This is a genomic window from Pseudomonas sp. A125 (assembly GCF_055409485.1).
Genome location: NZ_JBUZVP010000002.1, coordinates 1 through 54984, shown reverse-complemented (window position 1 = coordinate 54984; position 54984 = coordinate 1). Strand labels below are relative to the sequence as shown.

The window sequence follows — 54984 nt, the reverse complement described above, 5'->3', positions numbered from 1 at the left end:
GGCGACCTTGACGATGGTAACCACCACCTGGTTGATGTTGCCGGCCTTCTCATTGAGGATCGCCAGCTTGGCGTTGACCAGGTCGGCCGCGCCCATCACCGAATGCATGGTTTCTTCCATGCGCGCCAGGCCTTGCTGGCCGGAACCTGCGGCCACCGACGCCTGGTCGGCGGCGGTGGAGACTTCGGTCATGGTGCGAACCAGGTCCTTGGAAGTGGCAGCGATCTCCCGGGAAGTGGCGCCGATCTCGGTGGTAGTCGCCGCGGTTTCGGTGGCGGTGGCCTGCTGTTGCTTGGAGGTGGCGGCAATCTCGGTGACCGAGGTAGTGACCTGTACCGAAGAGCGCTGGGCCTGGGACACCAGGGCGGTAAGCTCGGTCATCATGTCGTTGAAGCCGGTTTCTACCGCGCCGAATTCATCCTTGCGTTCCAGGTTCAGGCGCTTGCTCAGGTCACCGGTGCGCATGGTTTCGAGGATGTCGACGATACGCTTCATCGGCGCCATGATCGCGCGCATCAACAGCAGGCCACAGAGGCCGGCGGCCAGGATGGCGAGAATCAACGAAACGCCCATGCTGATTTTGGCAGCGGATACCGCGTCGTCGATGGCGTTGGTGGCGCGGTCGGCGACGTTTTTGTTTTCGGTGATGATGTCGTTGAGCTTCATGCGGCCTGCGGTCCAGGACGGGGTCAGCTCGGCGTCGAACAGTTTGCGAGCGGCGCTCACATCGTGGTTTTGCAGGTGGTCGAGGACGCCGGAGAGGGCCTTGTTGTAGGCCTGGTGCATGGCTTCGAATTTATCGAACTCGGCTTGGTCCTCACCGCCGTTGATGGTCTCTTTATAGTTGGCCATCTGGGTGATGATGCGCGCTTCGAAGGACTTGAAATCGGCCTTGTCGGTGTCGGTAAGACCCTTGTCTTCGCGCAGGCCAATAATATCGAGGGTTTGCAGGTAGCTGTCGACCCAGGCGCTGCGGATCATCGAGCTCAGGTACACCCCCGGGACTGCGTCGTCGCGGACCGATTCTTCGCTGACTTCGATCTTCAGCAGGCGTGAATACGAGACCACTACCATCAGCAGCATGATCGCGATGATGACCGCAAAGCTCGCCAAAATCCGTTGGCGCAAGGTCCAGTTCTTCACAGTAATTCCTCGAGGGCCATTCAAATGGAGGAGAGTATAGCTGAGCAGGTGCCATCATTAGGCACTGGGTTTTTGGATGGGGGTTACGCGGGGAAAAGTTTGGAGGGCATATCCGTTGTTGCGCTGACGGGTCGGTACTCGGCCAACAAAAACAAGCCCAAATAAAAGGCCTCGCACTAGCGAGGCCTTTTATTTGGGCTTCAATCTCTTCAACTTTGTGGCCTCATCCCTTGGGACATCCCAAACATGAATAACAACAACTCATGATCAGGCTTGACCGCGACACCGACCTTGGCGATCCGCGGCATCGGGCACTGCTGCCCGACACCCTGCACCGCACTGAGAACTTGTGTCCGGGGCTGCTCCCAAGCAGCCAGGGCCAGGGCAGCAATGCCCAACGCCCCCAACAGAAACAAACCTCGTGCAATTTCTAGCTTCATTACGTTAAACCCTTGATAGCGCTGCCAAACGCCGTCTCGTAAAAGTAGCTCAGTTTCTGCCAGTCGGCCGAGTTCCACGACGAATGGCGACGCAGCTGCAACATGTCATGCCGGGCCGCCCGTAAAGCGGTCATGCGCTGCCGACACTTCTCGAAATCCAGCAGCGCCACTTCAACATTCGCCGAGTCGCCCTCGCCCGTCACCCGCACGAAGATATGCTTGATATACAGGCAACCATGCTGCCAGCGACCTTTGTGCATGCGCGCCAACGTGCCAGCGAGTTCCTTGAGCAGGCGCTCATGTACCCCCTCGCCATACTGCTCACGACCACCGGCGGCGTACCAGTTTTCGATCTCGTCGAAACCGTCCAGCGACGCCGTCACCAACAATGCTTTCCATTGATGCTCAGGGTCGCGGCGGGCTTCACAGAACACCAGTTCTGGTACCCGTACATCCAGCAGGCGCAAGCCCTTGAGGGCATCACGCTCGCGCAACACGGTGGGGCGTCCAAAAGGATGGAGCCAACTGCGGTAAATATGCCCCGTCTGGCGCTTGCAGTAGAGCAAACGACCATTGGTGCCCGTCACCCGTTGTACGCCACTTTCACCGCCGCGACGACGATTGGGTTCCTCGACCCACTCGCCCTTCTGGCGCCAGAAATAATCAAATCGCTCCTCGGGAGCTACTTCACTACCTGCTACAGACTCAACAACCATCCTGTTACCTCTTGCGCAATACATACACTCGCCACATGGCGTAGAGCGGTATGAAGTCCAGGGATTCCTGAACACGGAAACCGGCCTGTTCAAACTCTGCCTCAACAGTAGCAGCCGGTAACACGAACCGATTTTGGTAACCTTCCTGCTCACCTTTTTTACGACGCCGCACTTCGGCACGCTTGCGTTTCCACGCCTTGAAATTGCCATCTACCCACAGCGAGATAATCACGCTATCGCGGGTAACACGCTGAAACTCGCGCAGTATTGTCAGCCTGTGCTCTGGGTCACCAATGTGGTGCATCAAGCGCATGCAGAAAATACTGTCGACTGCGTTGTCTGGCAAATCAATATCAAAGGCAGACGTCTGCAAAGGTCGTACCCGTTTCACCACGTCCGCCGGCTGGGCGACCGTGGCGATCTTCAACATCGATTCGGAATTGTCCGCCCCGATGATCACCCGATTGGGCTTTTCGGCCAACAGCGGCCAGAACCGCCCGGCACCGCACGGCAGGTCCAATACCAGGCCTGGCTCGCCGGCCAGGGCTAACGCACCGCGGGCCAATTGCTCGTCGCGTTTGTGGGACAACCGGCGAGCCAGATTGTCCTGATGCTTGAGCAAATAATTTTGCGCGTGCTTATCGTCGTACTTTTCGGAAAATTCGAGCTTGATCGGAGTAGGCATCAACGGGTCTCCAGTTGCTGATGCCTACAACCTTAAGCAGCAATCTGTGATCAACAAGTCAACTCTTTGTGAAAAACTTGTCCTGTCGAATCCTATACATTACAAAACTTTGCAGACACAAGTCATGGCGTGGTGCCATCTTCGCCGAAATGCAGGGAGTCTGCCGCAGAGTAGCGGCAGGGCAGGCATCAGGCGTTGACCTGACTCAACTCAACATGAAAGCGGCAGCCATTGGGCTCCATGGTACTGAGGCTGACGCTCCAGCCCTGGTTCTCGCAGATACGTTGAACCAGCGACAAACCCAGGCCCAGGCCTTCGCCGCGCTTTTCACTGCCGCGCACAAACGGCTCGAACATGGCCTCGCGCTTGTCCTCGGGAATGCCCACGCCGGAGTCTTCCACCACAAAGCCGCTCGGCTCCAGGGTCAGGCGGATAAAGCCATGCTCGGTGTAATGCAGTGCATTGCGTAGCAGGTTGCCCATTACTGCATGCAGGAAGGTCGCGTTGTAGCGGGTATCCAACGGCGCGCCGGGCTGATAGATCAGCTCCAGCCCCTTGCGTTCGATCGGCTCGCGCCAGATCCCCAACAGAGCATCCGCCACCTGCGCCAGGTTGGCCTGGGGTGACATGCCGGCCTCTTCGCGCTGGGCACGGGCCAGCATCAGGAAGGTTTGCACCAGTTCGCGCATTTCCTCGCAGGCCCGCGCGATGCGTTCGACCTGGTTGCGACCGCGCTGATCGATCGCCGGGTTTTCCAGCAACAGTTCGCAGGAACTGGCGAGCACCATCAGTGGGGTGCGCAACTCGTGGCTCACGTCACTGGTGAACAGTTGCTCGCGGGACAACGCCTGGCGCAGGCGGCCCAGCGTCGCATCGAAGGCCACCGCCAGCTCTCCGACTTCATCGGCGGCGTAGTCCGGCGCCAAAGGCGGTGCCAGGCCCAGCAACTGGTCACGATGGCGAACCTGTCGGGCCAGGCGCACCACTGGCGCCATCACTTTGCGAGCCAGGACCCAGCCGAGGAATACCGCCAGCGCCAGGCTGAGTACGAAGCCCACCAACACCACGGCAAACAGTACGCGTTCGCGCTCTTCGAAATCGCTCTGATCTTGCAACAGGACATAGCGGCGCCCATCCACCACCTCGACCATGGCATGGTAGGACAGCGACTCGCGAAACACCTCGTGGAAACCCGGCTCCAGGTGACGCAGGTCTTTGGGCAGCTCAAAATCGCCAGGGCCGCCGCTGAAATAGAACAACTGGTCCGGTTCGGGACGATGGCCCCAGTCCTCGACGCTGTCCATCAGCAGCAGGCGCTGCAAGTCACCGCCCAGGCCGGCCGAGATGAGCTTTTCTTCTACCAGGTGCACGGTGGCGACGATGCCCATGGCAAACGCCCCCGCCACCAACGCACTCATCAAGGCAAAGGCAATGATGATCCGCTGGGCAAGGCTTTGCTTAAACTCCATCACGACCCTCGGCCAGGCGATAGCCCACACCGTGCACCGTTTGCAGCAACGGTTTGGCGAAAGGTTTGTCAATCACCTGACGCAGTTGATGGACATGGCTGCGCAAGCTGTCGCTGTCCGGGCAGTCATCGCCCCACAGGGCTTCTTCGAGAATTTCGCGGCGCAATACGTGGGGGCTTTTTTGCATCAGCACCGCCAGCAGCTTCAGGCCCACCGGGTTGAGTTTGAGCAGGCGCCCCTCGCGGGTGACTTCCAGGGTGTCCAGGTCGTAATTCAGATCGCCAACTTGCAAGGCACGGCGCCCACCGCCCTGGGCACGGCGCAGCACCGCTTCGATGCGTGCGGCCAATTCCGACAGCGCAAACGGTTTGAGCAGGTAGTCATCGGCACCAGACTTGAAGCCCTGCAGCCGGTCATCCAGTTGGTCGCGGGCGGTGAGCATGATCACCGGCGTGTCGCGTCGCGCATCTTCACGCAGGCGTTTGCACAGGGTGTAGCCATCAATGCCAGGCAGCATGATGTCGAGCACGATCAGGTCGTAATGTTCGGTGGCAGCCAGGTGCAGGCCCGACAAACCGTCCTGCGCACAGTCTACGGTGTAGCCCTTGAGCCCCAGGTAATCGGCCAGGTTGGCCAGAATATCGCGGTTGTCTTCAACCAGTAAAATTCGCATGGGCAGTGTCTCCGTACGCGGTAACGGCCGTGTTGGCTCGCGCAGCTTAAGGCCAAGTATGGCTCACGGCTAGGCCTGAAGGCCGCGCCGATTACTGTTTTCAACCGATTGCGGAACTTAACGAGTTTTTCACTATAGGTTCACAACCTGACTACAGTGTCAGCGCGAAGATCGCGCCCATCGAAAATAAGGAATGTTGACATGGGTTTTCCAAAAACGGCGCCAATGCGCTATTTGCTGTTGGTGACCGGTGCCTGGCTGGTTATTTTTCTACTGACCCGCATCCTGCTGTTGGTAATCCATCTGGACGAAGTCAGCGGTAACCTGCTGCCGGTATTCGGCGTGGGCCTGCTCTATGACCTTGGCTTCCTGGCCTATGCCGCCCTGCCCCTGGGCTTGTACCTGCTGCTGTGCCCGCCGGCTTTGTGGCGCCGCCGGGGCCATCGCTGGTTCTTGCAGGCGGTGCTGACCGTGAGCCTGTTCGCCATGCTTTTCACCAGCGTGGCCGAATGGTTGTTCTGGGACGAGTTCGGTGTGCGCTTCAATTTTATAGCCGTGGATTACCTGGTTTACTCTAAAGAGGTGCTGAATAACCTGTTGGAGTCTTATCCAATTGGCAAGCTGCTGAGTCTGTTGGCGGTGCTGGCGATCGTCTTGAGCCTGGCCTTGCGCAAACCGTTCAACGCGGCAATGAGTTCGCCAATGCCGGCGATGCGCAAACGCCTGCTCAACGCCCTTGGCTTGTTGGTAGTGGCCGGCCTGAGCCTGCAACTGATCAACCAGGACAGCCCACGCAGCCAAGGCGGCAACGCCTACAACAATGAACTGGCGAGCAACGGCCCCTATCAGTTTTTCGCCGCGTTCCGTAACAACGAACTGGACTACAACCAGTTCTACAAAAGCCTGCCAGCCGATGTCGTCGCCAAGCAACTGCGCGCCGAACTCAGCGAACCCAATGCACAGTTTATCGGCACCGACCCACTGGATATCCGTCGCACCATTACCAACCCGGGCACGTTGCGCAAACCCAATATCGTGCTGGTGACCATCGAAAGCTTCAGCGCCAAGTACATGGGCAGCAACGGCGACGCGGACAACCTCACACCCAATCTTGATGCGTTGCGCAAACAGAGCCTGTACTTCAATAACTTCTACGCCACCGGAACCCGTACCGACCGCGGCCTGGAAGCCATCACCCTGGCTATCCCGCCCACGCCTGGTCGCTCGATCGTCAAGCGCATTGGCCGGGAAAGTGGTTTCGGGAGCCTGGGCCAACACCTCAACGCCATCGGCTACGACAGCGTGTTCGTCTACGGCGGCCGTGGATACTTCGACAACATGAACGCCTTTTTCAGTGGCAACGGTTACCGCGTGGTCGACCAGAGCAGCGTGCCCGAGGCGGAAATCAGCTTTAAAAACGCCTGGGGCATGGCCGACGAAGACCTTTATAAGCAGACGCTGAAACTGGCAGACGCCGACTACGCCAAGCAGCAACCGTTCCTGCTGCAGTTAATGACCACCTCCAACCACCGCCCGTACACCTACCCGGCAGGTCGTATTGATATCAAGTCCGGTGACGGTCGCAATGGCGCGGTGAAGTACACCGACTACGCCATCGGCCAGTTCCTGGAGGCGGCGCGCCAGAAGCCATGGTTCGACAACACGATCTTCATCTTCGTCGCCGACCACACGGCGGGCAGCGCGGGCAAGGAAGACTTGCCCATGGCCAACTACCAGATCCCGTTGTTTATCTACGCGCCCAAGCTGATCGATGCTGGCGAGAATGCGAAACTGGCGAGCCAGATCGACCTGGCGCCAACCCTGCTGGGTTTGCTGAACCTGAGCTACGAGTCGACGTTCTTTGGCCGCAACCTGCTGCAAGACAATCCATTGCCCCCACGTGTGGTGGTCGGCAACTATCAGTACCTGGGCTTGTTCGACGGTAACGACCTGGCGATTCTCAGCCCACGCCAGGGCCTGCGCCGCCATGACCAGGCGCTGGGCGACAGCCACGAAACCCGGGTTGGCAGTGATGACCCGTTGATCCAGCGAGCCATCACCTACTACCAGGGCGCCAGCTATGGCTACAAACAACAGTTGTTGAGCTGGAGGGCGCCCAAGGACGAGGTTCCCCAAGTGAGTGCACGCTAACCAAATTGCCCCGGCCAAGTCTGCCCGGGGCTTTTTTTAGAGTTCGAATTCGTCATGCAAGCAATCGTTGTTCGTCCGTTATCCAAACCCCTCAACTTCTGGCTGTGCCTCGCTGTGCCTGCCGTTCTGGCGGTTGCCATGCTGTTGCTGGAGCTTACGTCGCTGGACATGGACATAGCCAAGTTGTTCTACAACGCTTCGGAAGGCGGCTTTGTCGGCCGGCACAGTTTTTTTCTGGAGGACATTCTTCACGATCGTGCCAAGCAGATGGTGATTGTGTTTTCGGTGCTGGCGATCGCCGGGTTTGCCGGGGCATTTGTTATCGACCGGCTTAAACCCTATCGTCGGGAACTGGGGTGCTTGGTGCTGTCGCTCGCGTTGGCCACCTCGTTTGTTTCGCCGTTGAAGACGGTGACCGGGGTGCAATGCCCGTGGAGCGTCAAGGAGTTTGGCGGCCAGGAAACCTACAGCGAACTGCTCAGTCCCAGGCCGCCGACTGACAAGCCGGGCCGTTGCTGGCCGGGCGGGCATGCGGCGACCGGGTTTGCCTTGTTTGCGTTGTTTTTTGCCCTGAGGGATCGCCGCCCGCGCATGGCACGCTGGGCATTTATATTTGCGCTGGGCCTGGGCACGGTGCTTTCGGTGAGCCGCACGATGCAAGGGGCGCACTTTCTTTCTCATAACGTGTGGACGGCGATTTTCAGTTGGGTGATTTGTTTGGGGGCGTATTACTTTTTGCTGTACCGGCCGCAGAGGGTTGCGGTTCGGGCGGGGCCACTTTTGAAAGGAACCCAAACGTAACCAAAAGGCTCAACGCCACCACTCGGGCGGCTTGAGTGTAGAAGCAAAATCAACAGCAAACACCGTCCACGGCAGGAGCTGGCTTGCCGGCGATGGCGTTAACTGGGTGTACCTGATACACCGAGCTGCCTGCATCGCCAGCAAGCCGGCTCCTACAGCTTTTGTCCTTGCTTCTTTCAGGATGCCGGTTTAGCCGCGACGGGCCTTCGCGGCGGCCCGCGGAACAATTTCGGAGCGCGGCGCCGACAGGCGGGGCAGCACGTTTTGGTTACTTTGCCGCCTTTTGCAAAGTGAAACGCTGTAAAAGCGGAACCAATATCAGCCAGTACAAAAATAACGGATATGTACACCAAAAATCGCAAGCCAAAAAAAGCCCCACCTGCATCACTGCAGGCGGGGCTTCTTTTTACAGGGGTAAGGCTGGCTTACATCATGCCGCCCATGCCGCCCATACCGCCCATGTCTGGCATACCGCCGCCAGCTGGAGCGTCATCTTTGATCTCGGCGATCATTGCTTCAGTGGTGATCATCAGGCTGGCAATCGACGAAGCCGCTTGCAGAGCCGAACGAGTCACTTTAGCTGGGTCCAGGATGCCCATTTCGATCATGTCGCCGTATTCGCCGGTAGCAGCGTTGTAACCGAAGTTACCCGAACCCTGCTTGACCTTGTCGACAACTACGCTTGGCTCGTCGCCGGAGTTGGCAACGATCTGGCGCAGTGGTGCTTCAACAGCACGACGCAGCAGAGCGATACCGACGTCTTGGTCAGCGTTGTCGCCTTTGAGCTCGGAGATAGCCTGCAGGGCGCGAACCAGTGCCACGCCACCGCCAGGTACCACGCCTTCTTCAACGGCTGCACGGGTAGCGTGCAGGGCGTCTTCAACGCGGGCTTTCTTCTCTTTCATTTCAACTTCGGAACCAGCGCCAACCTTGATCACTGCAACGCCGCCGGACAGCTTGGCCAGACGCTCTTGCAGTTTTTCACGGTCGTAGTCGGAAGTGGTATCAGCCACTTGGGCGCGGATCTGGGTAACACGTGCCTGGATGTCAGCTTCAACACCAGCACCGTCGATCACGGTGGTGTTTTCCTTGGTCACGGTGACGCGCTTGGCATTACCCAGGTGTTCCAGGGTAGCGCTTTCCAGGCTCAGGCCGATCTCTTCGGAGATAACGGTACCGCCAGTCAAAACGGCGATGTCCTGCAGCATGGCCTTGCGACGATCGCCGAAACCTGGTGCTTTAACGGCAACCACTTTCACGATACCGCGCATGTTGTTCACAACCAGAGTCGCCAGGGCTTCGCCTTCAACGTCTTCGGAAACGATCAGCAGTGGGCGACCGGCCTTGGCAACAGCTTCCAGAACTGGCAGCAGTTCACGGATGTTGGAGATCTTTTTGTCAACCAGCAGGATCAGCGGGCCGTCGAGCTCGGCGGTCATGGTGTCTGGCTTGTTGACGAAGTACGGGGACAGGTAGCCACGGTCGAACTGCATGCCTTCAACAACCGACAGTTCGTTTTCCAGGCCCGAGCCTTCTTCAACGGTGATCACGCCTTCTTTACCGACTTTTTCCATGGCTTCGGCAATGATGTCGCCGATGGAGCTGTCGGAGTTGGCCGAGATGGTGCCGACCTGAGCGATTGCCTTGGTGTCGGCGCATGGCTTGGACAGGGACTTCAGCTCTTTGACAATGGCGATGGTCGCCTTGTCGATGCCGCGTTTGAGGTCCATCGGGTTCATGCCGGCAGCGACGGCTTTCAGGCCTTCGTTGACGATCGACTGAGCCAGGACGGTGGCGGTGGTGGTGCCGTCGCCTGCGTCATCGTTGGCACGGGAGGCAACGTCTTTGACCAGTTGCGCGCCCATGTTTTCGAAGCGATCTTTCAGCTCGATTTCTTTGGCGACAGAAACGCCGTCCTTGGTGATGGTCGGAGCGCCGAAGCTCTTCTCGATGATCACGTTACGGCCTTTAGGGCCCAGGGTCGCTTTTACTGCGTCAGCCAGGACGTTGACACCGGCGAGCATTTTTTTACGGGCGGAATCGCCGAATTTAACTTCTTTAGCAGCCATGATCGATATTCCTTAAATACTTTGTAGTAACGGGAAGATGAGCGGGGAAATCAGCCTTCCAGAACAGCGAGAATCTCGTTCTCAGCCATTACCAGCAGGTCTTCGCCGTCGATTTTCACAGTGTTGCTGCCGGAGTAAGGGCCGAAAACAACCTTGTCACCCACTTTCACAGCCAGCGCACGTACTTCACCGTTTTCCAGGGTTTTGCCTGGGCCAGCAGCGAGAATCACACCGTGGTTGGCTTTTTCAGCAGCCGAACCTGGCAGAACGATGCCGCCAGCGGTTTTCTTTTCTTCTTCACTGCGACGGATGACGACGCGGTCATGCAGAGGACGAAGCTTGCTCATTGTCGATCTCTCCTAATTGTGTTTTTCATCGGCCGGTGTCAATTCCGGCAGGTTAAATTCCGGCGGTGCCGGTCGCGGTTCGCGGCGCGAAACGCGGAAGTCTGTCTGGTGTCGCCACCAGAAACCTTGCGGTGACCGTTACATAAGGGCGCATAAGCTTATTACAAGGGTGCAGGGATGAAATTTTTTGTGTCGGGTGCGTCTTTAAAAGCCACACGGCACCCGCAGGTGCCGTGCCAGTGAGCGGATTACTTGGGGTCGCGGTGTTCGAACTCGCCTTCGATCACATCACCTTCACGCCCCAGGGGCTGGCGCGGGGCCGGGCCACCACGGGGTTGCAGGTCGTCGGCAAAGGCGCGCTGGCGGATCGCCGCCTCTTCGGCACGCTGGCGCATCTTGCCCGCCAACAGCTTGCGAGTGAATGGCAGCAACATTACCAGGCCCACTACGTCGCTGATAAAGCCCGGCAGTATCAATAAGCCACCGGCCAACGCCATCATCAGGCCTTCGAGCATGGTCTGGGCCGGCAGTTCGCCGCGATTCAGGCTTTCACGGGCACGCAGCGCCGTGGCCAGGCCGGCGACGCGCAGCACCAGAACGCCGAGCATCGAGCCGAGAATGATCAGCAGCAGCGCCGGGAAAAACCCGATTGCCCCACTGACTTGTACGAATACGAACAGCTCCAGCACTGGAAACAACAAAAAGAGCAACAAAAAAGGGCGCATCAAATGGTTCCTCAACGCAAGAATGCCTTGCTACTTCACCTTAGATGACGTCGCCGTTTCGTGAATTCAAGCTTCAGCGCCTGTTTTTTTCGGCCAGACCTCAGCGTGAGCCAGGAAAACCAAGGCTTCGCGTACTTGTGTCGGCGTGTTGCAAGGCTCGGCAAACGGCAGCCAATAAAGTGCCTGGCCAATGCGCAAGTGCATGCCTTCACTGTCGATACCGGCCAATTGCGCAGGCTCGGAGGTCGGCAAGCCGGCCAGTTCGACGTAGTGGGCGATGGCCTTGGTGTGGTCGCTGTTCATGTGCTCGATCATGCTCAGTTCGGCCTTGCCCGCGAACGGATTGGCCAGGGCCAGTTGGTCAACCCAGTGGATCGCGCCAAACCCGCCGATGTAACGGTGACGTACCGGCTTAAGCACCCAGAAGTCAAAATCATGGGCTTTGTGGTAGTTCGCCGAATCCGGGAAATAGCGGTAATAGCGTTCGGCGGCAGCTTCAATTGCCGCGCTGTCTTCGAGTTTCTCGGCCTCGGCCAGGTAGGTCAGGCGCCCTACCGCTTGCACATCGTCGGCCTCACGCTCACCAACCAACAGGGAGCACTTGGGGTCCTTTTGCAAATTGTGGGTGTGCTGGGCGATGCGGCTGATCAGGATCAGCGGCCGGCCCTCGGCATCCAGGCAATACGGCACCACTGAGCCAAACGGGAAACCGGGCATGGCCTTGGACAGAGTGGCCAGTGCCCCCCGGTATTCCTTGAGCAGTAGTTCTCGGGCATTTTTGGCAACGTGCTCGCTCAACTTATGACTCCTTTGATAAATTTCGTCAAAAAACAAACCTGGATAGCCGCTTAATTCTGCCCACAGGACTTGCGAATGCATCTCAACGACAAAGTAATCATTATCACCGGCGGTTGCCAGGGTTTGGGCCGCTTCGCTGCCGAGTATTTTGCAAGCAAAGACGCACACTTGGCGCTGATGGCCCTCAATCAGGAAAAATCTCGACGAGGCGGTAGCCGCTTGCCAGGCCCATGGTGTGCAAACCAGGGCCTATTTGTGCGACATGGCGAATGAGAGCAGGCGGCCCAAGCCGTCACAGATGGGGCAGACCGTGGAGTTGGACGGCGGGTTACGCCTTTTGACGCCTCGGACGGCTTTTTACAAGGTGGTTTTTTACCAAGTGGCTTTTTACCAGGTGACGCCGAACCCTGCGGTATAGCGGGTCTTGCTCAACGCACTTTCCGAGTCGCCACTAATAATGTCGCGCTCGGCCTTGAGGTTGAGGGAGGCCCACTCGGTGACTTTGTAGCGCAAGCCCATTTCTGCATCCAGGGAGTAGCTGGACGGGCCCGACAGCGGCTTGCCCAACTCGCCATTGGTGAAGAATTCAACGGTCTTGCCCACCAGGAAGCGGTTGTAGTTCCACTTCGCAGCCAGCGAGTAGAAATTGTCTTTGCCGCCGTCCTGGTATTCGTAATCGGTGCGGTTGACCAGCGAACCGAGGGAGAACGCGCCCAGTTCGTCATCCCAGAACTGATAGCCAGGGCCGGTACCCACGGTGCGTTGGCGGGACAGGTCTTCAACCTTGTCGCGCTTGTAGGTCAAGCGGCCCTGCCAGAACCAGTGTTCGGTGAGAAACCGGTCCAGGTCGTATTCCAACGCCCAGTTGTCAGTGGTGGTCACGTCATCCTGGAATTCGCGGTTGTATTCGCCCTCGGCGGTATGACGCCACTGGCCATGACGTGCGGTGGTCTTAAAGTCGATGTCGTAGTCGTTGGTGTCGTTTTCGGCGCGTTTGTAGTCCAGCGCCATATCGATATTACCCTTCCACACCAGGTCTTCGATCACGGGCTTGGGCTTGATGATCTGCTGGATGCTCGCCAGTTCGACGGTCTTGGGCGCCTCGCCGTTGGCCAGGATAACCTTGCCGTCGTCGGCCGCCTTCAGGGATTTGGCCTTTTCGCCGGAGTAGGCGTCCTGCTTGACCAGAAGCTCCTGGTCGCTTTCCAGGGTCTTGACCTGCTTCCAGTCCACCGGGATCGCACCCGCGTAGTCGGTCTGGATCAGCAGCTTGCCACCGTCGAAAACCTTGATTTTGCCGGTCAGGCGGTCACCGTTCTTCAACCAGACGGTATCGGCGAGCAGCGGCGTGGAAGCGCTGAAAACAGCGAGGCACAGCAGGGTTCTGGACAACATAAGCGGATATGGGGCTCGAGTTTGGCGAAAAAACGGGCATTATCGGGTTGGATAACTTCTTAGCAAGGACTGACTCGGGTATTGGTATCGAGTTCCGTTCTCAGCGTTACATTTGCAGACATTTCCTACGAATAGACGGATATTTTCATCGGATATGCCCACCTTTACCGAAACATCCGACACCCCACAGACCCCGGCCGAAATGCGCCGCACCGTGCTGTACCTGACCCTTGCCCAAGTGCCCGAAGGCTGCGTAATCAGCTACGGGGAGCTGGCGCACCTCGCCGGTTTGGGTCGCGCCGCGCGCTGGGTAGGCCGCACCCTGAGCCAACTGCCCGATGGCACCAAACTGCCCTGGCATCGCGTGTTGGGTGCCGGTGGTCGGATAAGTCTGCCGGTGGGCAGTGCCTCGGGGGACGAGCAACGCGCGCGTTTGCGCGGCGAAGGCGTCACCATCCGAAACAATCGCGTTGATATTCAGCGCCATGGCTGGCGCCCGGTAGAGCACAGCGGTTAGAGTGCGCGCTTTATTTGCGTAATTCTGAGGCAGACTCCAGCCCATGCCCCGTAAAACCTGGCGCGCCGCGCTCGCCGCCTATGCCAGCCCCTCGACGTTAGTGCTGTTGCTGCTCGGCTTTGCTGCCGGCTTGCCTTATATGTTGGTGTTCTCGACGCTTTCGGTATGGTTGCGCGAGGCCGGTGTGGCCCGCGAAACCATCGGTTACGCGAGCCTGATCGGCCTGGCCTATGCCTTCAAGTGGGTCTGGTCACCCTTGCTCGACCAATGGCGCCTGCCACTGCTCGGCAAGCTCGGACGTCGTCGGTCCTGGTTGGTGCTGTCCCAGACGTTGGTGATCCTCGGATTGATCGGCATGGGCTTTTGCGATCCGCAAAAGCACCTTTCCTGGCTGATCGCCATCGCCGTAATCGTCGCCTTCGCTTCCGCCACCCAAGATATCGCTGTAGACGCCTACCGCCTGGAAATCGCCGATGACAGCCGCCAGGCTGCGCTGGCTGCCAGCTATATGTCTGGCTACCGGATCGCCGCGCTGCTGGCCACCGCTGGCGCGCTGTTTTTCGCGGAAGGCTTCGGCTCCACCGGGTTCAACTATAAGCACTCGGCATGGGCGGGCACGTATGTGCTGTTTGGGGTGCTGATGGTGCCTGCGCTGCTGACGACCCTGTTCATGCGCGAACCCAATGTGCCACTGCGTACCCAACTGCAGGCCGGGCGCTACAGTTTTGCGCACCAGCTAATGTCGGTGTTCGTGCTGATCGTGCTGCTGGTGTCGGTACCGGCGATGTTTACCCAGCTGTACAACACGGATTTCGCCAGCGTGCTGTTCCATGGTGTCAGCCTGCTGGACTTGCTGCTGGAAGACCGCGCGTTCCTGCGGGCCATCCTCTATATCATCCTGACCACCCTGTGCCTGTCGACCATGGGCCGCCGGGGCCTGGCGCCGGTGCTCACGCCGGTCAACGACTTTATTCTGCGCTACCGCTGGCAGGCCTTCCTGCTGCTGGGGCTGATTGCTACCTACCGCATGTCGGACACGGTGATGGGCGTCATGGCCAACGTGTTCTATATCGACCAGGGTTTTACCAAGGACCAGATCGCCGGGGTCAGCAAGGTATTCGGCCTGATCATGACCTTGCTGGGTGCGGGCATGGGCGGTCTGCTGATCGTGCGCTTCGGGATCCTGCCGATCCTGTTTATCGGCGGCATCGCATCGGCCGGCACCAACCTGCTGTTCGTGATGCTCGCCGACATGGGCCCGGACCTGCAGATGCTGATCTTCACCATCTCCCTGGACAACTTCAGTTCGGGCATGGCGACTTCGGCGTTTGTTGCGTACCTGTCGAGCCTGACCAACCTGAAGTTCTCCGCCACTCAATATGCCTTGCTCAGTTCGATCATGCTGCTGCTGCCACGGCTGATCGGCGGGTATTCGGGGGTGATGGTCGAGAAGTTCGGTTACCACAACTTCTTCATGATCACCTGCCTGCTGGGTGTGCCGACGCTTATCCTGATCGCCTTGCACTGGTTTCAGGAAAGCCGGCGGATTCGCTTGAATCCTCCTGAGGAAAACGAATCACCGTAGGAGCTGGCTTGCCTGCGATTGCATCACCGCGGTGTAACTGACACACCGTGTTGCCTGCATCGCAGGCAAGCCAGCTCCCACAGAAGCCCCGCTCCAGCAACCAGATGCCTGTACGTCGGCAGCAAGCGCCCGTACAATCCCAAGTCATTTCAAGTCCAAGCAACCGACAACGGCCTACCATGCGCACCAGTCAATATTTGCTCGCCACACAGAAAGAAACGCCTTCCGACGCGGTCGTGATCAGCCACCAGCTGATGCTGCGCGCCGGCATGATCCGCAAACTGGCCTCGGGCCTGTACACCTGGCTGCCCATGGGCTTGAAGGTAATGCGCAAGGTCGAAGCCATCGTTCGTGAAGAAATGAACGCCGCCGGCTCTCTGGAAGTGTTGATGCCGAGCACCCAACCGGCCGAGCTGTGGCAGGAATCCGGGCGCTGGGAAGAGTACGGCCCTGAATTGCTGCGCTTCAAGGATCGTCATGGCCGCGACTTTTGCGCCGGCCCGACCCACGAAGAAGTGATCACCGACCTGATGCGCAACGAGTTGAGCAGCTATAAACAGCTGCCGCTGAACCTGTATCAGATCCAGACCAAGTTCCGTGATGAAATCCGTCCACGCTTCGGTTTGATGCGCGGCCGCGAATTCATCATGAAGGACGCCTACTCGTTCCACCCGGACCAGGCGTCCCTGCAGGTCACCTACGACCGCATGCACACCGCTTACTGCAACGTGTTCACCCGCCTGGGCCTGAAGTTCCGCCCGGTTGAAGCCGACAACGGCTCCATCGGCGGTGCCGGCTCCCACGAGTTCCACGTGCTGGCCGAATCCGGTGAAGACGACATCGCGTTCAGCAACGCTTCGGACTATGCGGCGAACATCGAGAAAGCCGAAGCCGTGCCACGGGAAACGTCCCGCCCGGCGCCAAGCGAAGAGCTGCGCCTGGTGGATACGCCTGAGACCAAGACCATCGCGGCCCTGGTGGAGAAATTCAATCTGCCGATCGAAAAGACCATCAAGACCCTGATCGTGCGTGCCGAGGAAGAAGGCAAGCTGATCGCCCTGGTGATCCGTGGTGACCACGAGCTCAACGAAATCAAGGCCGGCCAGCAGCCAGGCGTGGCCAACCCGCTGGTGATGGCCACCGACGCCGAACTGCGCGACGCCATTGGCGCCGGCGCCGGTTCCCTGGGCCCGCTGAACCTGCCGCTGCCGATCATCATCGACCGCTCGGTAGAGCTGATGAGCGACTTCGGTATCGGTGCCAACATCGATGACAAGCACTACTTTGGCGTGAACTGGGAGCGTGACCTGCCAGTTCCGACCGTGGCCGACCTGCGCAACGTGGTGGCAGGCGACCCGAGCCCGGACGGCAAGGGCACTCTGGAAATCAAGCGCGGCATCGAAGTCGGGCACATCTTCCAGCTGGGCAACAAGTACAGCAAGGCGATGAAGTGCGAAGTGCTGGGCGAGAACGGCAAGCCGATCACCCTCGAAATGGGCTGCTACGGCATTGGCGTATCCCGCGTGGTCGCGGCTGCCATCGAGCAGAACAACGACGAGAAAGGCATCATCTGGAGCGACGCCCTGGCGCCTTTCCAGGTTGCTTTGGTACCGCTGCGCTATGAAACCGAGCAAGTACGCGAAGCCACCGACAAGCTGTACGCCGAACTGACGGCTGCCGGCTTCGAAGTGTTGCTGGATGATCGGGACAAGAAAACCAGCCCGGGCATCAAATTCGCCGACATGGAACTGATTGGCATCCCGCACCGAATCGTGGTCAGTGACCGCGGCCTGGCCGATGGCAATCTGGAATACAAGAGCCGGACCGAAGCCGAAGCCCAACCGTTGCCGGTGGCTGACGTGCTGTCTTTCCTTCAGGCGCGTATTCGTCGCTGAAAACCAGATCAAGAGTCGTCATGTTCAAGCGAAACACCATAGCCCTGGGGGGCGCCACGTTATGTGGCGCCCTGCTGGTCAGCGGCTGCGCCAACCAAATGTCGCAACGCAGCGAGCACGAGGAACGTATCGAGCGCAAATTGCTCGATCACAGCCTGCAGATCGATGTGGGCGAGCCCAAGGTGCTGGAGCTGCCGCAACGCCGGGTGCGCATTCACGAGCAAAAGACCTTTGAGGTCACCGAATTCGAAGTCACCCGTCGCTACGACCGCTACACGCCTTACCAGCCTTGGCGCAAGCTCTATGAGATGCCCTTCGGCGCGGTCGCGCTGGTGGCGGGCGTGGGCGCCAACGTGGCGAATATCTTCGCCCTGGGCAACCTGCCTGCGAGCATGACCCGCGATTGGCTCAACTATGGCGTGGACGGGATCAACCCGTTCATGAACGTGCAATCCAGCGGCCGCGCGCAACAGAACCTGGCGGGGATCGATGAAGTCCAGCGCGACAAGCGCGTGGAGTATTCGAGCCTGCCCTGGAGCGAACGTCCGGTGCAGGTAACCGCCGGCAAGCAAACCCATGAGCTGACCACCGACCGTAACGGCGTACTGCGCCTGAACCTGTTGGACAGCCCGTTTGCCGAGCAGGACCTGAACCGCATCAGCACCCTTAAGATCAGTGTCGAGGATGCCCAGGATGACGTGCATTCGGACTCATCCCTGGCTGTCAGCAGCACGCTGCGGGGCAAATTGCTCGAAGCTCATGGGTTGATCTACGACGACCTGGAAGATGACGAAGTCAACGAGTGGGTGCACCGGGTCAAGCGCCTGTCGGAGCTGGGCCTGGAAGAAGAAGCCAGCGAGCTGGAACAAAGCCTGATCGAACTGACCCGCAATGACCCGGAGTTGCAGCAGGAATTTGTGCAGGCATTGACCAAGGATGCCGGGCGCCTGGTGGCGGATCCCGAGGCACGCTAATTTCCCGTAGCAGCTGTCGAGCCCCAGCGAGGCTGCGTCGGCGTTTTACCTGATGCACCGCTGACGCAGCCTCGCTGGGGCTCGACAGCTGCTACGCGGATAACCTACCAGGACAGCTCAAGCTGTTCGTTGCCGTTGCTCAAATCCAGCAAACGTACCCCAATCCCCAACAATCGCACCGGCTTGGCGCCGCGATTAAACGCTTGGGTCAGCAACTGCTGGTAACTCTCCAGGTCCCGCCCTGCCCCGGCCTGCTCCAGCGTGGTTTGGGTAAAGTCGTGAAACTTTACTTTGACGAACGGCTTGCCCGCCCGATAGCTGCTGTCGATGCGTGCCATGCGCCCGGCCAGGGTTTCCATCAACTCAGGCAGTTTTTCCAGACAACTGGGCAAGTCCGGCAGGTCGACGTCGTAAGTGTTTTCGACGCTGATGGATTGCCGGCGGTTGTCGTTCTGCACCACCCGGTCATCGATCCCACGGGCAAGACTCCAAAGCCTTTCGCCAAAGCTGCCAAATTCACGCACCAACGCCAGCTTGTTCCACTCCCGCAGTTGCAGGCAGTCCTCAATGCCCAGCCGCGTCAGTTTGTCGGCCGTCACCTTGCCTACGCCGTGGAGCTTTTTCACCGGCAGCGCCGAGACGAAGTCTTCGACTTGATCCGGAGTAATCACGAACAGCCCGTTGGGCTTTTTCCAGTCGCTGGCGATCTTGGCGAGAAACTTGTTCGGCGCCACGCCGGCGGAAACGGTGATGTGCAATTGGTTGGAAACGCGCCGGCGAATATCCTGGGCAATGCGCGTTGCACTGCCACCAAAATGCGGGCTGTCGGAAACGTCCAGGTAGGCTTCGTCCAGGGACAAGGGCTCGATCAAGTCGGTGTAGTCGCGAAAGATCGTCTGGATTTCCTTTGACGCTTCTTTATAGGCGTCCATGCGCGGCTTGACGATGGTCAGGTCCGGGCACAGCTTCAAGGCATGCCGGGACGACATGGCCGAACGCACGCCGTAGGCTCGCGCTTCATAGTTGCAGGTCGCGATCACACCACGACGGTCTGCCGAGCCGCCCACCGCCAAGGGCTTTTGCGCCAGGGTCGGGTCGTCGCGCATCTCGATGGCGGCGTAGAAGCAATCACAGTCAACGTGGATGATTTTGCGCTGCGTCATATATAAGGCAGTGGTTCTGGGCAGAAAATGAACAGGCGGCAAGTATCTCACTCGCACCTGTATATAGCACCAGTAGTTTGATTCTTCCGTCTAAGCGGTAGGAAAATTCGTAGATGAATTCATTTTCTCAATCGAAACCCATCCCCCAATAGAGCTGAAAGCCTCGGCCAGACTGGCCCCGAGCCGATCAACAGGCCACCTTTTTGAGCTAACCGATTGAACCACAAGCGCTTTTCTTTGAATCAACGGTTGACACACTCGCGTTCCTCTGTAGAATGCCGACACACAGACGCGGGATGGAGCAGTCTGGTAGCTCGTCGGGCTCATAACCCGAAGGTCGTCGGTTCAAATCCGGCTCCCGCAACCAAACATCAAAAAAGGCTGCTCGAAAGAGTGGCCTTTTTTGTATCTGATGAAAAAGTCCTTTTGAAACAATGGCATGGCATCTTTCATGAAACCGTACACGGTTTGTAGAGTCCATCTCATTGCAAGCTATGCTAAGTCTTCAAGCACTGTCCTTCTACGACCAATGGGCGCTGTCGCTGCACTTCGCGATCCGCGTTAATATTTGTGATTATTTTGTCCATAGGGATTGGTAACTTGGCTGGATACCTCCATCCTGTCGCGCACAATCCACGAGGTGATTGATGCGCGCCAACTCGTCTGAACCACAAGACACTGTCACAGCGACACAACCGATCACTCCCACCCGATTGCGCTGGCTGGATCTGTTGAGCAAATATCGCCAACCCATCGGGCTGGGCGTCACGTTGTTGCTGTTCGCAATCGCCCTTATCGCCTGTCGCCACCTGCTGCTTGAGCTGGACCTGTACGCGCTCCACGATTCGATCCTGGAAGTGCCCAAGCCTGCCTTGCTGGGCGCATTCGGTGCCGCCGTCGCCGGCTTTATCATCCTGTTGGGTTATGAATTTTCCGGCGCCCGCTATGCCGGCGTGAAACTGCCGGCCAAGACCCTGGCCTACGGCGGCTTTACGGCCTTTGCCATCGGCAACGCCATTGGCCTGTCGATGCTCTCGGGCGGCTCGGTTCGCTACCGTCTATATGCACGGTATGGCATCGGCGCCTCAGAAGTGGCGCGCATGACCGTGTTTGCCAGCCTCGCCCTGGGTTGCGCCCTGCCGCCGTTGGCTGCGCTGGCCACCTTGAGCAACCTGCCCGCCGCCTCCAGTGCACTGCATTTACCCGCGAGCCTGCTCGGCGGTATCGCAGGCGCGGTGCTGTTGTTGACGGTAGCGCTGTGCGTGGGCATCTACCGTCGCCGCCTGCCAGAGCAACCTTACCCGGACAACCTGCTGGTCAAGGCCGGGCGCCGCACGCTGCGCCTGCCGGGCCGCCGCCTGACCTTCCTGCAACTGATCATCACCGCCCTCGACGTCGCCGCTGCCGCCACCGTGCTGTACTTGCTGCTGCCCGAAGCGCCGCCCTTCGGCCCGTTCCTGCTGGTGTACCTGCTGGCCCTGGCCGCCGGCGTACTCAGCCATGTGCCGGGCGGCGTCGGGGTGTTCGAAGCGATCCTGCTGGCAGCCTTTGCCGACAAGCTCGGTGCCGCACCATTGGCCGCCGCATTGCTGCTGTACCGGATGATCTATGTGGTGCTGCCGCTGTTGATCGCCTGTGTGTTCCTGCTGGTCAATGAAGCCCAGCGCCTGTTCCATACGCAACAAAGCCTGCGCGCGGCCTCGGGCCTCGCAGCACCGATCCTGGCCGTACTGGTTTTTTTGTCAGGCGTGGTCCTGCTGTTTTCCGGCGCAACCCCGGAAATCGACTCACGCCTGGAAAACATCGGCTTCCTGATTCCTCATCGCCTGATTGACGCTTCGCACTTTGGTGCCAGCCTGATCGGCGTGCTGTGCCTGCTCTTGGCCCAAGGCCTGCGTCGCCGGTTGTCCGCTGCGTGGATGCTGACCATGGTGCTGTTGCTGACCGGCGCCCTGCTCTCTCTGCTCAAGGGTTTCGACTGGGAAGAAGCCAGCCTGATGACCATGACCGCAGTGCTGCTGGCAATCTTTCGGCGCTCGTTCTATCGCGCCAGCCGCCTGACCGAACTGCCGTTCTCGCCGCTGTACCTGGTGGCCAGCGTGTGCGTGCTCGGTGCGTCGATCTGGCTGCTGCTGTTCGCCTACCAGGACGTGCCCTACAGCCATCAGCTGTGGTGGCAGTTCACCCTGGATGCCAACGCCCCGCGTGGCCTGCGTTCGCTGCTGGGCGCTGCCGTGGTGCTGGTGGTGGTGTCGCTGACTTGGTTGCTGCGCACGGCGCGCCCGATCATCCACTTGCCGACACCCGATGAGCTGGAACGCGCCACCAAGATCCTGATGAACTCGGCCCAACCCGATGGCGGCCTGGCACTGACCGGCGACAAAGCCCTGCTGTTTCATCCCAACGACGAAGCGTTCCTGATGTACGCGCGTCGCGGTCGCAGCCTGGTGGCCTTGTATGACCCGATCGGCCCGACCCTGCAACGGGCCGAGATGATCTGGCAGTTCCGCGACCTGTGCGACATCCACCACGCCCGCCCGGTGTTCTACCAGGTGCGCGCAGAGAACCTGCCGTACTACATGGACATCGGCCTGACCGCGATCAAACTGGGCGAAGAAGCCCGGGTGGACCTCAAACGCTTTGACCTGGAAGCCAAGGGCAAAGAGATGAAGGACCTGCGCTACACCTGGAACCGCGGGACTCGCGACGGCCTGTCCCTGGAGATCCACGAACCCGGCCAAGCCCCGATGGAGGAGCTGAAAGTCATCTCCGACGCCTGGCTGACCGGCAAGAACGTGCGGGAAAAAGGCTTCTCCCTGGGACGATTCAGCGACGACTACCTCAAGCACTTTCGCATAGCGATCATTCGCTTCGAAGGGCGCCCGGTAGCGTTTGCGAACCTGCTTGAGACCTACAGCCACGACCTGGCCAGTCTCGACCTGATGCGTGCGCACCCGGACGCGCCAAAACTGACCATGGAATTCATGATGGTTGGCCTGATTCAACATTATAAGAACCATGGCTACGCCCGCTTCAGCCTCGGCATGGTGCCGTTGTCGGGCCTGCAACCACGACGTGGCGCGCCGCTGACCCAACGCCTGGGCTCGATGGTGTTCCGCCGTGGCGAGCAACTGTATAACTTCCAAGGTTTGCGCCGCTTCAAAGACAAGTTCCAGCCTGACTGGGAACCCCGTTATATGGCCGTGCCCGCAGGACTTGATCCGCTGGTGGCACTGGCCGACACCGCCGCCCTGATTGCGGGCGGCTTGACTGGATTGGTGAAACGCTGATGATTCGACGCTCCTGGCGGTATGTATTGGCATTTTTGGTGGTACTGGCACTGATCCTCGGTGGCGGTTACTGGTACTGGAATCGCCCTGCACCGCAACCGACTCTGGAACAACTGCCACAGGCTGACGGCACGGTCCTGACCCGCGTTACCCCGGGCGCCGCACCCAAAGCCCGGGTGGCCGTGGCCGTACTGGCCGACGAAACCCTGACCGACAGCCAGCTGATCGCCCTGAGCCAGGGCGGCGCAGCGCAGATCGTCCAAGTGGTCCTGCCCAAGGATGACTGCAAGCTGCAGGAACAAGCCCTGCAAACCGCCCTGGGCCAACTTGCCGGCCCGGCGACCCTGGTCAGCGGCATCGGCCCGGGTGCAGCCCTGGCGTGGCGCTGGCTGGCCGCACAGAACGACGACAAGGCCAATGCCATCTCCGTTGGCTTCGCGCTGGTGCAGCCTGGCTGCAACGACCCGCTGCCGAAAACCTCGGCCCACGGCAGTTGGCTGGTGGCCTGGAACGATAACCCTGACGACGATGCCGCCAGTTTCGTACGCGATACACCGCGCGCGACCACCAGCATCAGTGACTACGACGTTCACTACCCACAAGTGCTGAACAACGAACTGCGCAAGCAACTGGTGGGCTCGGACAACGGCGGCCTGGCAATCCCGGTGGTCGAAGTGCCCGCAGGCCAGGCCAAGGACACCGTCACCCTGTTCCTCTCCGGTGACGGCGGCTGGCGTGACCTGGACCGCGACGTGGCCGGTGAAATGGCCAAGATCGGCTACCCGGTGGTGGGCATCGACACCCTGCGCTACTACTGGCAGCACAAGACCCCGGAACAAAGCGCCAAGGACCTCGCCGAGCTGATGCAGCACTACCGGCAGAAGTGGGGTACCAAGCGTTTCGTGTTGACCGGTTACTCGTTCGGCGCCGACGTGTTGCCGGCGATCTACAACCGCCTGCCGGAAAGCGAGCAGCAGCGCGTAGACGCGATCATCCTGCTGGCCTTCGCCCGCACCGGCAGCTTCGAGATCGAAGTGGAAGGCTGGTTGGGCAACGCCGGTAAAGAAGCCGCTACCGGCCCGGAAATGGCCAAGCTGCCGGCCGACAAAGTGGTGTGCATCTACGGTGCCGAGGAAGTCGACGAGAGCGGCTGCACCGAGAAGACCGCCGTTGGCGAAGCCGTGAAGCTGCCTGGCGGCCATCACTTCGACGAGAACTACCCGGCGCTGGCCAAGCGCCTGGTAGACATCATCGAGAAGCGCCAGGGCAAGACCCCGGCCGAATAAGCGCCGACAAAAAAGCCCCCGCTGCCGCAAGGCACCGGGGGCTTTTTGTTGATTGCCCGTAGCAGCTGTCGAGCCCCGGCGAGGCTGCGTCGGCAGCACCACCGCCTCACGGTCAGACCTCTGGACCGGGTCGCGCCCCTCGCAGCCTCGCCAAGGCTCGACAGCTGCTACGGGGGGACGCTGCCAGGGCTTACATTTCTACCTGGGTACCCAGCTCGATCACCCGGTTAACCGGCAGCTTGAAGAAGCGCAGGTTGCCGTTGGCGTTCTTGAGCATGAAGGCGAACAACCCTTCGCGCCAGCGCGCCATGCCCTTGATGCGCGAGGCGATCACGGTTTCGCGGCTGAGGAAGTAGGTGGTGCGCATCGGGCTGAAGTCCAGGTCATCCAGATGGCACAGTTTCAGCGCCTCGGGCACGTCCGGCTCATCGGTAAAACCAAAGTGCAGGATCACACGGAAGAAGCCTTCGCCGTAGGAATCCACCTCAAAGCGGCGTGAGACCGGCACACGCGGAATGTCTTCGTAAACCACCGTCAACAGCACCACTTGCTCGTGCAATACCTGGTTATGCAGCAGGTTGTGCAACAGCGCGTGGGGCACGGCGTCGGGACGCGCGGTGAGGAACACCGCAGTGCCCTGCACCCGGTGGGGCGGCTGCACACGGATACTGCTGATAAAGATCGGCAACGGCAGGCCACCCTCGTCGAGGCGCTCCACCAGCAACTGTTTGCCGCGCTTCCACGTGGTCATCAGCACGAACAGCACAATCCCCGCGAGTACCGGGAAAGCGCCACCCTGGACGATCTTCGGCACGTTGGCCGCGAAGTACAGCCCGTCCACCAACAGGCAGCAGACCAACACCGGCACCGCAAATATCGGCGGCCATTTCCACAGCAGCAGCATCACCGCCGACACCAGGATGGTGGTCATCAGCATGGTGCCGGTCACCGCTACACCGTAGGCCGACGCCAATGCATTGGACGACTCGAAGCCCAGCACCAGCAAGATCACGCCGACCATCAGCGACCAGTTCACCGCGCCGATGTAGATCTGGCCTTGCTCGGCACTGGAGGTGTGCTGGATATGCATGCGCGGGATGTAACCGAGCTGGATGGCCTGGCGGGTCAGGGAGAACGCGCCGGAAATGACCGCCTGGGACGCGATTACCGTGGCCAGCGTGGACAACACCACCAGCGGGATCAGTGCCCAACTCGGCGCCAGCAGGTAGAACGGGTTGCGCGCGGCTTCAGGATCGCCGAGCAGCAGCGCACCCTGGCCGAAATAATTGAGTACCAGCGCCGGCAACACCAATATGAACCAGGCGCGGGCGATGGGTTTGCGGCCGAAGTGGCCCATGTCGGCGTACAGCGCCTCGGCGCCGGTCAACGCCAGCACCACCGCGCCGAGAATGGCCACGCCAATGCCCGGGTGCGCCTCGAAGAAACGCACGCCCCACATCGGGTTCATGGCGTTAAGTACTTCCGGATGCTGGGTGATGCCGTAGGCGCCAAGGCCGCCCAGCACCAGGAACCAGGTGACCATCACCGGCCCGAACAGCTTGCCGATGCGATCAGTGCCGTGCTTCTGGATCAGGAACAGCGCCACCAGCACGACCAGGGCGATCGGCACGACCCATTTCTCCAGGCCATCGAAGGCCAGCTCCAGGCCTTCCACAGCCGACAATACAGAAATTGCCGGGGTGATCATGCTGTCCCCGTAGAACAGCGCCGCACCACACAGGCCACAGACCACCAGGAAACTGCGCAATCGCTTGCGCTCCCCCGCCGCCCGTCGCGCCAGTGCGGTCAAGGCCATGATGCCGCCCTCGCCCTGGTTATCGGCGCGCAGCACGAACAGCATGTATTTGATCGACACCACCCAGATCAGCGACCAGAAGATCAACGCCAGGATTCCCAGCACGCCATCATGGTTGACCTGAACCCCATAACCGCCGGTAAACACCTCTTTGAGGGTATAGAGCGGGCTGGTGCCGATATCGCCGTACACCACCCCCACTGCCGCCACCAGCATGCCGATCGGCTTTGCGTTGGAATGCTCGGCACCTGCTGCCTGACTACTTGCCTGACCCATCAACCACTCCTGCCCTTTGACCTGCGGTCTTTTATAAACAGCGCGCCTGCTGCGGGCGCCTATGCTGTCCACAGCATGCGCTGTTTTACTTCTCGTTACAGACGATTTATTGACCGAGGAAATTCACTCAGGTGCAACGGCGCGAAGCATAGCGCAGCACTCGTCGTATTTCCCTGCATAAAGCTGGTCAAGAGCGATTCCCGTCGCTAGAATTGCGCACTTTTTGATCAGAGGCACACCAAGTGCCCATCCGCAGCCTTTCGTGCACGACTGGCGGCGTCATTCAATACCGAGGTTAGACATGTCCACCACCATCGCAAAAGCCAACCCCAAGGTCGGCTTTGTATCCCTGGGTTGCCCAAAGGCTCTGGTCGACTCCGAACGCATCCTTACGCAACTGCGCATGGAAGGTTATGACGTCGTGTCCACCTACCAGGACGCGGACGTGGTGGTGGTCAACACCTGTGGCTTCATCGACTCGGCCAAGGCTGAGTCCCTGGAAGTGATCGGCGAAGCCATCAAGGAAAACGGCAAGGTAATCGTCACCGGTTGTATGGGTGTGGAAGAAGGCAACATCCGCAAGGTACACCCGAGCGTGCTGGCCGTGACCGGCCCGCAGCAGTACGAGCAGGTGGTCAACGCCGTGCACCAAGTGGTGCCGCCGCGCCAGGACCACAACCCGCTGATCGACCTGGTGCCGCCACAAGGCATCAAGCTGACCCCACGCCACTACGCCTACCTGAAGATTTCCGAAGGCTGCAACCACAGCTGCAGCTTCTGCATCATCCCCTCGATGCGCGGAAAACTGGTGAGCCGCCCGGTGGGCGACGTACTGGACGAGGCCCAGCGCCTGGTCAAATCCGGCGTAAAAGAGCTGCTGGTGATCTCCCAGGACACCAGCGCCTACGGCGTCGACGTCAAATACCGCACCGGCTTCTGGAACGGCGCGCCGGTAAAAACCCGCATGACCGAACTCTGCGAAGCCCTGAGCAGCCTCGGCGTGTGGGTGCGCCTGCACTACGTTTACCCGTACCCGCACGTCGACGAGCTGATCCCGCTGATGGCCGCCGGCAAGATCCTGCCGTACCTGGACATCCCGTTCCAGCACGCCAGCCCGAAAATCCTCAAGGCCATGAAACGCCCGGCCTTCGAAGACAAGACCCTGGCGCGTATCAAGAACTGGCGCGAGATCTGCCCGGACCTGATCATCCGTTCCACATTCATCGTCGGCTTCCCGGGCGAAACCGAAGAAGACTTCCAGTACCTGCTGGACTGGCTGACCGAGGCCCAACTGGACCGCGTCGGCTGCTTCCAGTACTCGCCGGTTGAAGGCGCTCCGGCCAACCTGCTGGACGCGGCAATCGTGCCGGACGACGTCAAGCAAGACCGTTGGGAGCGCTTCATGGCCCACCAGCAGGCCATCAGCTCGGCGCGCCTGCAACTGCGCATCGGCCGCGAGATCGAAGTACTGATCGACGAAGTCGACGAGCAAGGCGCTGTAGGCCGTTGCTTCTTCGATGCGCCGGAAATCGACGGTAACGTATTCATCGACGATGCCAGCGACCTGAAGCCGGGCGACAAGGTCTGGTGCACCGTGACCGACGCCGACGAGTACGACCTGTGGGCTGAAAAGCGCGCATAAGATGTAAAGAATTGAAAAAGCCCTGCCTCTGGACAAGATGCGGGGCTTTTTTAGGTCTATCGTTTTGCCCATCAACGCCAACTATCGGCAAGGGGCAGCGGGCATGCGTCAGCATTCGGTTATCCATACACCCAAATCCAGCGACTACCAGGAACTGGCCCGTATCTGGGAGGCATCGGTGCGGGCCACCCATGACTTCCTGCCGGACAGTTACATCGAGTTGCTGAAAAATCTGGTGCTGACCCGCTACCTCGACGCGGTGATGCTGATCTGCACCAAGGACTCGCGCCAGCGCATCACCGGGTTTGCCGGGGTGGCGGCGGGCAAGGTCGAGATGCTGTTTATCGACCCGGACCACCGTGGCCTGGGCCTGGGCCGGCAATTGTTGTGCTATGCCATCGAGTCGATGAACGCCGATCAACTGGACGTCAATGAACAGAATCCACAAGCCCTGGGCTTTTACTTCAAGCAGGGCTTTGAAGTGGTCGGGCGCACGGACCATGACGGCATGGGCCAGCCGTATCCGTTGCTGCACATGCGCCTGCGCCAGGCCCAGTCACAGGCGCGCCGCGGCTAAATGAAATGGAGCCGGGATTAACCGGCGCCACACAGGTACAATAGCCGCCCCCTTTTGTTTCGGCCCTTGTCATGACTGAACCCCTACGCCTCTCCAAACGCCTCATCGAACTGGTCGGTTGCTCCCGTCGGGAGGCTGAGCTGTTCATCGAGGGCGGCTGGGTCACGGTGGACGGCGAAGTGATCGACGAGCCGCAGTTCAAGGTCACCACCCAGAAGGTCGAGCTTGACCCTGAAGCCAAGGCCACCGCGCCAGAGCCGGTGACCATCCTGTTCCACGCGCCTGCCGGTGTGGATGCCGAGGCGGCCATGGCCTCGATCAACGCCGAGACCCTGTCGGAAGAACACCGCTTCAGCAAGCGCCCGCTCAAGGGCCACTTCCTGCGCCTGACCGCCAGCAGCGACCTGCAAGCCAAGGCCAGCGGCCTGCTGGTGTTCACCCAGGACTGGAAGATTTTGCGCAAGCTGACGGCGGACGCGAACAAGATCGAACAGGAATACGTGGTGGAGGTGTCCGGCGATATGGTCGCCCACGGCCTGAACCGCCTGAACCACGGCCTGACCTATAAGGGTAAGGAGTTGCCAGCGGTGAAAGCCAGCTGGCAGAACGAGAACCGCCTGCGCTTTGCGTTGAAAAACCCGCAACCGGGTGTGATTGCCTTGTTCTGCGAAGCCGTTGGCCTGAAAGTCGTCGCCATTCGACGCATCCGCATTGGCGGAGTCTCCATCGGCAAAGTGCCGGTAGGCCAATGGCGCTATCTGTCCGGCAAAGAAAAGTTCTAAGACTTTTTTCGCCGCCGAATCTCTCGACACCGCCTGCCTGGGCGGTGTTCACAGTTGAATGACCAGGATTGCCCACATGATTCACAACGACGTACTGCGCAGCGTGCGCTACATGCTCGACATCAGCGACAACAAGATGGTCGAGATCATTAAGCTCGGCGGCATGGAAGTCACCAAGGACGACCTGCTGACCTACCTCAAGAAAGACGAGGAAGAGGGCTTCGTGTTCTGCCCGGACGAAGTCATGGCGCATTTCCTCGATGGCCTGGTGATCTTCAAGCGCGGCAAGGACGAAAGCCGTCCACCGCAGCCGATCGATCTGCCGATAACCAACAACATCATCCTGAAGAAACTGCGCGTGGCCTTCGAACTGAAGGAAGACGACATGCACGCGATCCTCAAGGCCTCCGAGTTCCCGGTGTCCAAGCCTGAGTTGAGCGCGCTGTTCCGCAAGTTCGGCCACACCAACTACCGCACCTGCGGTGACCAGTTGCTGCGCAACTTCCTCAAGGGCCTGACCCTGCGCGTTCGCGTAAGCCCGTGACCTACAGCGTCTCGCCCGTCGGCTTCGTGCGCTCCTGTTTCAAGGAGAAGTTCGCCATCCCGCGCCAGCCCCAACTGGCGCCCGCCGCCCGGGGCATACTGGAGTTGGTGGCGCCGTTCGACCAGGGTGAGGCGGTGCAGGGCCTGGAGCAGGTCAGCCACGTGTGGTTGCTGTTCCTGTTCCACCAGGCGCTTGAAGACAAGCCACGGCTCAAAGTGCGCCCGCCGCGCCTGGGCGGCAACACGTCGATGGGCGTGTTCGCTACTCGCGCGACCCACCGGCCCAATGGCATCGGCCAGTCGGTGGTCAAGCTGGACAAGGTAGAGAACGGCCGCCTGTGGATATCCGGTATTGATCTGCTGGACGGGACACCGATTCTCGACATCAAGCCGTACGTGCCGTACGCAGACATCGTTGACACCGCGACCAATGGCATCGCCAGCGCTGCGCCACAGCTGATTCCCGTGCAGTGGCTGAAGACCGCGCTGCAACAGGCACAAGGCCACGCTCAACGCCTTGACGAGCCATTGGTGGCGTTGATCGAGCAGTGCCTGGCACAGGATCCACGGCCGGCGTATCAGGTTCCTACCTCTGAACGGGAATACGGTGCGCAATTCTGGGATGTGGACGTGCGCTGGCACTATCCCGAGGCGGGGATGATTTGTGTGCTGGAAGTGATTGCAGCCAAGTAAATCCCGAAAACAAAAAAGCCCGCGCTGCCTGTGAAGGCAACGCGGGCTTTTTAGTCGCACCCAAGTCATGTGGCGAGGGAGCTTGCTCCCGTTGGGCTGCGCAGCGGCCCCAAAACCTGACACCCCATTTTATCTGGAACAACCAGGTGGCCTCGCCGGGACCGCTTCGCAGTCCAGCGGGAGCAAGTACCTCGCCACAAAAGCAAATCGGTTCGCTTATTTCTCGACGAACGCACGCTCGATCAAGTAGTCACCCGGCTCACGCATACGCGGGGAAACCTTCAGGCCGAAGCTGTTCAGCACTTCGCTGGTTTCATCCAGCATGCTCGGGCTGCCGCACAGCATCGCACGGTCGTCTTCAGGATTGATCGGCGGCAGGCCGATGTCACTGAACAGCTTGCCGCTGCGCATCAGGTCGGTCAGGCGGCCTTCGTTTTCGAACGGCTCGCGGGTCACGGTCGGGTAGTAGATCAACTTGTCACGCAGGGCCTCGCCGAAGAACTCGTTCTGTGGCAGGTGCTCGGTGATGAATTCGCGGTAGGCGACTTCGTTGACGTAACGCACGCCGTGGCACAGGATCACTTTTTCGAAACGCTCGTAGGTCTCCGGGTCCTGGATCACGCTCATGAACGGCGCCAAGCCGGTACCGGTGCTGAGCAGATACAGGTGTTTGCCGGGCTTCAAATCGTCGAGCACCAGGGTGCCCGTCGGTTTTTTGCTGATGATGATCTCGTCGCCTTCCTTCAAGTGCTGCAATTGGGAAGTCAGCGGGCCATCAGGCACCTTGATGCTGAAGAACTCCAGATGCTCTTCCCAGTTCGGGCTGGCAATGGAGTAAGCGCGCATGAGCGGGCGGCCGTTGGGCTGTTGCAGGCCGATCATCACGAACTGACCGTTCTCGAAGCGCAAGCCCGGGTCGCGGGTGCACTTGAAGCTGAACAGCGTGTCGTTCCAGTGATGAACACTGAGGACACGTTCGTGGTTCATGTTGCTCATGTACGGGGAACTCCTGGAAATGGGTCTGCGCCAAATGTTGGATGCGCAATTGCACAGCATTCTAATGGCGGCGACAATATCTGTTAACTGGATTATTAAGATAAGGGTTATCGGTTATATCGATATGCGATTTACTCTACGTCAACTGCAAGTCTTCGTCGCCGTCGCCCAGCAGGAAAGCGTCTCGCGCGCTGCTGGCCTTCTGGCCTTATCTCAATCTGCCGCCAGCACCTCGATTACCGAGCTGGAGCGCCAATCCAGCTGCCAATTATTCGATCGCGCGGGCAAACGCCTGAGCCTCAACGCCCTCGGTCACCAACTGTTGCCCCAGGCAGTGGCGCTGCTGGACCAGGCCAAAGAGATCGAGGACCTGCTCAACGGCAAGTCCGGCTTCGGCTCCCTGGCGGTTGGCGCCACGCTGACCATTGGTAATTACCTGGCCACACTGCTGATCGGCAGCTTCATGCAGCAGCATCCCGAGAGCCAGGTGAAGCTGCATGTGCAGAACACTGCGCATATCGTGCATCAGGTGGCGCACTACGAAATTGATCTGGGTCTAATCGAAGGCGACTGCAGCCATCCGGACATCGAGGTGCAAACCTGGGTGGAAGATGAGCTGGTGGTGTTCTGCGCGCCGCAGCATCACTTGGCCAAGCGCGGCCAGGCAACCATGGAAGAGCTGACCCATGAAGCCTGGATCCTGCGGGAACAAGGCTCTGGCACGCGGCTGACCTTTGACCAAGCCATGCGCCATCACCGCAGTGCGCTGAATATCCGCCTGGAGCTGGAACACACCGAAGCGATCAAGCGCGCTGTGGAGTCAGGATTGGGGATTGGCTGCATTTCCCGGCTGGCGCTGCGCGACGCGTTTCGGCGCGGCAGCCTGGTGCCGGTGGAAACCCCGGACCTGGACCTGGCCCGGCAGTTCTACTTCATCTGGCACAAGCAGAAGTACCAGACCTCGGCCATGCGTGAATTCCTCGAACTGTGCCGTTCCTTTACCGCCGGGGTACAGCGCAGCGACGAGATTGTGCTGCCGACCATTGCCTAGATCAGGATGACGGCCCACACCAGGGTAATCATGGTCAGCGCGACAAACTGCGCGGCGCTGCCCATGTCCTTGGCGTTTTTCGACAACGGGTGCAGGTCCAGGGAAATCCGGTCGATCGCCGCTTCGACTGCCGAGTTAAGCAGTTCTACGATCAATGCCAGCAGGCACACGGCAATCAGCAGCGCCCGCTCCACCCGGCTGACATTAAGGAAGAAACTCAGCGGGATCAGGATGACGTTGAGCAACACCAATTGACGAAAAGCCGCCTCGCCGGTGAAGGCCGCACGCAGCCCATCCAGGGAATATCCCCCGGCGTTGAAGATACGTTTGATACCGGTTTGACCTTTGAAAGGCGACATAGAGTAGGCAACTGAGCAAAAAGGTGTGGGGAAACTAGAGCACGCAAAGTCAAAAAAACGTGAATGAACAGCGTCTTAATGCTGCGAAATTGACTCAAGTTGTTGCAAGAGCAACGCTGCCTGGGTTCGCGTACGCACTCCAAGCTTACGGAAGATCGCCGTGACGTGGGCCTTGATGGTCGCTTCCGACACGCTCAACTCGTAGGCAATCTGCTTGTTCAGCAGGCCTTCACAAACCATGGTCAGCACGCGGAACTGCTGGGGCGTGAGGCTGGCCAGCCCATCACGAGCAGCCTTGGCTTCGTCGGAGACGTTGATCTCTTCAAAGGCTTGCGGCGGCCAGGATACATCGCCATCCAATACCGTGCGCACGGCTTTCTGAATGTCTTCCATGGAGCTGGACTTGGGAATGAAGCCGCTGGCACCGAACTCCTTGGAGCGCACCACCACCGAGGCTTCTTCCTGCGCCGAGACCATCACCACCGGAATCTGCGGGTATTGCCCGCGCAGCAGCACCAACCCGGAAAAACCGTAGGCACCGGGCATGTTCAGGTCCAGCAGTACCAGGTCCCAGTCGGACTTTTCGGTGAGGCGGGTTTCCAACTCGGCAATACTGGCAACTTCAACGAGGCGTACATCCGGCCCCAGGCCCAGCGTGACCGCCTGGTGCAACGCACTGCGAAACAGCGGGTGGTCATCGGCAATCAGGATTTCGTATGTGGCCATTTATTAAATGATCCTGTTTTTATGCGAGCACCGATGGGTTCAGTGTTCGCCAACGCACAAGGTGACGGCCAGGCCAGCAATCACCATAGGGCGCACTCAACGTCCAAAGACGACGTTTCCAATCTATGACAGCGCCCCAATCGGCGCCAAGCATGCCCAGCGTAGCCTGGGTGGTCAAGCGCTACGCCCGTGGCCATTTTACCGGGCTACGCGTTTGCGCGGCCATCATGCAAAGGTCGGCTGGCCATGACGCCTATAGATAAGGTGCAAGGCGAGTATGGACGACGTCGGCAGGGTCCAGCGCCAGTTGAAACTTGGCCGCCAGATAGTGGGTGCTGAATACGTCCAGATAGGCATCCAGTACTTCGCTGGCCGCCAAGTCATCGGCCAGTTCCAGGCACAGCGCGGCGACTTCGGCGGTGCAGAAGTGGTCGTCGCGCTTGGAGCGGCGCAGTTTATAGCGCGACAGTTGCTCGGGCGCCAGGCTCAACACCGGCAAGTGCTCCAGGTACGGGCTCTTGCGAAACATCTTGCGCGCCTCACTCCAGGTACCGTCCAGCAGAATGAACAACGGGCGCTTGCCCTCCTCCAGGCTTACTTGGTTGACCACTCGTTCCGGCGCCACGAATTCGCCGGGAAAAACAATGTACGGCTGCCATTGCGGGTCGGCCAGCAAGGTCAGCAATTCAGGTTCAACCTCAGTTCGTGACCAGGGAAAGGCGGTGGTGTCGCTGATCACGTCCGCAATCAGCCAACCCGTGTTGCTCGGTTTCATTGGTTCTACGTCATGCATCAGCAAGCACATGCCGGATTTCGCCTCAACCTTGGGCCGCCAGGCGCACAGGCAATACTCGGGAATCACCCGGCAACCGGGACAGCGCTCGGCGCGCGAGCCCCGTGCAACAAACGGCTTAACGGCGCGGGCCAGGCGCTGGGTGCGCAAACGGGAGACGGCATGGCTCATCGGATGCGCCGCAGGCAAGTGGAAATCGACACAGATAGAACTCGGGAAGGCAAAAGTTGGCGCAGTTTACCAGAGGCGCCCACGCCTACCTGCACTTCCCGGCAATACGCTGGCCGTACTGGCCCGGGGTCACCTATAATCCCGCGCCACTGAACGCACAGCGCAGTGGCTGGTCTATGCACCAGTAACCGAATCAGGAGAGTTTCATGCTGCGTCTTATGTTGCGCGTTGTAGTTCCGTCCGTCGCCTTGGCGCTGGTCTTGCCTCTGGGTGCCCAAGCGGCCTCGTTGCTGGAGGCCCAACTGAACAGGAAGCTGCAAAGCGTCGCCGAAGAAAGCAACAAAGACCTTCCACGGGAAATCGACGAAAAAACCCTGGAAGTGGCCTACACCGTTGAAGGCCTGCAGTTGATTGATCATCTGAGCGTGCAGCCTGACCGCGCCGAGCAAATGCGCGCTAACCCCAAGGCCGTGTACTTCCAGCTGGGGCAAAGTGTGTGCCTGAACAAGGGCTATCGCGAGCTGATGGCCAAAGGCGCGATCATGCGTTACGACATTACCGAGAACAAAACCAACCGCCCAGTGGCGTCGGTCAAGTTCCAGGAAGCAGATTGCCCGGCACCGGCTGCGGCAAAGAAGAAAAAATAGGCGATGCTCCCGTCGCGCGCCGCTGATCAGCGGCGCGCAATATCCCCCCGTACTCTCCGTCTTTGCCCGTTCGCGGCAACGTCTAAACTCCCTCACAAGTGATCAATAAGCGGTTGCCAGCCAAGACTTTATAGGCTCATGATCAATTCATCCTGAAAGCTTGGCGCTCCGGGCTTTCACACCGTTCTGTAACATTTTCAGGGCAAAAGAGGGTTGCCCTCCTGAGCGTGCAATGCAAAGGTTTTTAATCATAAGGAATATACAGAACCGGTTTCGTCCGCCTCGTTAGTCACAGGCGGCGACACATGCAGTGTCGTGGTCCCGACGAATTTCTCGCCGGCACCCAGGGTTCTGTGAAGAAGGAGAAGTTGAATGCCTTACGAACCGAATGAACTCCTGATCCGTCAATTTCAAGAAAACGGCACCGACCTGACCCAGCAGGTCGACGCGCAACTTCACCTGATTGCGCCCAACAGCCCGAATATCCCCCTTTATCGCGACATGATCTTCACCGTGTTACGCATGGCCCAGGACGACCGCAGCCGCTGGAACGCCAAGATCACCTTGCAGGCCATCCGCGAGCTGGACCACGCCTTCCGGGTGCTGGAGCAGTTCAAGGGACGACGCAAAGTCACGGTGTTCGGCTCGGCGCGCACGCCGGTAGAAAGCCCGCTGTATGCGTTGGCCAGGGAAGTGGGCGCGGTTTTGGCCCGTTCGGACCTGATGGTGATTACCGGCGGTGGCGGCGGCATCATGGCTGCGGCCCACGAAGGTGCCGGCCTGCAACACAGCCTGGGGTTCAATATCACCCTGCCGTTTGAACAGCATGCCAACCCGACCATCGATGGCACCGAGAACCTGCTGTCCTTTCACTTCTTCTTTACCCGCAAGCTGTTCTTCGTCAAGGAAGCCGATGCCTTGATCCTGTGCCCGGGTGGCTTCGGCACGCTGGATGAAGCGCTGGAAGTACTCACTCTGATCCAGACCGGCAAAAGCCCACTGGTCCCGGTGGTGCTGCTCGATGCGCCAGGTGGGAGTTTCTGGCAAGGGGCGCTGGACTTTATCCGCAGCCAGCTTGAAGCCAACCGCTACATTTTGCCCACCGACCTCAAGCTGGTGCGGCTGGTGTACAACGCTGAAGAGGCGGTGGACGAAATCAACCAGTTCTACGCCAACTTTCATTCCACTCGCTGGCTGAAGCGCCAGTTTGTGATTCGCATGAATCATCCGTTGAGTGACGGTGCACTGGCTCATCTGCAGGAGGCGTTTGCCAGCTTGCGGCTGAGTGGCGAATTCCAACAAATCGCGTACACCGGCGAGGAGCATGACGAGCCTAGCTTCAGCCATCTGACGCGGCTGGTGTTCAATTTCAATGGGCGCGATCAGGGACGGCTGCGGGAATTGGTGGATTACATCAACTTGCCGGAGAACTGGGCACAAGCTCAGGGGAAAGCGCAGCAGCGGGTGACGGAAACGGCGTGATCACTAGGCGTGATCCCTAAACGCAAAAAAGGCCCGCTATTTTCATAGCGGGCCTTTTTGCTTTAACTGTCCCGTACTGAACAAACCCCACACATTTAGTGTGGGAGCTGTCGAGCCTTGGCGAGGCTGCGATGCAGGCGCTGTGGTCTGTGAGGTATACCGAGGCGATCCCATCGCAGCCTCGCTGGGGCTCGACAGCTCCCACATATGATCTCTATATGGCCTGGACCAAGCGCTCAGTCGGCTTAGTCATCCAGATCCTTACCGCTCAACAAGCGGCTGATCATTTCCATCGAGAATCCGCGATAACTCAGGAAGCGACCCTGCTTCGCTCGCTCCCGCGCATCAATAGGCAGGTGACCGGCAAACTTGCGACGCCAGGTATCTTCCAATTGCGCCTGCCAACTGATGCCGGACTCACGCAAGGCGAGTTCGATGTCAGCACGTTGCAGGCCGCGCTGACTCAGCTCTTCGCGAATACGCGCAGGGCCATAGCCGGAACGGGATCGGTAGGAAACAAAACTTTCGAGGTAACGGGATTCCGACAGCAGCCCTTCTTCCGTCAGGCGGTCAAGGGCTGCGTCGATCATCTCGGGATCTGCGCCGCGCTGGCGCAATTTACGCGTCAGCTCGACCCGACCATGCTCGCGCCGTGCGAGCAGGTCCATTGCAGTGCGCCTTACGGCGACGGGTGTATCCAGTACAACGCTCATCGTTTGGCTCAGATGTCAGCGTCGGCCATGTCGTCAGCCGTTTCCCGGGTGGCCGTCGACTTTACGTCGGCAGTCGGGGTCAGCAGCTTGTCGCGGATCTGCTTTTCAAGCGCCGTGGCAATCTCTGGGTTGTCCTGCAGGAACTTGGCCGAGTTGGCCTTGCCCTGGCCGATCTTGCTGCCGTTGTAGGCATACCAGGCACCGGACTTCTCGACGAAGCCGTGCAGCACGCCCAGGTCGATCATCTCGCCGTTCAGGTAGATACCCTTGCCGTAGAGAATCTGGAACTCGGCCTGACGGAACGGCGGAGCCACCTTGTTCTTAACAACTTTGACGCGGGTTTCGCTACCGACAACCTCGTCACCTTCCTTCACCGCGCCGGTACGGCGGATGTCCAGGCGGACCGAAGCGTAGAACTTCAGCGCGTTACCACCGGTGGTGGTTTCCGGGCTGCCGAACATCACGCCGATCTTCATCCGGATCTGGTTGATGAAGATCACCAGGCAGTTGGCGTTCTTGATGTTACCGGTGATTTTACGCAGGGCCTGGGACATCAGACGGGCCTGCAGGCCTACGTGCATGTCGCCCATTTCGCCTTCGATTTCAGCCTTGGGTACCAGGGCTGCCACGGAGTCGATGACGATCACGTCGATGGCGTTGGAGCGCACCAGCATGTCGGTGATTTCCAGGGCTTGCTCACCGGTGTCCGGCTGGGAAACCAGCAGGTCGTCAACGTTGACGCCCAGCTTGCCGGCGTATTCTGGATCCAGTGCGTGCTCGGCATCGACGAACGCACAGGTGGCGCCCATTTTTTGTGCCTGGGCAATCACCGACAGGGTCAGGGTGGTTTTACCGGAAGATTCAGGACCGTAGATCTCAACGATACGGCCTTTTGGCAGGCCGCCAATGCCGAGCGCGATGTCCAGACCCAGAGAGCCAGTGGAAATAGCCGGGATCGCCTGACGGTCGTGATCGCCCATACGCATTACGGCACCCTTGCCGAATTGACGTTCGATCTGACCCAGGGCCGCAGCCAAGGCTTTCTTCTTGTTGTCGTCCATTAAAGTCCTCACGTAATCAATAAGGCCTGGCGGCCAACACCTGTATAAGTAGACAGTATTGTTCCACAAAGATCCGTGATCGCCTACCCCTGATTTTCTATTTCTGCTGCAGCTCGTCGCAACAAGCCCTCTAGCGCGGCCTTTACCGTTTGTCGGCGGACTTCGTCGCGGTTGCCAGGGAAGTGTTCAAGCTCGGCAGTAACCTCATCGCCCACGCCCCAGGCCAGCCAAACGGTGCCCACCGGCTTGTCTGGCGAGCCGCCATCGGGGCCGGCCACACCACTGACCGCCACGGCAAAACGCGCCAGGCTTTTCTCCTGAGCGCCCCGGGCCATGGACTCGACCACTTCGCGGCTGACGGCACCGACCTTGGGGAACAGGGCTTCCGGCACATTCAGCTGCCGGGTCTTCTGGCGATTGGAATACGTGACGTAGCCCGCCTCAAACCAGGCCGAACTCCCGGGAATCCGCGTGATTGCCTCGGCGATACCGCCGCCGGTGCACGACTCGGCCGTAGTGACGTGGGCATTGAGCACCTGCAAGCGTCGGCCAAGTTCAGCGGCGAGTTGAGTAATTTCCTTCACGGTCATCTCCTGGAGTGAACGGGCGTTTGCCTACCCTACAGGAGCCCATGGGCCATGCAAGTTACAAGAGACTAACGTACCACTGCCCGGACATACGCCTGGCAGGCGCGCAAAGCGATCATTGCGTTATCACCGTCGTCGGTGATGCCGATAATTCGTTGAGCATGCGCCGGGTCAAGTCGGGCTCGCGGGGCTGCATGAACCAGGCTGGCGGGGGTGGCGGCGGCTGGCAGTGCGCAGCCGTTGGCTGAATCGCTGGCGTCGAGAAGGACTGACAACCGCACATCAGCAGTGGCCAGGCGATCCCGCAGGTGAGCCTGAGCGCGTTGTGCATCGGAAAGCTCCCGGGTGTGTTGTTGGTCGCCGGCACTGAGTTGTTGCTCCAGTGTCAGCCGTTTGTCCTGTTCGGCCTGTTGTTGCTGGCTGAGAGCTGCGGCATGCAGAGCCTGCAGGTGCTCGAGTTGTGCGCCATATCGCCAAGCCTGTACCTGCCAGGCAACACCCGCCGAAACTGCGAGCAACAGGCAAAACCCAAGCAGGCGATACGACGTCAGGAAGCCCATGACACCGCCTTCGCGCGGGCCCACAGTTGCATACGGTTCTCCAAACCGTTGAGGCCACCGTTGATGCGCTGGGTGATGGTCGTGAATTGGTCCTTGTCAGCCAGTTCGTTCAAGCCATTGCTCTGCCAGAACCACGCGGCGGATTCGGCAGCCCATTGTGGCTGTTCCAGCAGTTCGGGTTGCTGCAACAGACGCTCATCGCCGAACAACGCCTGGCTGCATGCCAGGTAGTTGCGCCGCCCGGTGATCTGGATCAGGCCACGTCCGCGATACTTCTGCCCGTCGCCATCGGCTTCTGGGGAGTTGCCCAGGCGGGCGGCCAAGGTACCGGTGTCGTATTTGCTCAGGTATTGATCGCTGCCCAGTTCACATACGTAGCGCAACTCGCCGGATTCGTGGCCGATTTGGGCGAGGAAGGCGGCGATGCGTTTTGGGGTGGTGATTTGCCGGTTGGACATCGCTGCGTTCAGCGCAAATACGAAAACGCCCGCTTGGGAGCGGGCGTTGGGCATGATTAGCACAAGATCATTTTGGGTTATCGGCATGAAAAACTTCCGAGCTCATGAGCACCGCACTATTGTACAAGGCCAACCATCCAGTCCGGCCTAACCGGCCGAAATTCGGAGACTGGAAACTTCGAATCCTGCGGCCAATTACGCAGGGCCTGAAGATATTCCAACAGTTGGGAAAATTGTTGTTCTGTCAGCGTTGCAGCGTCCAGGTTCAGGTCTGTCTCATCACGATGGCGCTCCCGCAACCACTTGACGTTATCGATCTCTGAATCTCTCCAGCGACGCTCGATATCAGCTAATGCAAACGTATGCTGCGCTTCATCAAGCACCCATCTGTCGTTTTTCCAGACATAACCAGAGCCAGGCCATGGCTTGGAAGTTACGCCCTCCGGCAGTTCACCAAGCTGCTGCCATTGAACCTTCTCACCTGTATCAGTGTGATAAACATCACCACGCAAGTCCGCCACAACGCTCCAGGCACTGTCGCGACCAGCCATATGAACAACGGTAAACCCTTCCCCCACTACAGGCGGAGCCTCTGTAAACGCCATCGCCGGAACAATCCAGCAATCAGAAGTAAGAGGGTCCGGGTCAGCGTACACGCTGCCGACATATTCACCTGTAACCGGATGGGCTTGATAAACAACAAGGGTTAGCTCATTCATAACTAATCTCAATATTTTATGCACATAAGGCGGGCAGTATTACGAGGCCGGGTTTCAAGTCCAACTCGTGGCTCCCCGTTAACTCCATCACTCACCGGAGCGGTTATTTGCGTCAGTGTCGAGCCACTGGGAAAATTGGCGATATTATTCCCTACAACACCCGAACCAGCGGGCCCTTGCCCCCAAGTTAGGTTATGGCGATGCCCCTGAATTTGATCACCTTGATAACTGCCGATTTTGCGGCCTGCATCAACGCCCCGGCCATCATCCAGGCCGCGGATAAACTCGCCTCGACTATCGGGCAAGTTGAATGTAGTGCTGCCATCTCCTGCACCGTAAGTTGTTCCAATAACGGCAAAAAGCTTGGCATATACGGTGCGTGAGATTTCCGCGCCGTTTTCTTTCAAAAAGCCGGTCGGTGCTACGGAACCGCAATACTGAATCGTCGTACCGACCGGAACCACCATCGATGCAGGATCGAGGTTTCCAGAATGCCAAAGCCTTCGCGTCGGACTCCAAACCTTCGCCTGAGAACACCCGCGAACGTAGATATCCGGTTCTGTATTGCCCTGCTGAAAACCGATCTGCCCGGCGTAGGTTCCATCTCCATACGGGATGTTCACCAGCCCAACGTAATTGACAAAACTGGTATTGCCGGAGCCGTAATAGTAAAAACCACCGGGTAGCCCAACAGCGTCAATCGCGACGGTGGGCGCAACGTTGCTCCCCAATCCATATTGGCCAATGCCAAGCGCATCTGTCACGCCGTAGCCTGCCAGAGTCGTTGGCTTGTTACGCAACTTCAACCAATCGTTCAGAATGCCCAGCGCTTGTACCAATTGATCGGTCTTTTTTTCATCCGGCGCAATCCCCGCCGCCGCCAGCACATTCAAAATCTCCTGCGTAACCCCATTCCCCCACGCCGCCGGAATCAAACTCCCCGGTGTCCCGGTCAACGGGTTTTCATCCACAAACTTGCCATTCACCAGCCCAACGCTGGGCACACTCTTTGGATAATCCACGCTTCTATCCTCTAGTCATAATTAATGTGCACCTGCGTATGAGCAGGTGCGCTGCGATGAATCAAACACTCCAGGGCGCTCCCCGGGTTGGCGCCAAATCGCTCCCCCCAATAACTCGCCCCAAACCGCCGCCCCAGGTGCTGGCGGCCGCCGGTGTTGAGCGTCCACATGAAGTGCGCCTGCCACGTGCCAAAATGCGCGGCGCCAAACCGTGAGCGGCCCATGCGCGGTGCGCGGTGCTCAGTGACACTGGCGTCGGGATAACCCTGGCTGCGGGCGATTTCGACGTAGTACGCGGCGCGCTGGCTGCCCACCGCCAACAGACGTCGACGCACCGCCAGGCGACGGTCGTCGTACAGCGGGCTCAAGCCCAGGCAAGGGTCGGGCAGTTGCATCACCCTTTCCCACTCCGGCACCAGTTCGCTGACGGTCACGGGGTCCATTTCGTTTTGCAGGTCGCAGGCGCGGGCGTCGATGCGCGTGAGTTCTTCGGCGATGCCTTTGAGCACCGTCTGCAACTGCGGCATGGTCTCCAGGTCCCAGGCCGGACCGCTGGGCAACAGGGCGATCAGTTGTTCCTCGTACTGGCCAGCCGTCCTTATCCCAGCCATGTGATACCTCCAAACACCAGTAACTGGTTTGTCGCCGCCGTAACGTCCGCCAGCGGGCTTGTCAGTTTGTGATCGGTCTCACCGGTGGCGGTGCTGATGGCTTCGGCGATGTGGGTCAGCAACAAGCTGTCGCCCAGCCCCGCCTCGCGATTGTGCAAGTCTCGCAGTTGGGCCTCGACGGCCGCACGCACGGCGCTGGTGTCGGGGGTCAAGCGCAGTTGATAAGCCACTGGTTTCATCGCCGGCGCCAACACATACACATCAGCGGTCACTGGCCGCAGCGGTTCGATATGGGCTTGAACCTGCGCCAACTGCGCGGCATTGGGGACCGGTTGCGGGTCGTCGTCACGCATTACGAACACCCCCACCGTCCCCGGCCCGAGGTAGTTGCCGCGACACCACGCGCGAGTAATGCCGGGCACTTCGAGGGACCACGTCTCGTAATCCTGTGCCGAACCGCCCTGGGGGATAACGCGATAGGAACGAATCACCCGCGCCCGCAGCGACTCCAGGGTTTCTCGCGCCACACCACCGGTCAGCCCCGGCGCCAGCACGGTAAAGGTCGAGCCTATGCCTTGCAGCGGCTGTACCGCGATCAGGCTCAGTCCAGCATCAGCGTTGCCCAGCGTGCCGGCATCAATCGCCTGCACCGTGGCGGTGTTGAGGCCTGCATGGGTGGTACCGGCAGCGGTGACTTTGAAGCTGCGACCATCACTGGCTTGCAGCACCGTGTCCACATCCAGCACCGCGCCCGCCGCTGCGGTAAAACTCACGCTGCCACTGGCGGCTACCGCCGCCTTGCGTGCCTGGTTCAAACGCAGCGCAGCGATGCGTTCCAGGGTGGATTCATCGGCGGTATCCGGCAGGATCTGTTCAGCGATCCAATCGAGATAACCGTACAGGCCGAACGCAGCGCCACTCAGTGTGCGCGCCAGGACCTGGGCATCGGACTGGCGCAGCGAATCGCTGGCCAGGTCGCTTTGGGTGCGTTTGATCAGCACCGGCAGCGAAGGGGTTTCAAACGGCATAGATCACCTGCCAACTGTTATCAGGGTTGATGTCCAGGCGCTCGCCGTCGGCCAGGGTCAGCTGCGTGCGCAGGTTGAGCCGCTGGGCGTCGAGGCGCTCACTGAGGACTTCGATGGCGCTGCAATGCCCGTCGTCGATCAGCCATTGCAAGGCTTCGCGGGCATAGAATTCGGCGTCCAGTTGCGTCTGGCGGGTCAGCTTGACCCGGCGCAGCAACCATAGTCTTGAGCCGATACGGTCGTCGGCCACGCTGGGAAAACTGTCGCCCCACCAGCCGAAGCGCTCGTCATCGTCAACCGCATCGTCGGGTGCGGCGCGGCGCCAGGTGAACAGGCTGATCAGCACCGAACGGGTGAGCGCATTTTTCAAATTGTCGGAGACAAACATCACTGGCCTCCCGCCGGCGCGCCGGTCTGGCCGCTGCCGGGCTGGACGCCCACATGCACGTGCTGGATCTGGCTGATGCCGCCGGCAATCTGGTCGCCCTGGGAGATGATCTTGCCGCTCTGGGTCAGGGTCGGCGTATCGATATTCACCGCGCTGCTGGCGCGGATATTCAGGGTGCCGGTTTCAATGTCGATCACCCGCCCGCGCTTGAAGTGAACCTTGTCGCCTTCATCGGTGTAGATCGCCACTTCACCCGGCGCCAGGGACTGCAACCGATAGCGACGGTCAGCCACCACCAGCACGATGGCGTGGGAGCGGTCACCGCCCAGGAACGTGGCGATGCCTTCCGCACCCGCCAACGGGTTGCTGGTAAAACCGTAGGGTTCGAAGTGCTCCATGTCGTCGTTCACTTCGCCTGCGGTCAGGCGCATTTGCAGCGATTGCAGCTTGGTGGCCGAGTGGGCGAGCACGACGGTGCCGCGCGCCAGCAGGCGAGTCAGTAGGCTCATGGAAATTCCTTGATGGTTAAGCGGATGGCAACGGATTGGCATCAAAGGTGGACGGCGGCGCCACCTGCAGAGTGGTGATCGAACCTTGGTCGGAGAGCGACCAGGTGACCTTGGAGATCAGCATGTCCTGGTCAAAGCCCAGCACCGGATCGATCACCCGCACCAACAGGTTGTGGCGCCACAAATCGCCGTTGGACTGCCGCCAGCCTTGCACGGTGTAAGTAGTCGTCAGGGCCTTTCCGGTACGGGTAGCGCGTTCCCAGTCGGCGCGTTGCTGGGCCAGCTCGGGGGTCAACTGCGTCGGTTCGCTGATCACCGTGACGCGTTTTCGCGCGGCTTGTTCATCCCGGGAAATCCCTGAAACCTCACTGACCGCCGCAGCGTTTTTTTGATCATCGCCCTTGTGCTGGCCGATGACGCGGTACTCGGAAAACACCGTGCCGAAGTCCATCGGTGCGTTAGCCGAAAGGATGTTCTTGCCCAGTTCCAGGCGGTCATTCGCATGCCCTGCACTACCGGGCGATGCCAATACCAGGCGCCCATCAGCATCGTCGGTGGAGAACACCCGATACAGCGTCAGCAAGCGGTCGATGGACTGGAATACCGTCTCCCCGGGCACGATGCTGTGGGTCTGCAAACGTGTGGTCTCGGCAATCTCGCTGTGCACCTCCACGCCATAGGTGGCCGTCAGCGCACGGACGATGCTCAACACGCTTTGCCCGCGCCACTGGCCGGGCTGGTTTATCGCTGCGCAGTCCACCAGGTCCTGCGTCACTGAGCCGCCCTGAATACTCAGGCTGATCTGTCGGCCGTCGTAACTGATGGGCGCCTTGAACACAAAGCCGGTGAGTACCAGGTCGCAACCGATGCGTACCTGGCAACGGGCGCCGGGCTTGATCGGCGCCGCCAGGGTTTGCCCGGGCCATTGCCAGGTGATGTTGAGGGTGAAAGTGCGAAATTGGCGCTCCAGGTCGGCGCTGATTTCCACGCTTTTCCAGCCGCCATAATCCAGGCCGTCCACGGTCAGGGTGACGGCATTGTCCAACTCGTTCATGGGTTACTCCCTGACCACTTGCAGGTCCGCCGGTGGCAGGAAGCCCGGATGGGCCACCCGATTGCGCTGCACCACCTCGCCCACCCGTGTCGCGTCACCAAAGCGCTGATAGGCCAACAGCAGGGCCGGCATGCTGCGCATCGGCGTCAGATTGACCAGCCGGACACCGGACGAAGCCACCGCCGTCAGATGCGTGAACATCTGTTGGCGCAAGTCATTCAGCGCAACGTAGTGCCCGGCGTCGGCCTTCAGTGCGGCTTGCCACATGGCTTCGTTCAGAAGGTCACGCAGCACCAGCACATCGTCGGCCACCGGCACCTCGCGGCGCTGCACCGGCTGTGCCGCCTGTTGCGCCAGGGACGGCGTGGTGCCGAGGGTCACCGCCTTTGTCGCTACCGGTACGTCCGCCAGCCAATGCGCGATCTTCACCCACAGCGCGTCCTGTACCAGGTTGGCCGTGGCTTGCACCGCCGCCACGCTATCCTTGCCGGTGGTCAGCTTCGGCACGTCGATGGTGCGGGCCGCTTCTACCTGCTGAGAGAGGTTGGCCAACATGCCGCGATAGCCGTTGCGGGCGAACGCCTTGAGGTCCTTCACGTCGCCGAGCAATCCCTTGAACTCGGCACTCAATTCCCTGGGCACTTCCTTGATGGCTTTGACCAGGGCGTTCAGGTCACCGTACAGCTGAATCAGCGGGGCAAACTGCTGCTCAATCACCTGGTAAACCTCAGCCAGGCCATTGCGCAACGCCTGGATGCCCACCCGTGCCTGCTTCACCAGTGCGGCGGCCTGCTCAAAACGCAGCACCGCCGAACCCAGCAAACTGTCGGCCGACACCAGCAACAACTGCCGGGTATTGACTGTCGCGGTGGGAAACTTCAAGGGTTCATCGGGATAGAATTTCAGGGCAAACGTCACCAACCCGCCGTCCTGGCGGGTCTGGGTCATCTCGCATTCGCCGACCTTGACCTGCAACCGTCCAAGCCACGGGTGCACCAGCTCGCCGGCGCCCTCCTCCAGGGCCTTGAGCAACTGGTCGCGTTGCTCCAGGCAGTCCTCGCCCACTACAAACGCCGTCAGCTCATGCACCCTGGACTGTTGGCCCAGGCCTTCAAAAAATGGACGGTCGCGCTGCGGGTATTCGTGCAACTGGCCCTTCTTGCCGACCGGGACCTTGGCCTGGTCGACCCAAAACCCGACGCCACGAAACGACGCCGGCAACAAACGATCACGCCAGCTCATTGGAGCCTCCAAGGGACAGGGAACGGTAGCCGACACGTGGAGTGACACTCAGGCCGGGTTGGTTGGTTGTGGGTTGGTCGACCCGCAGGCCCGCCGGCGCATTATCGAAGCTCACCCGCAAGTCGCCATTAAGCTGCGTGCGGTTGTTGGCGGCGGTTTGCTGCAGCAGCGAACTGGAGCTGGACGCCAACGGCGAGATCAACTCAGGGCCCTTGCGGAACCAGGATGGGTTGCGTGCGCTTTCGGCATTGCGCGCCTGCTGTTCGGTGGTCAACTCCACCACACTGCCGGTAGCCTGGTTGATCGCTTCACCGAGTCCGCCAGCAAACAGCTTGCGAATCGGCGCAGTGATCACCGCGAGTTTCTCCGACAGCGCGGTGAACCAACTCAGGACCGGCGCCCACATGGCTTCAAGTTGCTCCATGGGGTGCCAGTCGTCGAACAGGCCACTCAACACCACAAAGGCATCCTGGGCCTGCAACTGGATATCGCTCCAGATCGCCGCGAATGCACCGGTGACGGTGCCCCAGACGGCAGAAATCTTGGCCAGGGGTGACCAATCGAAGTAACTGCTGACAACGGTAAAGGCCGCCAGCGCACTGAGTTTGAAGTCACTCCAGATTGCCGCAAACACCTCGCTGATCACGCCCCAGTTGGCAATGATTTGCCCCAAGGGTGACCAACTGAACAGGCTTTTCATGAACTCGACCACCGGTACGCTGACCGCCTTGAGCAAGTCCCAGAGGGCGGCAAAAAAACCGGTGATCGGGCCCCATAGGCGCATTACTTGCTCCAGCGGACGAAACGCAAAGACCGTCTGGAAAAACTCGCCCAAGGTTCCAATCGCCGCCATCACCCGTTCGCCGAGCCCGGCAAAAAATGCCGAAATCGGCTTCCAGTTGGCAACGATCAAGCCTGCCGCCACGGCAATGCCTACAGCCACCAACACTATCGGATTGGCGTTGAGCACCAGCTGCATCAAGCCCAGTGCCTGAGACACGCCGGTGACGGCCGCCTGCATCGCGGTAAACGCCACTGCGCCGGCAGCCAGGCCCTGCACCAGTTGCGGATTTTCGGTGAGCACCTGGGCCACCGTCGCCAGTAACGGCTCCAGCCCGACCACCACCGCCGTGACGGCCGGCAACAGCGCAGTGCCAAACGCCACCGACACCTTGTCCCACGAGGCGTTGAAATCTTTCGGCCCTTGCGCCGCCTCCTCGGTAACGCCCTGCCCCACGGCGGCATTGACCTCGCCGACCCCAGCCTTGAACGCCAAAGCCGATTTGATGCCGCTGACAAACGGTGCCGCCAGCCCGCCGCCCTTCACCAAACCGGCGATATCCAGCTTGCCGAGACCGGTCTGTTCCAGGTTCTGCCTGAAGCGCGCGACCGTGGCCTGCAGCGCAGCGAGCTTGGGCGACAGCTGGTCGATACCGGTCAGGCGCACCGCGGTACTTTCTACTTTCTGAGCTTCTGCCATCACTGCACCTGCTGCATCGCATTGATCCGTTGCGCATGCTCCAGGGATTCCCGGAGCGTATCCAAAGGCTTGGCCAGCATCTGTTCGGGATCAACCTTCCAGAACCAGGCCAGGTCATAGGCCACCGCAATCAGCTCGGCGACGGAGCCTGCGCCGCACTCATGAAAAAACCGGCGACGGCCCAGCTCAACGCGTTGAAGTCCACCAGGTCAAGCTGGTTGACCGACGACGGCGGGATACCCGCGCACACGGCGATGTACTTGGCGGCGACGTCGAGGTCCAGACTCACGTCTTCGCCCTTGTCGATCTTGTACGGCAGCGCCTTGATTGCCCGCACCTCCTGCACCGTCGGGCGGCGCAGGGTGAGTTCAGTCAGTGACTCGCCGTGGGCCTCGATGGCCGCTTGCAGCTTCACCGTATCGGTCATTGCCAGGTCCCCTTGATGCCTTCGAATTTCAGCTCGATCACCGCGTCATCGCCCTTGGCTACCGGCTCTTCCACCAGGTAGGCGCCGGCCAGCACGTAGACCTTGCCATTGTTGAATTCGCAGGTGACGGTCATGTCGGTGCCGGCGATCAGTTGCTTCAACGGAAAGTCCGGCGTGTGCAGCGCGGTAACTTTGAAAGACGGGGTGATGTCGGTTTCCTTATAGAAACCCGGCACCACGGTTTCCCGCTTGACGGCCATCAACGGTGCTTCGCAGCCGCCGTTGATGGTCAGTTGAGCGCCGTCCACTTTGACGTAGCAGGTGCCCGCAATCAGTTGACCCATGATGTTTCTCCCAAAAATAAGCCCGCACTCGGCGGGCTGGAATCAGTTGCGAAAAGCGCGGGGCCTAAACCGCCGCGTCGTACTGCAAACGGAACTGGTTGAGCAACGCGAACACCCGCAGCCCGTTGACGTAATCGGGCGGGAACAGCACGTTGACCCGGCTCGGGTCCTGGCTGTCGCGCTCGACGATCAGGTGCTCGGCGAACAGCTCGGCGTTCTCCACATGGCCTTCCAGCTCAAGCTTGGCGTACTGGGCGATCAGCTCGCCGCGAATGGTGCTCGGGGTCACGATCGGCTGGCCGGCGCCAAAGCGCGTGCCGTCGGCGGCGAGTTTGTGGCGCCCGTATTTGCTGGTGATCACGCTTTGCAGGCGGCGCACGATAAAGGCCGACTGGTGCAGGGTTTCGCTGTCCAGATAGGAGTTGTCTGCCTGGCCGAACGCGTTCTTCTGGTAGGTGGTGATCGCCCGCTGTATGCGCACGTAACCGCCTTCGTAGTAAGCGGTGGCGATGCCGTAGTTGAGCAGCGATTGGCGCTCGGTCAGAGTGAAGCGCTCGCTCGCGTCGGCCGGGTCGAGGCCCGGCAAGCTGCCACTTTGGGTCGGACGGCTGGCATCGGCGGAGATAAACACCGCCGTGCGTGCAGCCAATGCAGCGGCCTGGACCCAGAAAGGTTGCGGCACGCCCGGCTCCATGGCCTGAATGGTCACGTGCTGGTCATTACGCCCTTGCCCGGCCGCCACCAGGGTGCCGATAGTGCCGCGCTTGGCGGTGTAGACGTGGCCGAACAGTTGCTTGGCCCACGACCAGCGGCCGCTGTTGTCATCCATCACCGCTTGCCAGGCGTTGAGGCTGGTGGTGTCGGCCCAGGGCATGCAGATGAACTCGAACGGCTCGTCGCCCAGCGCAGCCAATGCCGCGAGCTGGTCCGGCACACCGGCGCCCGCCGCCATTTTGCCGAGCACGGCGGTCAGGCCGTCGGGGGTTTGTTCGCCGTTGCTCTGGCCCAGGCGGTTGAGTTGCAGGCTGATGTCGTTGCCACTCTCACCGGTCCACTTGGCGGTCAGGGTGACGGTGCCATCGGCGGCTACCGCACTGACCGGCAGGTCCGCACTGGCGTTGATTTTCAGCGCCAGGGCGGTGGCGGCCACGGCAGCCGTCGCACCATTGATCACGGTCGCTTGAACCCGGGTGCCGCCGACGTACAGGCTGAGAATGCCACCCTGAGTCGCGGCGCCGGTCAGCTTGAGATCGGCCTTGGCCGCGCTGCCTCCGGTGCTGTGCAGCGGCAGGCACCAGATCTCGCCCACCGGGTCACTCTTGCGGAACGTCTCGTACATCGACGCCAGCATCGAACCCTGGCCACCGATACGCTTGGCCAGGGCCGCGCTCGATACCAGCACCAGGCTGCCGATTTCCGGGCTGGTGACGTTGTCGTTGACCTGGGCCACGATCAACCGGCGCAGGGCCGAGGAGGCGCTATTGGCCGCCGAATTGTCCATCTCGGCGTAGAACAGCGGCACACGAATGTCCGCCGGAATATGACTGAATCCAATCGCCATTATTTGGCTCCCTGTGGTTTTGCCGCCTTGACGGCTTTGGTTGTGATGTCGCCATCGGCCAGACGTCGACGCCACCAGGCGTTGTCCGGGACTTCGCGACCTTCGGCCGGCAACAGATCGCCCGCCTCCGGATCAGGTACGGCACGGCCGGAAACCGGCAGTACGGTGATGCGTTTGCTCATGGTTTTACCTCGGCAGAAAACGTCATTTCCAGGCGCCCGTCGGGGCCTGGGCGTTGCAGGTTGGGGTCGGCTGGGTCAATGGCATCGACCCGCACCGTCACCCCGTTGAAGGACGGCAGAGCGTCCAGTTCAAGCTCGAGCCAGGTTTCCGCCGGCTGCGTGCTGAGGTTGCGTCCCAACTGGCTCTCGAGAAAAAACCGCAGCCGGTACAACCCGCGAATCTTGCCGAGCAACAGCCATTCGCCAGCGTCGTACTGGATGGGCTCGTAGAACCCCTCGGGCCTGTAGCCCACCAGCGCCCGCCAGACCTCGGCGCGCAAGGCATGTAGTTTGTCCATCGCCTGGGCTTGCTGGCCTTCCGGCAAATCCAGCACCAGCACCACGCCAAAATGTTCGCGCAGGGTTTGGCGGCTGCTGTTTTGCGCAGCGTTAGGGCTGGCCTTGTCGCTGATCGGCGTCACGACCGCCTGGGGTGCGTCGAGCACTGGCAGGTTTTGCAGCGCGTCGAGGTCGAGGCCGGCGCGGATGTGTTGGTTGAACGATGGGCAGTGATCCCGCAGTTGACTGACCAGAGGGGTGATCTTCATGGCGTCTCACCAGGCAATAAAAAACCCGCCGAAGCGGGTGGGTAGAGGGGACCGATCGAACACGTCATTCCGGTGACGACAATTCGTTCGCCTTGATCGTGCATCGGTAGCTTTCCTTGCGTTTGCCGACGGCCGTCAGCGTGTCGATGGACCAACGCCCCTGCATGAAGGCGGGCCAGGTTTCATCCAGCACCAGCAGCCCTTCGGCCTGGAACGCCGGGTTACTGCGGGTCCCGGCCAGGGCCTTCGTTGACGCCGATACGCTTGGCCGCCCAGCGTTCATAAAGGCCGATGGCCACGTCGGCGCCAGCCATGGCGGTCAGGCAACCAATGGCGCCGGCCGTCCAGATCGACATGCCGGCGGCGTAACACAGCATCAGGGCTGATACCCCGCACACCATGCAGGCCCCGGAACGCAGGGCCAGGCGCCGCATAAGCGACCAACCGCGGGCGCCTTCCTTGTCGGCGCGCCACATTTCTCCGGAAACCCCGCCAATCACCGCCAATACGATGACCAGCCAGATAGGCATTTCCGCCAACGCTTGCTGCTCGTTTGTCATGTCACGCCTCCTGGAATGAGTGATACCGGCAGGTCGCCGGTTGTAGGTGTTTGTTTCAATTTGAATGGGTTCTCTAGGTAGGCATTCCAAAAAGCCCGGTTGCCCGGGCTTTTCAGTAATGATGTCCTCGAACTTTCGGCGCTACTGGCGCGGTACGGTTCTTTCCTCGATGTTTTTCCGACCACGATCCCTGTCTGCCGGATAACTGCTTCTGGTGCTTTACGCTGCACACCCGGGCCAGTTGCCAACCCTCTGAACCGTTAAGGCCGGTTCATCGCTGCCTGTTCTTGAAGCGGTTTGAAACTAAAGAGCGTCGGCATCCTTGCCGGTGTTGCCTGGCATCCGTGCCATCGCTTCGATGGCGTCCTTGCCGGTGTTGCGTAACGTCCTTGTCTTCCTTGGCAGCATCCTTGCCGCCTCCACCAGGCCTTCTTGGCTGGCTTGAGATGAAGAATATGCATGTATGCATATACAGTCAATGCACAAATGCATTTATTTTTGCGCGAGACATGCACGGATGCATTTATAGCCCCGCAGGCAAAGTGTTTGGTGGTTTTGCGCAGGCGAAAAAAAGCCCGCTCATTGGCGGGCTTTGTCTTACACAGAAGGGTTAGCGGGCGTACATGCCCCACCAGAAAACGTGACCAAGGATGCTGATCTGTTCATCCTGGATTTCCTGGAAGCTGTAGTCCTCGTCCGGATGTTCATCGCGGTTGAAGCTACGCAGGCGAATCCCGGAAGGCAGGCGATAGAGCTGTTTCACCCGCAGTTGGCCGTTGTGGTTGATGGCGTAAAGGTCGCCATCGACGATGTCACCAATCCCGCACTTGCCGGCGTTGACACCTACGGTCGCGCCGTCGCGCAGCACCGGCAACATACTGTTGCCGCGCACCGTCACGCACTTGGCCTGGTCAAACTGCACGCCGTTATGCCGCAGGCTGCGTTTGCCGAACCGCAGGCTGGCCTTCTCGCTTTCCTCGATGACGAATCTTCCTGATCCAGCAGCCAATTCAACCTCGCGCAGAAAGGGGATCGACACCTCGTCATCATTAACGGGCGTGTCGTCGTCCCACAGGCTTATGTCCTTGAGCTCCGAATGCATCGGGTCGCGCTCATCCGACCGCGCCGGCACCAGCGCCGCGCGTCCGCGAAGCTGATCGGTGCTGACCTGGAAGTAATCGGCGATGCGCGAGATGTGCTTGTCCGACGGGTCAACGATCTTGCCGCTGAGGATCCGGGACAGCGTGGATTGAGGCACGCCGGTACGCCGGTGAAGCTCCGTGGGGGAGATCCGGTCGCGGTCCAGCAGCTCTCTTAAGACGATAGAAACGTTGCGTTTTTGCATAACGCGGATAGTGCAGGCTGTTTCGATGCTTGGCAAATGCTAATTTGCATATTTAATGCATCAACGCGCACTTTTTACCTGACCGTTTGTGAACTGCGAAGCCCCGACCTTGCGTGTTAACCTTGCGCCCATTGCAAAAAATGCTGGGCCAAGCGCCCCCTTTGCCCCATCACTTTCAACGAATTTGCCAACTATCCAATGAGTAAAAACACCTCCGATCTGTCCTCCCACACCCCGATGATGCAGCAGTATGGGCTGGAGAAGTCCGCACGCAGCTAACCACGCGGCTTTCGTGGATTCTCTGTCTAAAACTCAACTTGCATTTAGCGCCCTTTACACCCAATGAACTCGTGCTAGATTGAGGTAGTTTTAGACAGATAAATTCAACGGAATGAGGTGGCGCATGGCATTCGGACGCAGCTACAACGAAGATCTGCAATTGGCTTACGAGGATCTGCTCGATGAGGGGCTGATCGATCCCGACTCGGACGAGGCCGGCGTGGCGAGACAAGTAATCCATCAGGGCTTCGACTCCATGACTGCCAAACAGAAACACACCTATGAAACGCTGTACGAACCCGTCCTGATAAAGCGCGCAAAGCACCTGAAAGTGCAAAGGATCATCGACTCCAACCCAGAATAGATCGCGGCCAAACTCACAAGTCGGAATCGCCCGGGCCGCTACCAGTTCATGACCGCCAACTCACCCGTCACTGCCGGCTTACCTTGCCGTGGGTTGGCAGTGCTGTAGCGGATATCCATCGTTTCCAGGCGGAACCCATCGAACACGCGCCGCACGTCTGGATGGTCATTGATGCTGACCATCACTTTGCCCTGGCACGTCCGCATGAAGCCGGCCATCCGCTCGTATTCTTCAAAGCCGAATTCCTCCCCGTATCCCTGGGTCTTCCAATACGGAGGATCCATATAGTGGAAGGTGTGGGGCCGGTCGTATTTCTCTGCACACTTGAGCCATGGAAGGTTTTCAACGTACGTCCCGGAAAGGCGCTGCCAGGCATACGACAGGTTCTCCTCGATCCGCAGCAGGTTGATAGCGCGGCCAGTGGTCGCGGTGCCGAAGGTTTGCCCGGTTGCCTTCGCGCCGAAGGCATGGTGCTGGAGATAGAAGAACCTTGCCGCCCTCTGGATATCCGTCAAGGTTTCCGGTACCGCCATTTTCTGCCACTCGAAGATTTGCCGCGAGCTGAGCGCCCATTTGAACTGGCGAACAAATTCCTCAAGGTGGTGCTGAACGACACGGTATAGGTTCACCAGGTCGCCGTTGAGGTCGTTCAGTACCTCGACCTCTGCGGGCTCCTCCCGCTTAAAGTAGAGCGCTGCGCCGCCGGCGAATACTTCGACGTAGCACGTGTGCTCAGGGAACAGCGCCAGCAGGCGCTTCGAAAGGCGGCGCTTGCCGCCCATCCATGGAACGATAGGGTTTGTCATTTGCGATCCTTCGCGTTTGTTTCATTTGGATGATGTTAATTTTCGCGACCGCGAATGTAGGTCAGGGCAGCATTAGCACCAGGGTAGTCAGCGCTAGGCCGTCCAGCTTCTGCATCTGCGTCACGATATGACCCCGCCAGCCAGGCGGTACTGCTTCAGCAGATCCTCGAGACGATGCTCGCGCTGACCATACCCGGCGCCGGGCAGGCTGGCCCAGATGTTCCGGCACTTCGCGATAGCCGTTTCGATCCGACCGGCAACCACGTCGGGCAAAGCCCGGCACTCCCGGATGTGCTGCAGCGCCAGAAGATCCTGGCTGATCGGGCTGAAGTCAGGCAGCTTGAGCTGCGCCTTGTAGTGCGGCCAGTCCTTCACCATTTGCTGATATCGACCGGACGCATTGGACGTCAGCCCCTTGCTG

The 54984-nt window shown here is 60.0% G+C and carries 58 protein-coding genes, 1 tRNA gene and 2 pseudogenes (1 of these 61 only partly in view); 19 read left to right on the top strand and 42 right to left on the bottom strand.

Translation table 11 applies throughout. The features are described 5' to 3' along the window. From ACZRN6_RS03215 to colR, 6 genes are all read right to left on the bottom strand, one after another. A protein-coding gene (locus ACZRN6_RS03215) for a methyl-accepting chemotaxis protein (RefSeq protein WP_322147148.1) crosses the window boundary here: on the bottom strand, positions 1-1143 show its 5' portion. 480 nt of this gene lie to the left of the window's left edge; 1143 of the gene's 1623 nt are visible here — the first part of the coding sequence; it begins with the start codon at positions 1141-1143; the stop codon falls past the left edge of the window. Positions 1144-1352: 209 nt separating this feature from the next. Continuing rightward, positions 1353-1583: a hypothetical protein gene (locus ACZRN6_RS03210; RefSeq protein ID WP_322147149.1), complete on the bottom strand. Its 231-nt coding sequence runs from the start codon at positions 1581-1583 to the stop codon at positions 1353-1355. Then, positions 1583-2299 carry a lipopolysaccharide kinase InaA family protein gene (locus tag ACZRN6_RS03205; protein ID WP_322147151.1) on the bottom strand — a complete coding sequence of 239 codons (717 nt, stop codon included), beginning with the start codon at positions 2297-2299 and terminating at the stop codon, positions 1583-1585. Before ACZRN6_RS03205 ends, ACZRN6_RS03210 begins: the two co-directional genes overlap by 1 nt. A gap of 4 nt (positions 2300-2303) precedes the next feature. Continuing rightward, positions 2304-2984, bottom strand: coding sequence for a class I SAM-dependent methyltransferase (locus ACZRN6_RS03200; protein WP_464007196.1), 681 nt, complete (start codon positions 2982-2984; stop codon positions 2304-2306). A gap of 188 nt (positions 2985-3172) precedes the next feature. Beyond that, entirely contained in the window at positions 3173-4453 is a 1281-nt protein-coding gene (locus ACZRN6_RS03195) for a sensor histidine kinase (protein WP_322147153.1), read from the bottom strand. Further along, positions 4443-5126 carry a two-component system response regulator ColR gene (colR, locus tag ACZRN6_RS03190; RefSeq protein ID WP_003208587.1) on the bottom strand — a complete coding sequence of 228 codons (684 nt, stop codon included), beginning with the start codon at positions 5124-5126 and terminating at the stop codon, positions 4443-4445. Before colR ends, ACZRN6_RS03195 begins: the two co-directional genes overlap by 11 nt. Positions 5127-5327: 201 nt before the next feature. Between colR and ACZRN6_RS03185 the strand changes: the two genes are divergently transcribed. Together ACZRN6_RS03185 and ACZRN6_RS03180 are read left to right on the top strand one after the other, a co-directional pair. Further along, positions 5328-7277, top strand: a complete 1950-nt coding sequence (locus ACZRN6_RS03185) for an LTA synthase family protein (protein WP_464007195.1) — start codon at positions 5328-5330, stop codon at positions 7275-7277. A gap of 54 nt (positions 7278-7331) precedes the next feature. Next, positions 7332-8078 carry a phosphatase PAP2 family protein gene (locus tag ACZRN6_RS03180; protein WP_322147155.1) on the top strand — a complete coding sequence of 249 codons (747 nt, stop codon included), beginning with the start codon at positions 7332-7334 and terminating at the stop codon, positions 8076-8078. A 425-nt stretch (positions 8079-8503) separates the two neighbouring features. Here ACZRN6_RS03180 and groL read toward each other — a convergent pair whose 3' ends face one another. The 4 genes from groL to ACZRN6_RS03160 form a co-directional block, all read right to left on the bottom strand. Then, positions 8504-10147, bottom strand: a complete 1644-nt coding sequence (gene groL, locus ACZRN6_RS03175; protein ID WP_076015366.1) for a chaperonin GroEL — start codon at positions 10145-10147, stop codon at positions 8504-8506. Positions 10148-10197: 50 nt separating this feature from the next. Next, the gene (locus tag ACZRN6_RS03170) at positions 10198-10494 is read right to left on the bottom strand and encodes a co-chaperone GroES (RefSeq protein WP_003208599.1); all 297 of its coding nucleotides are present in this window, start codon (positions 10492-10494) and stop codon (positions 10198-10200) included. A 248-nt stretch (positions 10495-10742) separates the two neighbouring features. After that, positions 10743-11219 (bottom strand): FxsA family protein, encoded by a 477-nt coding sequence (locus ACZRN6_RS03165; RefSeq protein ID WP_008433587.1) that lies wholly within the window; start codon positions 11217-11219, stop codon positions 10743-10745. Between the two features lie 66 nt (positions 11220-11285). After that, a complete protein-coding gene (locus tag ACZRN6_RS03160) occupies positions 11286-12017 on the bottom strand; it encodes a HugZ family pyridoxamine 5'-phosphate oxidase (protein ID WP_322147157.1) in 732 nt (243 codons plus the stop codon). A 75-nt stretch (positions 12018-12092) separates the two neighbouring features. Here ACZRN6_RS03160 and ACZRN6_RS03155 point away from each other — a divergent pair. Next, positions 12093-12297: pseudogene (locus ACZRN6_RS03155) on the top strand (SDR family NAD(P)-dependent oxidoreductase); the annotation flags it as partial. A 107-nt stretch (positions 12298-12404) separates the two neighbouring features. Here ACZRN6_RS03155 and ACZRN6_RS03150 read toward each other — a convergent pair. Then, complete coding sequence (locus ACZRN6_RS03150; protein ID WP_322147159.1) at positions 12405-13412, bottom strand: DUF481 domain-containing protein; 1008 nt, start codon at positions 13410-13412, stop codon at positions 12405-12407. Between the two features lie 154 nt (positions 13413-13566). Here ACZRN6_RS03150 and ACZRN6_RS03145 point away from each other — a divergent pair, with 154 nt between their 5' ends. From ACZRN6_RS03145 to ACZRN6_RS03130, 4 genes are all read left to right on the top strand, one after another. Then, positions 13567-13929 carry an MGMT family protein gene (locus ACZRN6_RS03145; RefSeq protein WP_464007194.1) on the top strand — a complete coding sequence of 121 codons (363 nt, stop codon included), beginning with the start codon at positions 13567-13569 and terminating at the stop codon, positions 13927-13929. A gap of 43 nt (positions 13930-13972) precedes the next feature. After that, entirely contained in the window at positions 13973-15514 is a 1542-nt protein-coding gene (locus ACZRN6_RS03140) for an AmpG family muropeptide MFS transporter (protein WP_322147161.1), read from the top strand. A gap of 179 nt (positions 15515-15693) precedes the next feature. After that, positions 15694-17409: a proline--tRNA ligase gene (locus ACZRN6_RS03135; RefSeq protein ID WP_322147162.1), complete on the top strand. Its 1716-nt coding sequence runs from the start codon at positions 15694-15696 to the stop codon at positions 17407-17409. A gap of 20 nt (positions 17410-17429) precedes the next feature. Further along, positions 17430-18383, top strand: coding sequence for a hypothetical protein (locus tag ACZRN6_RS03130; RefSeq protein ID WP_464007193.1), 954 nt, complete (start codon positions 17430-17432; stop codon positions 18381-18383). Between the two features lie 104 nt (positions 18384-18487). On the opposite strand, the gene dinB is transcribed toward ACZRN6_RS03130, so the two are convergent. Further along, positions 18488-19546, bottom strand: coding sequence for a DNA polymerase IV (gene dinB / locus ACZRN6_RS03125; RefSeq protein ID WP_464007192.1), 1059 nt, complete (start codon positions 19544-19546; stop codon positions 18488-18490). 290 nt (positions 19547-19836) lie between these two features. On the opposite strand from dinB, the gene ACZRN6_RS03120 reads away from it, so the two are divergent. The 3 genes from ACZRN6_RS03120 (at position 19837) to ACZRN6_RS03110 (ending at position 24122) form a co-directional block, all read left to right on the top strand. Further along, positions 19837-19913, top strand: a tRNA-Met gene (locus ACZRN6_RS03120). A gap of 280 nt (positions 19914-20193) precedes the next feature. Next, on the top strand, positions 20194-22836 hold the full coding sequence (gene mprF / locus ACZRN6_RS03115) for a bifunctional lysylphosphatidylglycerol flippase/synthetase MprF (RefSeq protein WP_464007191.1): 2643 nt from the start codon (positions 20194-20196) through the stop codon (positions 22834-22836). Then, positions 22836-24122: a virulence factor family protein gene (locus ACZRN6_RS03110; protein WP_322147166.1), complete on the top strand. Its 1287-nt coding sequence runs from the start codon at positions 22836-22838 to the stop codon at positions 24120-24122. Before mprF ends, ACZRN6_RS03110 begins: the two co-directional genes overlap by 1 nt. A gap of 190 nt (positions 24123-24312) precedes the next feature. Here the strand turns inward: ACZRN6_RS03110 and ACZRN6_RS03105 are convergent, their stop codons facing one another. Then, positions 24313-26214 (bottom strand): potassium transporter Kup, encoded by a 1902-nt coding sequence (locus ACZRN6_RS03105; RefSeq protein WP_322147167.1) that lies wholly within the window; start codon positions 26212-26214, stop codon positions 24313-24315. A gap of 301 nt (positions 26215-26515) precedes the next feature. Between ACZRN6_RS03105 and rimO the strand changes: the two genes are divergently transcribed. The 5 genes from rimO (at position 26516) to tsaA (ending at position 30451) form a co-directional block, all read left to right on the top strand. Beyond that, positions 26516-27856 (top strand): 30S ribosomal protein S12 methylthiotransferase RimO, encoded by a 1341-nt coding sequence (gene rimO / locus ACZRN6_RS03100; RefSeq protein ID WP_088422964.1) that lies wholly within the window; start codon positions 26516-26518, stop codon positions 27854-27856. A gap of 103 nt (positions 27857-27959) precedes the next feature. Then, positions 27960-28433: a GNAT family N-acetyltransferase gene (locus ACZRN6_RS03095; RefSeq protein WP_464007190.1), complete on the top strand. Its 474-nt coding sequence runs from the start codon at positions 27960-27962 to the stop codon at positions 28431-28433. Positions 28434-28504: 71 nt separating this feature from the next. Continuing rightward, positions 28505-29215, top strand: a complete 711-nt coding sequence (locus ACZRN6_RS03090) for an rRNA pseudouridine synthase (protein WP_322147169.1) — start codon at positions 28505-28507, stop codon at positions 29213-29215. A gap of 76 nt (positions 29216-29291) precedes the next feature. Next, the gene (locus ACZRN6_RS03085) at positions 29292-29759 is read left to right on the top strand and encodes a YehS family protein (RefSeq protein WP_322147171.1); all 468 of its coding nucleotides are present in this window, start codon (positions 29292-29294) and stop codon (positions 29757-29759) included. Next, complete coding sequence (tsaA, locus tag ACZRN6_RS03080; protein WP_322147172.1) at positions 29756-30451, top strand: tRNA (N6-threonylcarbamoyladenosine(37)-N6)-methyltransferase TrmO; 696 nt, start codon at positions 29756-29758, stop codon at positions 30449-30451. The genes ACZRN6_RS03085 and tsaA overlap by 4 nt, the downstream gene beginning before the upstream one ends. A gap of 216 nt (positions 30452-30667) precedes the next feature. On the opposite strand, the gene fpr is transcribed toward tsaA, so the two are convergent. Beyond that, positions 30668-31447: a ferredoxin-NADP reductase gene (gene fpr / locus ACZRN6_RS03075; protein WP_003189055.1), complete on the bottom strand. Its 780-nt coding sequence runs from the start codon at positions 31445-31447 to the stop codon at positions 30668-30670. 124 nt (positions 31448-31571) lie between these two features. Here fpr and ACZRN6_RS03070 point away from each other — a divergent pair, with 124 nt between their 5' ends. Beyond that, the gene (locus ACZRN6_RS03070; protein WP_003208633.1) at positions 31572-32498 is read left to right on the top strand and encodes a LysR family transcriptional regulator; all 927 of its coding nucleotides are present in this window, start codon (positions 31572-31574) and stop codon (positions 32496-32498) included. Here ACZRN6_RS03070 and ACZRN6_RS03065 read toward each other — a convergent pair. From ACZRN6_RS03065 to ACZRN6_RS03055, 3 genes are all read right to left on the bottom strand, one after another. Next, positions 32495-32857, bottom strand: a complete 363-nt coding sequence (locus tag ACZRN6_RS03065; protein WP_003208635.1) for a diacylglycerol kinase — start codon at positions 32855-32857, stop codon at positions 32495-32497. The genes ACZRN6_RS03070 and ACZRN6_RS03065 overlap by 4 nt on opposite strands. 75 nt (positions 32858-32932) lie before the next feature. After that, positions 32933-33583 (bottom strand): response regulator transcription factor ErdR, encoded by a 651-nt coding sequence (erdR, locus tag ACZRN6_RS03060; RefSeq protein ID WP_003208636.1) that lies wholly within the window; start codon positions 33581-33583, stop codon positions 32933-32935. Between the two features lie 253 nt (positions 33584-33836). Next, a complete protein-coding gene (locus tag ACZRN6_RS03055) occupies positions 33837-34547 on the bottom strand; it encodes a tRNA-uridine aminocarboxypropyltransferase (protein ID WP_322147176.1) in 711 nt (236 codons plus the stop codon). Between the two features lie 206 nt (positions 34548-34753). Between ACZRN6_RS03055 and ACZRN6_RS03050 the strand changes: the two genes are divergently transcribed. Both ACZRN6_RS03050 and ACZRN6_RS03045 read left to right on the top strand, forming a co-directional pair. Continuing rightward, on the top strand, positions 34754-35194 hold the full coding sequence (locus tag ACZRN6_RS03050) for a PA3611 family quorum-sensing-regulated virulence factor (RefSeq protein WP_464007189.1): 441 nt from the start codon (positions 34754-34756) through the stop codon (positions 35192-35194). Between the two features lie 372 nt (positions 35195-35566). Beyond that, positions 35567-36676, top strand: coding sequence for an LOG family protein (locus tag ACZRN6_RS03045; protein WP_464007188.1), 1110 nt, complete (start codon positions 35567-35569; stop codon positions 36674-36676). Positions 36677-36921: 245 nt separating this feature from the next. Here ACZRN6_RS03045 and recX read toward each other — a convergent pair whose 3' ends face one another. The 23 genes and pseudogenes from recX to ACZRN6_RS02930 form a co-directional block, all read right to left on the bottom strand. Continuing rightward, positions 36922-37389 (bottom strand): recombination regulator RecX, encoded by a 468-nt coding sequence (recX, locus tag ACZRN6_RS03040; RefSeq protein ID WP_322147179.1) that lies wholly within the window; start codon positions 37387-37389, stop codon positions 36922-36924. A gap of 8 nt (positions 37390-37397) precedes the next feature. After that, positions 37398-38450, bottom strand: a complete 1053-nt coding sequence (recA, locus tag ACZRN6_RS03035) for a recombinase RecA (protein ID WP_177084820.1) — start codon at positions 38448-38450, stop codon at positions 37398-37400. Positions 38451-38533: 83 nt separating this feature from the next. Beyond that, positions 38534-39034, bottom strand: a complete 501-nt coding sequence (locus ACZRN6_RS03030) for a CinA family protein (protein ID WP_464007187.1) — start codon at positions 39032-39034, stop codon at positions 38534-38536. A 71-nt stretch (positions 39035-39105) separates the two neighbouring features. Beyond that, positions 39106-39597, bottom strand: a complete 492-nt coding sequence (locus ACZRN6_RS03025) for a lysis system i-spanin subunit Rz (protein ID WP_464007186.1) — start codon at positions 39595-39597, stop codon at positions 39106-39108. Continuing rightward, complete coding sequence (locus ACZRN6_RS03020; RefSeq protein ID WP_464007185.1) at positions 39585-40109, bottom strand: glycoside hydrolase family 19 protein; 525 nt, start codon at positions 40107-40109, stop codon at positions 39585-39587. Before ACZRN6_RS03020 ends, ACZRN6_RS03025 begins: the two co-directional genes overlap by 13 nt. A 62-nt stretch (positions 40110-40171) precedes the next feature. Continuing rightward, entirely contained in the window at positions 40172-40774 is a 603-nt protein-coding gene (locus tag ACZRN6_RS03015; RefSeq protein WP_464007184.1) for a phage tail assembly chaperone, read from the bottom strand. 8 nt (positions 40775-40782) lie between these two features. Continuing rightward, positions 40783-41796, bottom strand: coding sequence for a tail fiber protein (locus ACZRN6_RS03010; protein ID WP_464007183.1), 1014 nt, complete (start codon positions 41794-41796; stop codon positions 40783-40785). A gap of 11 nt (positions 41797-41807) precedes the next feature. Further along, a complete protein-coding gene (locus ACZRN6_RS03005; RefSeq protein ID WP_464007182.1) occupies positions 41808-42407 on the bottom strand; it encodes a YmfQ family protein in 600 nt (199 codons plus the stop codon). Then, positions 42395-43435 (bottom strand): baseplate J/gp47 family protein, encoded by a 1041-nt coding sequence (locus ACZRN6_RS03000; protein WP_464007181.1) that lies wholly within the window; start codon positions 43433-43435, stop codon positions 42395-42397. The genes ACZRN6_RS03005 and ACZRN6_RS03000 overlap by 13 nt, the downstream gene beginning before the upstream one ends. Then, complete coding sequence (locus ACZRN6_RS02995) at positions 43425-43823, bottom strand: phage GP46 family protein (protein ID WP_010170074.1); 399 nt, start codon at positions 43821-43823, stop codon at positions 43425-43427. Before ACZRN6_RS02995 ends, ACZRN6_RS03000 begins: the two co-directional genes overlap by 11 nt. Next, on the bottom strand, positions 43823-44332 hold the full coding sequence (locus tag ACZRN6_RS02990; protein ID WP_464007180.1) for a phage baseplate assembly protein V: 510 nt from the start codon (positions 44330-44332) through the stop codon (positions 43823-43825). Before ACZRN6_RS02990 ends, ACZRN6_RS02995 begins: the two co-directional genes overlap by 1 nt. Positions 44333-44348: 16 nt before the next feature. Continuing rightward, a complete protein-coding gene (locus ACZRN6_RS02985; protein WP_464007179.1) occupies positions 44349-45386 on the bottom strand; it encodes a phage baseplate assembly protein in 1038 nt (345 codons plus the stop codon). Positions 45387-45389: 3 nt separating this feature from the next. After that, entirely contained in the window at positions 45390-46628 is a 1239-nt protein-coding gene (locus tag ACZRN6_RS02980; protein ID WP_464007178.1) for a DNA circularization protein, read from the bottom strand. Then, the gene (locus ACZRN6_RS02975; protein ID WP_464007177.1) at positions 46615-48108 is read right to left on the bottom strand and encodes a hypothetical protein; all 1494 of its coding nucleotides are present in this window, start codon (positions 48106-48108) and stop codon (positions 46615-46617) included. Before ACZRN6_RS02975 ends, ACZRN6_RS02980 begins: the two co-directional genes overlap by 14 nt. After that, positions 48108-48233, bottom strand: coding sequence for a hypothetical protein (locus ACZRN6_RS02970; RefSeq protein WP_464007176.1), 126 nt, complete (start codon positions 48231-48233; stop codon positions 48108-48110). Before ACZRN6_RS02970 ends, ACZRN6_RS02975 begins: the two co-directional genes overlap by 1 nt. 5 nt (positions 48234-48238) lie before the next feature. Further along, complete coding sequence (locus ACZRN6_RS02965) at positions 48239-48535, bottom strand: phage tail assembly protein (protein ID WP_464007175.1); 297 nt, start codon at positions 48533-48535, stop codon at positions 48239-48241. Continuing rightward, a complete protein-coding gene (locus ACZRN6_RS02960) occupies positions 48532-48879 on the bottom strand; it encodes a phage tail tube protein (protein WP_010170089.1) in 348 nt (115 codons plus the stop codon). Before ACZRN6_RS02960 ends, ACZRN6_RS02965 begins: the two co-directional genes overlap by 4 nt. A gap of 64 nt (positions 48880-48943) precedes the next feature. Next, positions 48944-50440: a phage tail sheath subtilisin-like domain-containing protein gene (locus tag ACZRN6_RS02955; RefSeq protein ID WP_464007174.1), complete on the bottom strand. Its 1497-nt coding sequence runs from the start codon at positions 50438-50440 to the stop codon at positions 48944-48946. Next, a complete protein-coding gene (locus ACZRN6_RS02950) occupies positions 50440-50622 on the bottom strand; it encodes a DUF2635 domain-containing protein (RefSeq protein ID WP_010170093.1) in 183 nt (60 codons plus the stop codon). The genes ACZRN6_RS02955 and ACZRN6_RS02950 overlap by 1 nt, the downstream gene beginning before the upstream one ends. Next, positions 50619-51209 (bottom strand): phage tail terminator protein, encoded by a 591-nt coding sequence (locus ACZRN6_RS02945; protein ID WP_464007173.1) that lies wholly within the window; start codon positions 51207-51209, stop codon positions 50619-50621. The genes ACZRN6_RS02950 and ACZRN6_RS02945 overlap by 4 nt, the downstream gene beginning before the upstream one ends. A gap of 64 nt (positions 51210-51273) precedes the next feature. Beyond that, positions 51274-51432: pseudogene (locus ACZRN6_RS02940) on the bottom strand (phage late control D family protein); the annotation flags it as partial. Then, positions 51431-51769, bottom strand: a complete 339-nt coding sequence (locus ACZRN6_RS02935; RefSeq protein WP_003208680.1) for a phage holin family protein — start codon at positions 51767-51769, stop codon at positions 51431-51433. The gene ACZRN6_RS02935 and the pseudogene ACZRN6_RS02940, both read right to left, overlap by 2 nt. 610 nt (positions 51770-52379) lie before the next feature. Then, a complete protein-coding gene (locus ACZRN6_RS02930; protein WP_322147185.1) occupies positions 52380-53114 on the bottom strand; it encodes a LexA family transcriptional regulator in 735 nt (244 codons plus the stop codon). A gap of 403 nt (positions 53115-53517) precedes the next feature. On the opposite strand from ACZRN6_RS02930, the gene ACZRN6_RS02925 reads away from it, so the two are divergent. Next, positions 53518-53757, top strand: a complete 240-nt coding sequence (locus ACZRN6_RS02925) for a hypothetical protein (protein ID WP_464007172.1) — start codon at positions 53518-53520, stop codon at positions 53755-53757. Between the two features lie 38 nt (positions 53758-53795). Here ACZRN6_RS02925 and ACZRN6_RS02920 read toward each other — a convergent pair whose 3' ends face one another. Then, the gene (locus ACZRN6_RS02920) at positions 53796-54563 is read right to left on the bottom strand and encodes a DNA adenine methylase (protein WP_464007171.1); all 768 of its coding nucleotides are present in this window, start codon (positions 54561-54563) and stop codon (positions 53796-53798) included. Positions 54564-54683: 120 nt separating this feature from the next. Beyond that, the coding region (locus ACZRN6_RS02915) for a glycoside hydrolase family 24 protein (RefSeq protein WP_464007170.1) at positions 54684-54984 on the bottom strand (301 nt) is incomplete at its 5' end.

Excerpts from the sequence above, each read along its gene's own strand:
- ACZRN6_RS03205 (WP_322147151.1), bottom strand. The coding sequence starts at position 2,299 with ATGGTTGTTGAGTCTGTAGCAGGTAGTGAAGTAGCTCCCGAGGAGCGA.
- ACZRN6_RS03170 (WP_003208599.1), bottom strand. The coding sequence starts at position 10,494 with ATGAGCAAGCTTCGTCCTCTGCATGACCGCGTCGTCATCCGTCGCAGT.
- ACZRN6_RS03045 (WP_464007188.1), top strand. The coding sequence starts at position 35,567 with ATGCCTTACGAACCGAATGAACTCCTGATCCGTCAATTTCAAGAAAAC.
- ACZRN6_RS03020 (WP_464007185.1), bottom strand. The coding sequence starts at position 40,109 with ATGCCCAACGCCCGCTCCCAAGCGGGCGTTTTCGTATTTGCGCTGAAC.
- ACZRN6_RS03050 (WP_464007189.1), top strand. The coding sequence starts at position 34,754 with ATGCTGCGTCTTATGTTGCGCGTTGTAGTTCCGTCCGTCGCCTTGGCG.
- ACZRN6_RS02950 (WP_010170093.1), bottom strand. The coding sequence starts at position 50,622 with ATGAGCAAACGCATCACCGTACTGCCGGTTTCCGGCCGTGCCGTACCT.
- ACZRN6_RS02960 (WP_010170089.1), bottom strand. The coding sequence starts at position 48,879 with ATGGGTCAACTGATTGCGGGCACCTGCTACGTCAAAGTGGACGGCGCT.
- ACZRN6_RS02935 (WP_003208680.1), bottom strand. The coding sequence starts at position 51,769 with ATGACAAACGAGCAGCAAGCGTTGGCGGAAATGCCTATCTGGCTGGTC.
- ACZRN6_RS03015 (WP_464007184.1), bottom strand. The coding sequence starts at position 40,774 with ATGAATGAGCTAACCCTTGTTGTTTATCAAGCCCATCCGGTTACAGGT.
- ACZRN6_RS03180 (WP_322147155.1), top strand. The coding sequence starts at position 7,332 with ATGCAAGCAATCGTTGTTCGTCCGTTATCCAAACCCCTCAACTTCTGG.
- ACZRN6_RS03195 (WP_322147153.1), bottom strand. The coding sequence starts at position 4,453 with ATGGAGTTTAAGCAAAGCCTTGCCCAGCGGATCATCATTGCCTTTGCC.
- mprF (WP_464007191.1), top strand. The coding sequence starts at position 20,194 with ATGCGCGCCAACTCGTCTGAACCACAAGACACTGTCACAGCGACACAA.
- ACZRN6_RS02995 (WP_010170074.1), bottom strand. The coding sequence starts at position 43,823 with ATGTTTGTCTCCGACAATTTGAAAAATGCGCTCACCCGTTCGGTGCTG.
- erdR (WP_003208636.1), bottom strand. The coding sequence starts at position 33,583 with ATGGCCACATACGAAATCCTGATTGCCGATGACCACCCGCTGTTTCGC.
- ACZRN6_RS03000 (WP_464007181.1), bottom strand. The coding sequence starts at position 43,435 with ATGCCGTTTGAAACCCCTTCGCTGCCGGTGCTGATCAAACGCACCCAA.
- recA (WP_177084820.1), bottom strand. The coding sequence starts at position 38,450 with ATGGACGACAACAAGAAGAAAGCCTTGGCTGCGGCCCTGGGTCAGATC.
- ACZRN6_RS03025 (WP_464007186.1), bottom strand. The coding sequence starts at position 39,597 with ATGGGCTTCCTGACGTCGTATCGCCTGCTTGGGTTTTGCCTGTTGCTC.
- ACZRN6_RS03105 (WP_322147167.1), bottom strand. The coding sequence starts at position 26,214 with ATGGGTCAGGCAAGTAGTCAGGCAGCAGGTGCCGAGCATTCCAACGCA.
- ACZRN6_RS03095 (WP_464007190.1), top strand. The coding sequence starts at position 27,960 with ATGCGTCAGCATTCGGTTATCCATACACCCAAATCCAGCGACTACCAG.
- ACZRN6_RS03150 (WP_322147159.1), bottom strand. The coding sequence starts at position 13,412 with ATGTTGTCCAGAACCCTGCTGTGCCTCGCTGTTTTCAGCGCTTCCACG.
- ACZRN6_RS02925 (WP_464007172.1), top strand. The coding sequence starts at position 53,518 with ATGGCATTCGGACGCAGCTACAACGAAGATCTGCAATTGGCTTACGAG.
- ACZRN6_RS03055 (WP_322147176.1), bottom strand. The coding sequence starts at position 34,547 with ATGAGCCATGCCGTCTCCCGTTTGCGCACCCAGCGCCTGGCCCGCGCC.
- ACZRN6_RS02990 (WP_464007180.1), bottom strand. The coding sequence starts at position 44,332 with ATGAGCCTACTGACTCGCCTGCTGGCGCGCGGCACCGTCGTGCTCGCC.
- ACZRN6_RS02985 (WP_464007179.1), bottom strand. The coding sequence starts at position 45,386 with ATGAACGAGTTGGACAATGCCGTCACCCTGACCGTGGACGGCCTGGAT.
- ACZRN6_RS03065 (WP_003208635.1), bottom strand. The coding sequence starts at position 32,857 with ATGTCGCCTTTCAAAGGTCAAACCGGTATCAAACGTATCTTCAACGCC.
- ACZRN6_RS02945 (WP_464007173.1), bottom strand. The coding sequence starts at position 51,209 with ATGAAGATCACCCCTCTGGTCAGTCAACTGCGGGATCACTGCCCATCG.
- ACZRN6_RS03110 (WP_322147166.1), top strand. The coding sequence starts at position 22,836 with ATGATTCGACGCTCCTGGCGGTATGTATTGGCATTTTTGGTGGTACTG.
- ACZRN6_RS02980 (WP_464007178.1), bottom strand. The coding sequence starts at position 46,628 with ATGAGCTGGCGTGATCGTTTGTTGCCGGCGTCGTTTCGTGGCGTCGGG.
- ACZRN6_RS03200 (WP_464007196.1), bottom strand. The coding sequence starts at position 2,984 with ATGCCTACTCCGATCAAGCTCGAATTTTCCGAAAAGTACGACGATAAG.
- rimO (WP_088422964.1), top strand. The coding sequence starts at position 26,516 with ATGTCCACCACCATCGCAAAAGCCAACCCCAAGGTCGGCTTTGTATCC.
- colR (WP_003208587.1), bottom strand. The coding sequence starts at position 5,126 with ATGCGAATTTTACTGGTTGAAGACAACCGCGATATTCTGGCCAACCTG.
- ACZRN6_RS03135 (WP_322147162.1), top strand. The coding sequence starts at position 15,694 with ATGCGCACCAGTCAATATTTGCTCGCCACACAGAAAGAAACGCCTTCC.
- ACZRN6_RS03140 (WP_322147161.1), top strand. The coding sequence starts at position 13,973 with ATGCCCCGTAAAACCTGGCGCGCCGCGCTCGCCGCCTATGCCAGCCCC.
- ACZRN6_RS03090 (WP_322147169.1), top strand. The coding sequence starts at position 28,505 with ATGACTGAACCCCTACGCCTCTCCAAACGCCTCATCGAACTGGTCGGT.
- ACZRN6_RS02930 (WP_322147185.1), bottom strand. The coding sequence starts at position 53,114 with ATGCAAAAACGCAACGTTTCTATCGTCTTAAGAGAGCTGCTGGACCGC.
- ACZRN6_RS03130 (WP_464007193.1), top strand. The coding sequence starts at position 17,430 with ATGTTCAAGCGAAACACCATAGCCCTGGGGGGCGCCACGTTATGTGGC.
- ACZRN6_RS03085 (WP_322147171.1), top strand. The coding sequence starts at position 29,292 with ATGATTCACAACGACGTACTGCGCAGCGTGCGCTACATGCTCGACATC.
- ACZRN6_RS02975 (WP_464007177.1), bottom strand. The coding sequence starts at position 48,108 with ATGGCAGAAGCTCAGAAAGTAGAAAGTACCGCGGTGCGCCTGACCGGT.
- ACZRN6_RS03165 (WP_008433587.1), bottom strand. The coding sequence starts at position 11,219 with ATGCGCCCTTTTTTGTTGCTCTTTTTGTTGTTTCCAGTGCTGGAGCTG.
- dinB (WP_464007192.1), bottom strand. The coding sequence starts at position 19,546 with ATGACGCAGCGCAAAATCATCCACGTTGACTGTGATTGCTTCTACGCC.
- ACZRN6_RS02955 (WP_464007174.1), bottom strand. The coding sequence starts at position 50,440 with ATGGCGATTGGATTCAGTCATATTCCGGCGGACATTCGTGTGCCGCTG.
- recX (WP_322147179.1), bottom strand. The coding sequence starts at position 37,389 with ATGAGCGTTGTACTGGATACACCCGTCGCCGTAAGGCGCACTGCAATG.
- ACZRN6_RS03005 (WP_464007182.1), bottom strand. The coding sequence starts at position 42,407 with ATGGCTGGGATAAGGACGGCTGGCCAGTACGAGGAACAACTGATCGCC.
- ACZRN6_RS03145 (WP_464007194.1), top strand. The coding sequence starts at position 13,567 with ATGCCCACCTTTACCGAAACATCCGACACCCCACAGACCCCGGCCGAA.
- ACZRN6_RS02920 (WP_464007171.1), bottom strand. The coding sequence starts at position 54,563 with ATGACAAACCCTATCGTTCCATGGATGGGCGGCAAGCGCCGCCTTTCG.
- ACZRN6_RS03070 (WP_003208633.1), top strand. The coding sequence starts at position 31,572 with ATGCGATTTACTCTACGTCAACTGCAAGTCTTCGTCGCCGTCGCCCAG.
- ACZRN6_RS02965 (WP_464007175.1), bottom strand. The coding sequence starts at position 48,535 with ATGACCGATACGGTGAAGCTGCAAGCGGCCATCGAGGCCCACGGCGAG.
- groL (WP_076015366.1), bottom strand. The coding sequence starts at position 10,147 with ATGGCTGCTAAAGAAGTTAAATTCGGCGATTCCGCCCGTAAAAAAATG.
- fpr (WP_003189055.1), bottom strand. The coding sequence starts at position 31,447 with ATGAGCAACATGAACCACGAACGTGTCCTCAGTGTTCATCACTGGAAC.
- ACZRN6_RS03185 (WP_464007195.1), top strand. The coding sequence starts at position 5,328 with ATGGGTTTTCCAAAAACGGCGCCAATGCGCTATTTGCTGTTGGTGACC.
- ACZRN6_RS03210 (WP_322147149.1), bottom strand. The coding sequence starts at position 1,583 with ATGAAGCTAGAAATTGCACGAGGTTTGTTTCTGTTGGGGGCGTTGGGC.